Source organism: Streptomyces sp. SAI-135, assembly GCF_029893805.1.
Lineage (GTDB): Bacteria > Actinomycetota > Actinomycetes > Streptomycetales > Streptomycetaceae > Streptomyces.
The window spans coordinates 1320849-1376640 of sequence record NZ_JARXYP010000002.1 but is presented as its reverse complement, the minus strand read 5'-3'; the positions used below and the strand labels follow the sequence as shown (position 1 = coordinate 1376640).

Here is a 55792-nt window from a genome sequence, read left to right as displayed (position 1 = left end):
GCTGGTGTCCATCCTGTGGGGGCGGGACGCCCGCAACCTCCGCCCCCTGCTCGGCGACCTTCCGGCGATCGAGTCCGCCCATCCGTCACCCATGTCGGCGGACCGCGGCTTCTTCGGCTCGCGCCCCTTCAGCCGCGCCAACGACCTGCTGGTCCGCCAGGGCGGACAGCCGGTGAACTGGCAACTGCCGTAGAACGTCAGGCGGACTCTCCTCCGGACGCCCCCTCACCGGGAAGCCGGCTCCTCAACGGGAAGCCGGCTGCTCACCGGTGGGCCGGCTTCTGGTCAGTGGACGGCTACTTGTCCGTGGGCCGGCTTCTTGACCGTGGGCACGATCCCCCGACGGCCCGTCAGGATCACGCGACCACCGCCGCCCGCACACACAGCACGTCCGGCAGGTGCGAGGCCAACTGCCGCCAGCTGTCGCCGTCGTCGGCCGAGGCGTACACCTCGCCGTTGCGGTTGCCGAAGTAGACGCCGGCCGGGTCGGTGTCGTCCGTGCACATCGCGTCCCGCAGCACCGTGCCGTAGTGGTCCTCCTGCGGCAGGCCCGCCGTGAGCGGTTCCCAGCTCTTGCCCGCGTCCGCCGTGCGGAAGACCCGGCACCGGTGACCGGCCGGGACACGGTCCGCGTCGGCGTTGATCGGGAAGACGTACGCCGTCCCGCCGCGGCGGGGATGGGCGGCCGCCGCGAAGCCGAAGGTGGACGGCAGCCCCTCGCCGATGTCCGTCCAGTGCGACCCCCCGTCGTCGCTTCTGTACACACCCCAGTGGTTCTGGAGGTAGAGCCGGTCCGGATCGGCCGCGTCCCGGGCCACCTTGTGCACGCACTGGCCGAACTCCGGGTCCGGGTCGGGCAGGAACACCGCCGAGACCCCGGAGTTGGACGGCTCCCAGCTCGCGCCGCCGTCCCGGGTGCGGAACACCCCGGCAGTGGAGACGGCCACGGTCACCGCGCGCGGGTCACGCCGGTCGGTCAGGACGGTGTGCAGCCCCTCCCCGCCGCCGCCCGGCACCCACTTCGACCGGGTCGGATGCTCCCACAGGGGCCGGACCAGCTCGAAACTCTCCCCTCGGTCCTCGGAGCGGTACAACGCGGCCGGTTCCGTGCCCGCGTACACCACGTCCGGCTCTGCCGCCGCCGGATGGAGCTGCCAGACCCGCTCCAGGGAGGCCCCGGTGTCCTTCGGGAACTTCACGGCGGGCCGGGCGGGCTCCGTCCAGGTGCGGCCCAGGTCGTCGGAGTGGAACACCGACGGTCCCCAGTGGGCGCTGTCGCCGCCGGCCAGCAGCCGCGGGCGCTCGCCCCGGGTGTCGATCGCCACCGAGTACACGGCCTGCGCGTTGAAATACGGGCTCTCGTCGAACTCCCAGGTGCCGCCGCGCCCGCGCCCGATGAACAGACCCTTGCGCGTCCCCACGGCAAGCAGCTTCTCGGCCATACCGGTCACCTCCGTGACGTCTTTGTCCCAGACACCGGCCAGTCTGCACCCCGCCACTGACAGTCACCTCTGGAAAGGGCTTCACCGCAGGTCAGAGCGGGGATGATAACCGGCCGCGGCGATTGACGGGCGGCTTTCGGCAAGGTGCCGTCGGTGCCGGGCGGCCGCTGGGAGCGTCGTGACGGAGAACTCGCCGTGAGCCGTGAGCATCCAGGAGACCTCTCCCGTATGGGAGGTCGGTCCGGCATGTTCGTGCGCCCGTCGCTCATGAGGAGGATGCCTTCGATGGCGTTCCGTGGTCCCAAGGTCTGGCTGTGGCGCTGGCGACGCAATCCGCTCAGACGCCGCGCCGACGCCGTCGAGGCGTGGGTCGTGCTCGGTGCCTGGCTGCTCACCGTGGTGGCCGGGGTGCTCGCCGGGCTGGGGGTGAGCCGGGCCGTCGAGCACCAGCTGGCGCTGGAGCGCGTGGAGTGGCGGCCCGTCGTGGCCCGGCTCGCCGACCGCGCGCCCGGCACGGCCGACCCGGGCACGTCGAGCGGGGAACGGGTGTGGGGCGAGGTGGCCTGGACCGGGGCCGACGGCTCGGTCCACACGGGCCAGGTGCGCGTCGATCCCGGCAGCACCCAGGGCACCCCGGTGACCGTCTGGACCGACGCCCAGGGGCGTCTGATGACCCAGCCCGCCACCCGGGACCAGGCCAGGATCCGCGCCGCGATGATCGGCGTGCTGGTCGGCGTGAGCACCGCGGCCGTCCCCTTCGTCGGCGGCCGGGTCCTCCGCGGGCGGCTGGAACGCCGCCGCCTCGACCGGTGGGACACGGACTGGGCACACTTCGGACCCCTGTGGGGCGGGAGGCGGGCGGACGGGAGGTAGCACCGGCGGGCGGGACGGCGTGGCGCCGGCCGGCACCGCGTGAGCGCCCTGGGCGCTCGCCGTACCGTCTCCTCCTACGGCCTCCGCGCAGGACGGCCCGTACCCGGCCGCCTCCGACATCTGGGCGCGGGGCCCCTACCCGGCCGCCGCCAACACCTCCCGGCACGCGCGCACCAACCGCTCGTCGTCCAGCACGTCATGGCTGCCGTACCCGCGGGACGGCGACGCCAGATGCCTGCGCCGAGCGGCCAGTTCGGCTCGGAGAAGATCATGCAGGGGCGCTCCGGCGGGTCCCAGGGCGGCGAGGCAGGCGGTGACGGCCCGGCGGGTGTACGGACGCTCCCTCCAGGCCGTGCGCAGGACCGGCGCGGCGAGCTCCCCGTCCCCGGAGATCCGCCACACCGCACACGCGGCGGACACCCGCTCCCACGGATCCTCCGCCAGGAGCATCCGCCGCACCTCGGGCAGTGCCCCGCCGGCCTTCGGCCCAAGGCGCCCCAGCACCCCCGCGGCCACTCGCCGTCGAGGCATGCCGTCCGCCAACTCACCCGTCAGCACGGGCAGTACGGCCGACGCGTCCCCTTCCACCGACCACAGCGCTCCCGCGGCGACCGCCGCGTACTCCGACTCCAGCAGCTCGCGCAGCACGGGTACGACCCGGGCGGGCGCAGCGCTGCCGAACTCCTCCAGGGCGCGGACGGCCGCCTCCACGACGGCGTCCCGCCTCCGCAGCGACTCCGGCAGACCCCGCACCAGCCGCAGCACCTGCGGTACGGCCTCCGTGTCGCCCAGCGCGGTGAGGGCCGACAGCAGCGGTACGGCCCGCTCGAAGGTCCCGGCCGAGTCCGGCGCGACCTCGCCCAGCAGACGGCGCAGTGCGGGCGCGAGCGGGGCCGCCGCGGGGCCCAGACGGCCGACCACATGGCCCAGGTCGTCGGGCACGTCCGGACCCGCCAGCACCTGTTCCAGCACCGGTGTCGCCCGGGAGTCCCCGCTCCTGGCAAGGGCCTTGAGCGGACCGCCCAGGGCCGGTGCCCCACGCTCCCGGCACCGTACCCACAGGTCCGGCCGGGAGGTCACCAGGGCGGCCAGGTCGTCGGCGGCGGGCGCGGCCAGGTCGAACAGGTCCTCCAGGACGGACACGGCGGCCTCGCGCAACCAGTCCTCGTCCGAAGCCAGTTGGGCGCCTATCAGGGTGACGAGCCCGCTCCAGTCACCGCGCCACTCACGGAACAGCCCCGCAGCCATCCACACGGCGTTGCACCGGTCGACGGCGTCCGGACCGGTCAACTGCCCCTCCAGAAGGGCAGCGCGCTCGGCCAGTCGGTCCCCGAGACCGCGGTGCAGGGTCCGCAGCAGCTGCGAGCCCTCCTCGTCCGAGGGCCGCAGCCGCCGCAGCCGGTCCGCGAGGGTGCCGGAGTGGGGGCAGCCGACGTCGTCGCGTCGGCCGGAGCGCTGCGCGGACCGCTCCCTGAGCAGTTCCACGGCGACCGTCACCAGGTCGGGCGGCAGCCGGTCGGGAGCGCACTCGGCGAGCCGGCCGAGGGCGGCGAGCCGCAGGCCGGGGTCGTACGGCGCGGCGCTCTGGGCCGTCAGCAGTTCCAGCGCCCCGGCCGCGTGCCCGGGATGCCGTCGTACGAAGAGGCCGAGGCTCTCGGTGAGGGCGTGCAGGACCCGGTCGTCCCGCTCCAGCGCGCAGCGCTCCCGCAACAGCCCCAGCACACGCGCCGGTTCGTCCAGGAAACGCACGAGGGCCCCGGGGACGGCACGGCGGACGGCGGGGTCGGCGTCCCCCGCCAGCCGGACGAAGACCTCGGCGCCGGCGCGCACCCCTGCCCGGGCCCGCGCGCGCAGCCGGTCCTCGGCGCCGTCCTCCCGGCCCGCGCTCTCCGCCCCGATGCCGACGAGGAGTTCGACGATGCCGGCCCGGTCCGCGACCTCCCCGCTCGCCACGAGCGCGAGCAGAAACGGAACGCAGGCCACGGTCGAGTCGTACACGTCGCCCTGGTGGTGCACGGCGCCGTACAGCCCGTCGAGAGCCGTCTCCCGCTCGACCGGGTCCGCGGAGGCGAGCCCCCGCAGCAGTCCGGGCACGTCCGCCGCGCTGCCGTCCGCATGCCGCAGCGAGGCCCAGTCGACCTCGTCGATCCCCGTGAACACGTTGTCCTCCCCAGGCGAAGTACCAACTGATCGGAGTCTGCACCACGGGACCGACAACGAAGCGGAATCAGCGTGTGACGGTGAGCGATCCGGACAGGGAGGTGGTCCGGTTCTCGCCAGGAGGCGCCGGGACGGCCTCAGTTGTCACCGGGCAGGGCCCTCGCCAGGACCCGCGTCCACGTCCGCGGCCTCGGGCAGCGTGCCGAAGGCGTGCCCCCAGTCGCCGCCGAGCCGGGTCGCGCAGAACGCGTCGGCGACCGCGGCCGGGGCGTGCCGGACGAGGAGGGAGGCCTGGAGCGTCAGAGCCATGTGTTCCACCAGGCGGCGCGCACCCGACTCGGACGCCGTGGCCAGCAGGTCCTTCAGGCGGGCCACGGCCGAGTCCAGGCGGGCGTCCGCCCCCTGGGCCAGGGCGAGTTCGCCGAACAGCGCCTGCGCGGTGTCCGGATCGCGGCGCAACGCCCGCAGGACGTCGAGGGCGTTGACGTTCCCGGAACCCTCCCAGATCGACAGCAGGGGAGCCTCCCGGTAGTGCCGGGGCATGCCCGAGTCCTCCACGTAGCCGTTCCCGCCGAGGCACTCCAGGGCCTCCGCGGTGAAGGCCGGACCCCGCTTGGTGACCCAGTACTTGCCGACCGCGGTGGCGATGCGGCGGAACGCCTGCTCGCCGGTGTCCCCGCGCACGGCCCGGTCGGCGGCGCCCGCGAGTCGCAGCGTGAGGGTCGTGGCGGCCTCGGACTCCAGTGCCAGATCGGCCAGGACGTTGCGCATCAGCGGCTGGTCGATCAGCCGGGCGCCGAACGCGCTGCGGTGCCGGGCGTGGTGACCCGCCTCGACGAGCGTCCTGCGCATCAGGGTCGCCGACATCATCACGCAGTCCAGCCGCGTGCAGTTGACCATCTCGATGATCGTCTTGACGCCCTGCCCCTCGGGTCCGACCAGCCAGGCCACGGTGGCGTCGAACTCGGGCTCGGAGGACGCGTTCGACCGGTTGCCGAGCTTGTCCTTGAGGCGCTGGATGCGGAAGGTGTTGCGGCTGCCGTCCGGCAGGACGCGCGGGACGAGGAAGCACGACAGCCCGCCCGGCGCCTGCGCCAGCACCAGGAACACGTCGCACATCGGCGCCGAGGTGAACCACTTGTGCCCGCGCAGCGTGTACACCCCGGGCTCCGCGGTGGGCGTGGCCGTCGTGGTGTTCGTCCGGACGTCGGACCCGCCCTGCTTCTCGGTCATCCCCATGCCCGCGAGCAGCCCGCGCTTGTCGGTCGGGACCCTGAGCTCCGGCTCGTACTCACGGCCGGTCAGCAGGGGTTCGTAGACCTTCGCCAGCTCCGGTTCCCTGCGCAGCGCGGGGATCGCCGCGTACGTCATCGACGTGGGACAGCCGTGGCCCGCGTCCGTGTGCCCCCACACCAGACCGCCCGCCGTGCGCGCGACATGGGCGCCGGTACGGTCCTCCGCCCACGGCGTGCCGGCCAGGCCCTCGGCGACGGCGGTCCGCATCAGATGGTGCCAGCTCGGGTGGAAGTCGACCTCGTCGATCCGGTTGCCGTACCGGTCGTGCGTGCGCAGCACCGGCTCGTGCCGGTTGGCCTGATCCGCCCACTCCTGGGCCTCGGCACTGCCGGCCCGCAGACCGAGCCGGCGGAGTCCCTCCTCGGCCCAGGCGGCACCCTCGCGACGCAGCCCTTCCAGCAGGACGGGGTCGTCGGAGGCGTCGTACGGGGTCAGGGGAGGGGGCTGGTTGGTGACGGCGTGGGTGGCGGCGTGCTCGGACGCGGGAAGGGAGACCATGGAGCCCATGTTGCACTTCCTCTGCGGCCGTAGCAATAGTGCAACATGAACGGGTCGTACAGTACGTGACCATGCGGAGGAACATGGCGGAGCAGCCCGGCGGGGTCGACCTGCGGCCGCTGTCCGCCCGGTCGGTCGTGCTGAGCCTGCTGCTCGGCGCGCATCCGCCGGAGATGCCGGTGAAGGACCTGGTCCGCGCGGTGGAGCCGTTCGGGGTCGGCGGCTCCACGCTGCGCGCCGCGCTCAGCCGGATGGTGAGCGCCGGTGACCTGCGGCGCGCCGACACCGTCTACGGCCTCAGCGACCGCCTGCTCGCGCGTCAGCGCCGTCAGGACGACTCCGTGCATCCCCGCACGCGCGCGTGGGACGGTGACTGGGAGACGGTCGTGATCACCGCGACGGGCCGTGGACCGGCCGAACGCGCCGACCTGCGCGCACGGCTGACCGCCCTGCGGCTGGCCGAACTGCGCGAGGGTGTCTGGCTGCGTCCCGCCAACCTGCTGCGGCCGCTCCCGGACGACCTCGACGGGGTCGCCCGGCGCTTCTCGGCCCGCCCGGACGGTTCCGGCCCCGAGCTGGCCGCCGCGTTGTGGCCCCTCGACGGCTGGGCGGCCGACTCCCGGGCGCTGCTCGCCCATGTGGCCCGCGCGGACCGGCCCGCCGACCGGCTCACCGGCTTCGCGGCGGTCGTTCGCCATCTGCTGACTGATCCGGTGCTGCCGCCCGAACTACTGCCGTCCGACTGGCCGGGCGCGGAACTGCGCTCCGCGTACGCGGCCTATCAGCGCGAGCTGGCCGACACCGTCCCGCAGCAGCACGTGCGCGCATGACACGGCGGCCGTGCGAAGCGCCGTGCGGGGGCACTTCGTACGGCCGCCTTCACCTGCCGGTCGGCTACCTGTAGGTGATGTCGGACGTCGCGTACTTGCAGTACGTACCGTCGGGTCCGGAGCCGTTCGTGGTCGGCTCCTTGCCCGTGTTGTTCCCGATGTACTTCTGGCACGGGACGATCTTCTTGCTGGAGTCGCCCACGATCGTGATGTTCTTCAGGGTCGCGCTGTCGCCGTAGTTGGTGTTGATCCCGACGAGCTTGTTGCCCGAGTAGGTCGCCTCGACGGTGTTGAGGTTGATCGTCCGCTTGTACTGCGTCGAGCAGTTGCCGCAGGAGCGCACGAAGGTGCCGAAGTTCTGCACCGCGAAGCTCGAGACGTTGAGCGTGCCGGCGCCGTTGAACTGGAACACCTTGTCGCTGGCCGACCGCGCGCCACCGCCGGAGACGGTGTAGACGTTCGACGACGAGGAGCCGCGGAAGGTCGCCGCGTCCTCGCCGACGTCCTCCCACCACACGTTCTGCAGCGTGCAGCTGCCCGCGCAGTGGATGCCGTCGGCCGCGGGGGCGCCGATGATGACGTTCTTCAGGACGGTGCCGGCGGCCAGGTTCAGGATCGGCCCCTGGTCCTCGTCCTGGCTGTCGCTGCCGAGGTCGCCCGTGCCGTACAGGCGCTTCATCCCGTAGTCCTTGGTACCGGACAGCTGGATGGTCGAGGAGACCGCCTGGCTGCCGTTCGCGGTGGGCCAGGTGGCGGCGCTCGCCGTCGGCGCATGGAGAGTCATGATCATGCCAACCGAGAGGCCGAGGGCGGCCGCGGCTCCGGTCAGCGCACGCGTACGCGCGCGTGGACGTGCCGAAGAAGTCATGTCCCGGATCCTTCTTCCTTGTCGGGGGGTGGACTGGTCGGGGGTGGTCAGAGCTTTCCGGCGCCCGCGCCGCCGGTCACCGAGGTGACGACGGAGGAGGCGGGCTCGGCGGTGTAGCTGTACGGAGCGCTGGTGAAGGTGCCGACCCGGGAGACCTCGGTGGCGGCTCCGCCGAGGTCGTTGCCGCGCAGGTTGGCGTACCCGTCCACGTCGCTGCTCCGGTTCGTGGTGACAGCGACTCCGGTACTGCGGAAGACGTTGTTCTCCACGAGCATCTGGGCGCCCATGCGCGAGTGCACCGCGGTCTCGGCGCCGACGACGTAGTTGTCGTAGAAGTGCCCGGTGCCGAAGCGCAGGCTGGGGATGCGCGAGTTGACGTTGTCGAACCAGTTGTGGTGGTACGTCACCTTCAAGTGACCGGTGTCCTCGCTCGCGTTGTTGTCGCTGTGGCCGACGAGCGAGCCCTTGAAGTGGTCCTTGAAGGTGTTCCAGGACACCGTGACGTTGTCCGAACCGTGGTTGATGTCCAGCAGTCCGTCGTAGTAGTCCTTGTCGTGATCGCGGTCCGCCGAGAAGGAGTTGTGGTCGATCCACACCTTCGTCGAGGCCTGCACCTCGATGCCGTCGGCGGGTGCGAGGGGCTTGCTGATGTTCAGGTTGCGGACCACGACGTTCGTGACCTTCTTCAGCCGCAGCCCGCCGCCGGTGAATCCGGACGACGAACCGACGCCCAGCACCGTGGTGTTGGAGCCGACGTCGACCGTGCCGCTCAGTGGGATCAGGCCGTTGACCTTGACGACCTTCGCCGTGCTGCCGGTGACGGCCGTCTTGAAGGCGCTCAGCGTGGAGACGGTGACCGCGGAGGCGCTGCCGCCGCCGGTGGTTCCGGCGCCGAAACCGATGGGGGAGGTCTCGGCGGCCCCGGCCGGCTGCGGAACGGCCAGGGCGGCCGCCGTCGCGAGCGCGGCCGCACCGGCGGCCAGAGCGGATCTTTGCGCGTGTGTACGTGGGGGGCGAGTACGCATGCGGGTGCGTCCCTTCGGGGTGCCTGTCTGGTACCTGTTGGGCATGTACGTGAGAGATGTTCACCAATCTGAATAGCTTGGGCAGTGTCGAACGGCAATGTGGGGCCCGGTGAGGCGGGTCGGTCACATCGCTGAACGGAACGTAGAGGGTAAGCGCTTTCTGGTCAACGCTTCGCGCAGAAGACATTCGGCCGTGCGGATGGGGGAGGGGTTGGCGGATGCGAGCGAATTCTTTCGATGTGTGGGAGCGCTTCCATGGCGGCCATGTGCATGCCACGATGCTCGCCGACCTCCACCACTGCCTCGACCCGGCCGCGGACCACCTCATCCTGCTGATCCTTCGAGAGAGAGGGGCAAGGACGTGTCCACCATCCCCAGGAGACCGCTCGGTTCGGCGCTGGCGGCGCTGCTGGCATTACTCGCGGCGGTGCTCTTCGCCGCCGTCCCCACCGCGTCGGCCCGCACGGAGGCCGCCCCCACGGCGGCCCTCACCGAGATCACGGGCTTCGGCGCCAATCCCAGCAACCTGCAGATGTACCTGTACGTGCCGGACAACGTCACCGCGCACCCGGCGGTCGTCGTGGCCGTGCACTACTGCACCGGCTCGGGGCCGGCCATGTACAACGGCACCGAGTGGGCCCGACTGGCCGACACCCACGGCTTCGTGGTGATCTACCCCTCGGTCACCCGCTCCAGCAAGTGCTTCGACGTGTCCTCGCCGCAGGCGCTGAAGCGGGGCGGTGGCAGCGACCCCGTCGGCATCAAGTCGATGATCGACTGGACGGTGCGGACCTACTCGGCCGATACCGGCAGGATCTACGCCACCGGTATCTCCTCCGGCGCGATGATGACGAACGTCCTGCTAGGTGACTACCCGGACGTGTTCGCGGCAGGCGCGGCCTTCTCCGGCGTGCCCTTCGGCTGCTTCGCCACGACGGACGGCTCCGAGTGGAACAGCGCCTGCTCGGGCGGCACCGTCACCCACACCCCGCAGCAGTGGGGCGACCTGGTCCGCGCCGCCTACCCCGGGTACACGGGCCCCCGGCCGCGCATGCAGGTGTGGCACGGCACCGCGGACGACGTGCTGCGCTATCCCAACTTCGGCGAGGAGATCAAGCAGTGGACGAACGTCCTCGGCGTCAGCCAGACACCCGCCGCCACGGACACGCCGGTCTCGGGCTGGACCCGCACGCGCTACGGCGCCACCGGTGACCGGGCGCCCGTCGAGGCGATCAGCCTCCAGGGTGTCGGCCACAACCTCTACACCAACGGCATGGCCGCCCGCGCCCTCACCTTCTTCGGCCTCGACAGCTCGGGCCCGGCACCGCAGCCCCAGCCGGGCGCCTGCAAGGTGACGGCCACGACGAACGCCTGGAGCACCGGCCTGACGGCCTCGGTCACCCTCACCAACACCGGCACGACCGCGATCAACGGCTGGCAACTGGCCTTCACCCTTCCCGCCGGCCAGACCATCACCAACGGGTGGGGCGCCACGTACACCCCGGCCTCCGGCGCGGTGACGGCGACGAACGCGACGTACAACGCGACGATCGCGCCGAACGCGAGCGTCAGCATCGGCTATCAGGCGAACCACGGCGGGAACAGCGCGGCGCCGGGCGCCTTCACCCTCAACGGAAAGGCCTGTACGGCGAGTTGACGGTCCAGGGCCGTCGCGATCCTCCGGCGGGACGACCCGGCGCACGGCCGTTCCGACACGGTGCGCGGACGTCCCGCCGGACGTCCGCGTCCCCCGCGCCGAAGGTCTTGGCGGAGACCAGGGGTCACACCGACCGGTGGTACTGGTCCGGGACATGCACGTCCCCGCCCAGCTCGCGGGCCGCGTGCCGTGCCCAGGACGGGCTTCGCAGCAGCTCGCGGCCCAGCAGGACCGCGTCCGCCTCCCCGTTGGAGAGGATCTTCTCGGCCTGTTCGACCTCCGTGATGAGACCCACCGCGGCCACCGGGAGGCCGGCCTCCGCCTTGACGCGGGCGGCGAAGGGCACCTGGTAACCGGGGCCTACCGGGATACGGACGCCCGAGGCGTTGCCGCCGGTGGAGACGTCCAGGAGGTCGATGCCGTGGGCCCGGAGATCGTGGGCGAAGCGGACGGTGTCGTCCGGCGTCCAGCCGCCCTCCGCCAGCCAGTCGGTCGCCGAGATGCGGAAGAAGAGGGGCTTGTCGTCGGGCCAGACCTCGCGCACCGCGTCGACGACCTCCAGCGCGAAGCGGGTGCGGTTCTCGTACGAGCCGCCGTACTCGTCGGTGCGGTGATTGCTGTGCGGGGAGAGGAAGTTGCCGATCAGGTAACCGTGGGCGCCGTGGATCTCGGCGACTTCGAAGCCGGCGGCGAGGGCGCGCCGGGCCGCGTCCGCGAACTGCCCGACGATCTCCGTGATCTGAGCGGCCGTCAACTCCGTCGGCACCGGGTGCGACTCGTCGTAGGGCAGTGCGCTCGGCCCCAGCGGCTGCCAGCCCAGCGCGTCCGGGGCGAGCGGCGCGCCGCCCTTCCAGGGCTGGTCGGTGGAGGCCTTGCGGCCGGCGTGGGCGAGCTGGATCCCCGGCACCGTGCCCTGGGAGACCAGGAAGCGGGTGATGCGCCGGAACGCCTCCACCTGGGTGTCGTTCCAGATGCCGAGGTCGTAGGGGGTGATGCGGCCCTCGGGGCTGACGCCGGTGGCCTCGACGATGATCAGGCCGGTGCCGCCGGCCGCGCGTGCCGCGTAGTGCGCGAAGTGCCAGTCGTTCGGGGCGCCGGTCCCGGGGCCGTCCGGAACTGCCGAGTACTGGCACATCGGCGGCATCCACACCCGGTTCGGGATCGTCACGTCGCGGAGGGTGAAGGGCTCGAAGAGTGCGCTCACGGCGGGCTCCATTCGTCACGGGACCGGTGGTGGTCGACTCGTACGATAGGCATCGTAGTACGTCGGATGTCAAACTACGAGAGGTCTCGTACAATGGGGGTTCCCGAGGCCGGTCCCCGTGTCCGTATGCCCCCCCGGGAAGCCTGGAGAAGTGGAGCCGCCGTGACCTCCCCCGCCGTCAGCAGTCGTGCCCTTCCGCATCCGGAGCGCGGCGAGATCCGGCTGGAGGGCGTCCTGCATGCCCTCTCCGACCCGATGCGCCTGCGGATCGTGCGAGAGCTCGCCGCGGTCAGCGACGAGCTCTCGTGTTCGCACTTCGACCTGCCCGTCACCAAGTCGACGACCACCCACCACTTCCGCGTGCTGCGGGAGAACGGCGTGATCCGGCAGATCTACCGGGGCACGGCCAAGATGAACGGCCTGCGCCGGGACGACCTAGACGACCTCTTCCCGGGGCTTCTGGACAGCCTCCTCGATGCCGCCGCCCGCCAGGCCGTCCGGCTCGGGAGCGACTGAACCACCCTTGGACGGCAGGTGGTTGAAGAGCAGGTTCAGCACGATCGCCGTCAGACAGCCCGCGCTGATGCCGCTGTTCATCACCGTCTGGAACCAGTCGGGGAACTTCTCGTAGAGCGTCGGCACCCCGACCGGCAGCACACCCATGGCCACCGAAACGGCCACCACCGTCAGGTTGTTGTTCCCCCGGAAGTCCACCTGGGCGAGGGTCCTCACTCCGCTCGCCGCGACCGTCCCGAACATCACCAGGCCGGCCCCGCCCAGCACCGGCGCGGGCACCGCGGCGACCACCGCGCCCAGCTTGGGCAGCAGGCCCAGCAGCACCAGGATGCCGCCGGCCGTGGCGACGACCCAGCGGCTGCGCACCCGGGTCATGCCGACGAGGCCCACGTTCTGGGCGTACGCCGTGTACGGGAAGGTGTTGAAGACGCCGCCGAGCACGGTCGACAGGCCGTCGGCGCGCAGACCGTCCGACAGGGAGCGCGGCTCGACGCGGCGGTCCGTCATCTCGCCGACCGCGATCAGGTCACCGGTCGTCTCGGTCATCGTCACCAGTGCCACGACCAGCATCGACACGATCGCCGAGAACTCGAACGCGGGCGCCCCGAAGTGGAACGGCGTGCTGATGCCGACCCAGTCCGCGTCCGCGACCCCACCGAAGTCCGTGAACCCGAACGGGACGGCCACCGCCAGGCCCACCACGATGCCGATCAGCACCGCGATCCGGCTCAGGAACGCGGGCGCGAACCGCTGCACACCCAGCACCACCGCCAGCACGAAGACGGCCAACGCGATGTTCCTAGGCGCCCCGAAGTCCGCCGACCCGGCGCCGCCGGCCACCCAGTTGCCCGCGACCGGCAGCAGGGAGATGCCGATGATCAGGATCACCGTGCCCGTGACCAGCGGCGGGAAGAAGCGGAGCAGCTTGCCGAAGACCGGCGCGAGCAGCATGATCGCGAGTCCCGCGACGATGACCGAGCCGTAGATCGCCGGGAGTCCGCCGCCGGTCGTGCCGATCAGGACCATGGGGGACACGGCCGCGAAGGTGCAGCCCTGCATGATCGGGAGCCGTACGCCGAAGCGCCAGAAGCCGATGCACTGGATGAGCGTGGCGATACCGCACACCAGCAGGTCGGCGGTGATCAGGTACGCCAGGTCTGCCGGTGACAGCTTCATCGCGCCGCCGACGATCAGGGGGACGGCCACGGCGCCCGCGTACATCGCGAGGACGTGCTGGAGCCCGAAGGCGGCCAGCTGCCGTACCGGGGGGACTTCGTCCACGGGGTGCACAGGGGTGGTTTGGGACATGTCCGAGACCGTAGAGGTCTTGAACAGTTTGTTGATTTCGGGGGTGTTGCCGCTTCGTTGCCCGGTACGGGAGGGCTGCGGCCGGCCGCCCGGTCGCTCGCGCCCCTAACGCGCGCGGCCGTGCACCGCGTCCATCAGGGACTGCCAGTCCGGGAGTTTCACCACGCCCCGCCCCAGCGAGGCGCCGAGCTCCGCTTCCGCTCGTTCGATGGCGCACCAGCCCGCCCACTCCACCGGTGCGAGCCCCGCCGCGCGCAGCGCGTCGAGCGGATCCTCGCGCAACTCTGCGTGTACGAGCGTGGAGGCGTCCTCGAGCAGCGAGGTCACCGTCTCCTTGGCGTCCGGGCGGTTGGTGCCGATCACACCGGTCGGGCCGCGCTTGATCCAGCCGGCCACGTACTCACCCGGAACGACGGAACCGCCGCGCACCACACGGCCGCCGACGTTGGGCACCGTGCCGCTCGCCGCGTCGAACGGCAGCCCCTCCATCGGTACACCCCGGTAGCCCACCGAGCGCAGCACCAACTGGGCCTCGATCTCCTGGAACTCACCGGTGCCGCGTACGCCGCCGTGCCCGTCGGGCAGGGTCCTCTCGAAGCGGACCGCGCCCACGCGCCCGCCGTCGGCGAGGACTTCGACGGGGCGCAGGAAGAAGCGCACCGAGATCTGGCGGGATGACGGCTGTGGTCCGGCGGCCGCCCAGCCGCGCAGCACCTCCACGTTCCGCCGCAGCGGGGCCGGCAGGGCGGAGGGGTCGAGGTAGCCGGGGTCCAGCGCCAACTCCGCCGCATCGACGGCCACTTCGGTGTCCGGAAGGGATCCCAGCTCGCGCAGCTCCTTGGTGGTGAAGCGGGCCTGGGACGGGCCCCGCCGGCCCACCATGTGCACCTGCCTCACCCGGCTGGCCGCCAGCGCGGTGAGTGCCGGGTGCGGGATGTCCGTCGGGCTGAGCTCGGTCGTCCCGCGCGCCAGCATCCGGGTCACGTCGACGGCGACGTTGCCCAGGCCGATGACGACCGCCGACCGGGCGCCGGCCACGAAACCGTCGGCCGTCGAGTCGGGATGCGCGCTGTACCAGGAGACGAACTCCGTCGCCGACCAGCTGCCCGGCAGCTCCTCGCCGGGGATCCCCAGATGCCGGTCGGTGGCGGCGCCCACGCAGTACACCACGGCGTGGTACAGCTCGCGCAGCCGCGCGGCAGGCACTCCGTCCGGCCCGATCCCGACACCGCCGAGGAAGCGCACCCGCTCGTGCTCCAGGATCGTCCGCAGGTTGTTCTGGAGCGATTTGATCTTCTCGTGGTCCGGTGCCACTCCGTAGCGCACCAGGCCGTACGGGCACGGCAGCCGGTCCAGGACGTCGACGAGCACCTCGGGGTCCTGCTGGACGAGGCTCTGGGCGGTGTAGCAACCGCTGGGCCCGGAGCCGACGACGGCGACACGCATGCCTCCAGGATCGCACCGCCGCCGCTCCGCTGACAGGGTGCCGCGCGGGGTACGCACGCGTGTCCGTTCGTATGGAATGTGATCATGCGGTTACGTTGCGTGTGTGCTAGAAGCATCCTTTCTTAATCTTTCTGGTCGTTGTCCGACGGACGGCAGCGTGTCCGTGTGGCCCGCGTGGGAAGTGCGGGAGGAGGCCGGCGCGACGGCCTGGTGCAACGTCCGGCTGGTCTTCTCCGACGGTGCACGGGTCGACGCGCTCGCCGTGGTGGCCCAGGAGGGCGTCTGTCTGGAGGACGTACGGGCGGCGCCCGCCCTGTCGCTGGACGACATGGGCGCGCTCGCCGACTGGATCGAGGGGCCCGTGCTCGCGGCGTGCGGCAGGCGGCCCGAGGCGGGGACCGACGGACCGGGGCCGCGTCGCGCCCGCCCGGCCTGGCCCCGCGGCCTGGAGGGGCGGTGGCAGGTGGCGCAGGAGTACCGGGCCGCCCAGGAGGACGGCGTCGACCCGGTCCTCGCCGTCATGTGCGCGACCGGACACAGCCGCCGCAAGTCGCTGCGGCTCATCTCCCAGGCCCGTGACGCGGGCTTTCTGACGCCACGTCACGCGCGGCGCTGAAGTGACCGGCGGGCGCGGGCGGTTCAGCTTGTCGTTTGCGGTTCCCAGTCCGAAACGGGACTCGAACTAGGGCGCTCACCTGGGCATTCGCCGGACGGATGAACGGCCCGGGCTTGATCGTGAGTGCGCTGCAACAGCTGGTTAAGCGGACAGCGTTCGCGACGCTGTCACGCTTCCGGACGGAGTTCTACGAGTGCCGGAGCGGACGCGGGGACGCGTTGTCCGAGCTGGCTGACGCTTTGCTATGTACGGAGGGGCCGGTGCGGACGCTGGTGGACCTCGCGTCGGCGCCCGAGCATCGTCGTGGCCACGGCGCTCACGGCCGAGGAAGCAGGAGCTGGGCTCGCCGATCTACTGCACCGGCTGCACTTGGTTCCCGGACAACGTGATGATCACCTCGGGCAGGCCCGTGGTGATCGACTGGCGCAACACCGAGGAAGGGCCACCCGGACTGGGGGATGTCGGCCCTGATCCTGGCGCAGGTCGCTGTCGGCAACACGGCCCTGGCGGCGCTGGCCCGGGCAGTACTCGCCTCGGCCGACCCGCCGATGAACGAGAGCGAGACGTATCTTCTCGATGAAGCCATGGAGTTGCTACTTGAGCTAACGCCCGCCCGACCTTGAACGACAAGCTGAGCTCGCCGTTCAAGGTCTGCCGTCGAACGGGCGCGAACTTACGGCCGCGCCCCCTCCCCACCCGGTGGCGGACCGAATCTCCCGCCGAGGACTTTCGGCGTACGCCGAAACCGATTGGCGCCGCAACGCGGCCCAGGTGAGTCTTCTCGGCAGGCCCGGCCCACCCGGCCGGACCACCACCGACAGAGACGGGGAACTGCCATGCCCACCTCGCGTTCACTGCGGTTGCTCGGCGCGGCGGCCGGCGGCCTGTCGCCCATCGCACCGGACGCGGCCCACCCGGCCGCCGTGGGCCACGGCGCCGGCGCCAGTCCCGACAGGCGGATGTCCCGCGCTGCGCCGGTGTGCGGCGGCAACGTCCTCGACCGTACGAAGCGGTACTGAGCCATGTTCCGATGGAGCAGATGGCGTTCCGTAGCAGTGCTGTGTGCCGTGGCCATGGCCGTGACGACCGTCCTGCTCAGCCCTTCGGTCACCGCGGCAGCGAACGCGGCGACGGACGCGGCGTCGTCCGCGCCACGTGACGCGGCCGGTGTCACCGTGCCGGCCGGTGTGACGGCGGGAGTCGCCGTCTTCGACCGGCAGACCGGCACCTTCACCGAGCAGCTGAACCCGAACATGCAGTTCCGGTCGGCCTCCGTGGTCAAACTGCTGATCGCGCTGGACTACCTCTGGAACCGCGGCCCGGACTACCAGATCCCGTCCGGTGACCAGGCCAAGTGGAACTTCATGCTGCGCAGCAGCGACGACGACGCGGCCAGCGAATTCTGGGTGCGCAACGGCGAGGGCTCGATCGTCACCCGGATGGCCCGTGAGCTGTCCCTCTCCAGCAACACGACCCCACCGCCGGCCGACCAGGACGGCATGTGGGGCTACACAGCCTTGACGGCCGCGGACACGGTGAAGATCTACCGTTACCTGTTGGACACGGCGCCCGCCCGCGTCCGCGAACTGATCATGGGCAATCTGAAGCAGTCCACACGCTGCTCCGCCACCGACCACTTCGACCAGCACTTCGGTATCGCGGGCGCCTTCGACAAGCCGTGGGCCGTGAAACAGGGCTGGTCGGGTTTCGGTGACATCGAGCAAGGTACGTGCCGCCCCGCCACGTCGGCCCTCAACGGCAAGGCAGCGTCCGTCGACCTGACGAAACCGGCGCTGCACACGACCGGGACGGTGGGTGCCGGTGACCGCTCCATCGTGGCCGTCTACACCCTGCACGACGTCGGCACCTCGTACGGCAAGGCGTACACCGACCTGGGCAGGCTGACCCGTTCGCTGAACGTTCCCGGTGGCGTACGACCGGCGGGCACGTGGTTCGGCACCTGGAGCTCCGGTGTCAACGTCCGCCCCGAGCCCGACACCACGCGCGACCCGCTCCTCCAGCTCCCCGCCGGGGTCGAGGTGCTGGTCGGCTGCCAGACGCGAGGGGAGACCGTCTCGGTCCCGCCCTACACCAACGAGTGGTGGGCCTATCTGCCTCAGTACGGGGGCTATGTCAGCAACATCTACATGAGCAGTCCGGACAACCAACTGCCCGGCGTCGCGCAGTGCTGAGCAGTGCATCACGGCGCTGCGAAGGGCCTGCGGGAAGAGCCGGGCAGGCACCCGGCACCTTTCGGTCGAACTCGAAAACCCATGAGAAAAGGACAGGTGGATGACCAGGACCAGGAAGTATCTCTCCCTCTCGATGGCAGCCCTCGCCCTGACGGCGGGCGGTGTGATCGCCGCCCCTTCTGCCAGTGCCGCTGCCAGCGCCGAGTGCGGAGTCCGGGCGAGCGACGGCCGGCTGTGGTGCGGGAACCAAGCCCCCGCCATTCTGCGCTCGGGCGCCTACCACGAAGCGAACATAACGGGGCAGCTCTACTCCACCTTCAGCTGGTTCGACTGCTGGACCTATGGTGGACTGCACGGCGGCGGCAACACCACCTGGTACCACACCAAGGGTGACTGGACCGCTCCTGGCTACGACGGGTGGGGCTACGTCCCGGCCGACTGGGTCAACACACCGTCCTCGTTCGACGCCGATCCGAGCGCGCGCGGTCTGCGGCACTGCTGAGAGCGGCACTGCCGAGCTCGCCGGACCACTCCTTGATGTCGTCGGCCTCGTCCACGAGACCGACGACATCGTCGTCGTGGCGTCCCATGTCGGCGACCCGTTCCCACGACGCGTTCCTGGCGGCCGCCGGGCCTCTCGTGCGTGCCTGACCGAACCGTGGTCGAGGACGTGGACGCCGATGCTGCCGTAGGAGATTCCCGCCGACACCGCGCCGCACTTCAGCGGCGTGGCGCAGTGGCAGCAGCCCCGGCCCGCGAGCTTCGATCCCTCGCGGACCAACTCGACAACTCGTACTGAGCGAGTTCAGGCACGATGTCACACGGCAAGTTCAGAGCATGTTCCGCATCCGATTGATCTCGCTCGTCTGCTGCGCCACCACGTCGTCCGCCATCTCCTCGATCCGGACGTTGTTGCCCTGCCCCTTCACCTCCGTCGCCATGGTGATCGCCCCTTCGTGGTGAGTGATCATCAGGGTGAGGAAGAGCTCGTCGAAGGCCTTCCCCTTCGCCGCGCGCAACTTCTTCAGTTGAGCGTCGGTCGCCATGCCGGGCATCGTCGCGTGCGCGTGACCCTCGCTCCTCTCGGACTGGCCGTACTCCTTCAGCCAGGCCCGCATCGCCTCGATCTCCGGGCCCTGTGCGGCCGAGATCCGCTCCGCGAGGGCCTTGAGCTTCGCCGACTCGGCGCGCCGCGGGGCCAGTTCGGTCAGTTCGAGTGCCTGGGCGTGGTGCGCGATCATCATGCGCGCGTACGAGACGTCCGCGGAGTTGGGGGTGTCGTCGTCCAACCGCTGTTCCTCGGCGTCCTGGGCGGACATCGTGCGGTTCGCCTCACCGGGCTTGCCGGGCACCAGCACCGAAGGCCCGGTCGCCGGGGCGGACTTGGGGTCCGCGCCGGAGTCGCAGCCCCCGAGGGCCAGGGCTGCCAGTACGGCCAGGGTGGCCGTCGCGTACGGCGCACGGCGGAAAAGCACAGTGGTCACCCGCGTTCCTTTCATGACGAGTTCGTTGCCCCCTGTTGATCTGTGCATGGTGAAGACGATACTGCGGTGACGCGTGCACCGTTCCACATGAACGGCACAGGGAGGAAACAGTGATCCTGTTGAAAGAGTCCCGAACCCGGCACAGACGTCTGGGAGTTGCCGCGGCCGCCGCGGGTCTCCTGGCAGCGCTGCTGACCGCCGGCCCCGCCGTCGCGACCCCCGACCCCGGGGACAGTCCGACGGCGGGCAAGGAGGTCTCCAAGAGCACCGAGGCCGAGGTGAAGGCGGCGATCGCCGACGGCGGGATACCCGGCCAGGACGAGATCGTCCACTCCGACAACATCCAGCACCTCGTCAACGTCCCCAAGGACGCACTGCCCGGCACCAATTCGGACCTGGCCTTCCAGGGCAGGTACGCCTTCTCCGGGAACTACGACGGCTTCCGCATCTTCGACATCAGCAACCCGAAGGCCCCGAAGACCGTCGCCCAGGTGCTCTGCCCGGGCTCGCAGAACGACATCTCCGTCTCCGGCAACCTGCTGTTCCTGTCCACCGACTCCTCGCGCAGCGACAGCAGTTGCAGCAGCACCACCCAGCCCGCCACCGAGAAGTCGTCGTGGGAGGGCATGAAGGTCTTCGACATCAGCGACAAGCGGAACCCGAAGTACGTCGCCGCCGTCGAGACCGCCTGCGGCTCGCACACCCACACGCTGGTGCCCGAGCGCAGGAACGTCTACATCTACGTCTCCTCGTACTCCCCGAACGCCGCCTACCCCGACTGCCAGCCCCCGCACGACGGCATCTCGGTCATCAAGGTGCCGCGTAACGCCCCCGAGAAGGCGGCCGTGGTCGGCTTCCCGGTGCTCTTCCCGGGCGAGGGCCCCGACGGCGGCGGCAACCCCGGTTCGCCCACCAACCCGGGCGTCTCCAAGACCACCGGCTGCCACGACATCACGGTGCTCCCCGACGAGGACCTGGCGGCGGGTGCCTGCATGGGCGACGGCATCCTGTTCTCCATCAAGGACCCGGAGAACCCCAAGGTCATCGACCGCGTGCAGGACAACGTGAACTTCGCGTTCTGGCACTCGGCGACCTTCAACCAGAGGGCGAACAAGGTCGTCTTCACCGACGAGCTGGGCGGCGGCGGCGCGGCCACCTGCAACGCGGAGATCGGTCCGAACCGCGGCGCCGACGGCATCTACGACATCGTCGGCAAGGGCGACAAGCGCAAGCTCGTCTTCCGCAGCTACTTCAAGATCCCGCGCTACCAGGCGGACGTCGAGGTGTGCGTGGCCCACAACGGCTCGCTGATCCCGGTCAAGGGCAGGGACATCATGGTCCAGGCCTGGTACCAGGGCGGTGTCTCCGTCTGGGACTTCACCGACTCCTCCAAGCCCAAGGAGATCGGCTACTTCGAGCGCGGCCCGGTCACCACCGAGCGGCTGACGACCGCCGGCCCCTGGTCGGCGTACTACTACAACGGCTACATCTACTCCAACGACATCGCCAAGGGCTTCGACGTGCTGAAGCTCAGCGACAAGCGGACGGATCCGGCCAGGAAGGTGCGGCTCGGCGAGCTCAACGTGCAGACGCAGCCGGACTACTTCGACTGATCCGCGGCCTCCGGGCCCGTCTCGAAGAAGCGCGACAGATCTTTGTCGTACGTCCCGTCGGGTGCCTCGGTGCCCGGCGGGACGCCCTGCTCCCAGTCGAGGCGGTAGCGGGTGAACAGCTCGGAGCGCAGGGTCGCGATCGGCAGCGGGACGTTCGGCAGGACCATCGCGTACACCGCGCCCATGAGCTGCGAGCGCAGCATCGGGTAGTCGGTCTCGACCGTCTGCGAACCGTGCCGTTCCATCGTGTCCCGCAGCAGTTCGGCGAGGCGCTGCTGCTCCGGGCACTGCACGAAGCCGTCGGTGTCCAGCAGGCCCGCCATGTGCTGGCGCATCAGCACGGTCCGGTCCCGCGCGAGGCCCAGGATCGCGTCGATGGCCCGGGCCATCCGCTCCCGGCCGTCCTCGGTGCGCGGTTCGCGCTCCAGCGCCTCCTCCAGCGTGCGGTGCATGAGCCGGTGCACGGCGGACTGCACCAGCTGTCGCTTGCCGGGGAAGTAGTACGAGACCAGCCCGCGTGCCGAACCGGCGCGGTCCGCGATGTCGCCGAGGGTCGTCGCCTCGTACCCGCGCTCGGAGACCAGTTCGATGGCCGCCTGCAGGAGCCGCTCCCGGGAACGACGGCGCAGCTCTTCGTTGACCGAGGCGCTGCGCGGGGACATGCTGTAACTCCTGCGTTGACTGGCTATCAGCCAACTATACTCAGTGCGTCCGGACCGGCCCGAAAAAGGCCTGGTCGGGGCTGCCGCCTGCTCTGGGCGACGCGGGGGATCGTCCAGGGTGGGCGAGCATACTCCCCGATGGTGTCCTCAGGCGACCTTCTTGGCGGGGTGACCCCCCGGTTTTCGGACACTTTTATGCCACGGGGGAGGGGGCCGGCCGGGGCGTCCGGCGTGGCGCTCAGCCCACCAGGTCGAGTACCGGGCGCAGCGCGTCGGGCCGCTGCGCCGCCGGCAGGTGGTCCACGAAGTGCACCCCGCACCCCAGGGCCGCCGCCCCGCCGTCCGCCCGCCGGTCGTCGCCGACCATCAGGACGTCCCGGGGTTCCACCGCGAGCGCCGTGCAGGCCGCCTCGAACAGCCGGGGGTCCGGCTTCTGGACGCCGTGTTCGTACGACAGCACATACGCGTCGACGTACCGGTCCAGCCCGTGCGCGCGGAAGACCGGGCGCAGGTCCCAGCCGATGTTGCTGACCACGCCCACCTTGGCCCCGCGCTCGCGCAGCGCGCGCAGCACCTCGGCGGCGTCGGGGTACGGCCGCCAGGCGGCGGGGAGCATGTGCCGGTCGTACAACGCGTCGTGCAGGGCGGGGTCCGGCAGCGTCACGAGTCGCGAGAGCCCGGTGTACGCGGCCCGGTGCAACTCGGCGCTCTCGTCGCGGACCCCCCACACGGCGGCGAGCGCGTCCGGCATCGGCACCCGGGGCGCCGTCCCGCCCGGCAACGCCCCCACGTGCTCCAGCTCTCGCGCCGTCCGTGTCAACTCGGCCTCGGCCAGCGGGAGTTCCGCCTCGTCGAGGACGGCCCTCAGCCAGGACTCGGTGGACTCGACGCGGAAGAGGGTGCCCGAGAAGTCGAACAGGACGGCAGTCATACGGTGATCCTAGGGGCCGTCGTTCAGCGCCGGTACCGCTGCTGGACCGTCACCGCCAGGGTCACGAGCATCGCGCCGAGGAGCCAGCCGCCGAGGACGTCGGTGGGCCAGTGGACGCCCAGCCAGATGCGGGTCAGGCCGACGCCCACGACGGAGATCACGGCGAGTGCCAGGGCCGTGCGCCACAGGGCGCGGCCCACGCCGTAGTGGTGGAGGAGCCACAGGAGGAGGCCGCACACGACGGTGGCCGTCAGGGCGTGGCCCGACGGGTAGGCCGCGAAGTGCGCGGTGTCGACGGGGTCGGGCCAGACGGGGCGCTTCCGGCCGACCGCGGCCTTCAGGGCCTGCTGTACCAGTGTGCCCAGCGCACATGTGGCCACCAGCCATACGGCAATCCAGCGGGCATTGCGCCGCCACACCAGCCAGACCGCCGCGACCGCCGCCAGCAAACGCATCGCCCAGGGGTCCCAGACCCAGTCCGTGAGGATGCGGAAGGCGTGCGTGAGCCCCGGTTCGTCGACCGCCCAGCGATGGGTGGTGTCGGCGATGTCGCCGTCCACGGTGAGCAGGGGGTGCCACCTGGCCACCACCAGGACGAGCAGCAGCGCCGAGCACAGCGCGAGGACACCGGTGGCACGGGCGGCGGTCCGGTGCTCCGGCGGACGGGGCGGCGAGTCGACGGAGGGGGTGTGCATACGGTGATCCTCGCCGACCGGTGCGGGCCGGGGCGAATTCCGGGAGGAGCGCGGCCTGAACCGCCCGTCGTCCGGGGCGGCGGTCATGGTCGGCTGTGCGGGATGGGGGGCATGGTCCTGCCGGGTTCCCTGCGGGCCGGGGGTGTATGCACCGAGGGCCTGCCATTGCTGTGCTCGGGTGTGTCGGTGGGAGACCGGTGTGGGGCCGGACCGACCGAACGGGACTGCCGACGGGCACGCTCGGCGGCTGCGGCTCCGTGTCGTGGCGCTGAACTGCAAGAGCGGGCGCTGTCATCCCTCGGCCATGGACCCCCGTCGAGCAACGCAACGGCACGGAAAGGGAGTTCGGCCGCCCCCGCGCGCACCCCCGCACGTCACAGCGTCAGCAGCATGGCCACCATCGCGATGCCCATCGACAACCGGCACACGCGCGAGAGTTCAGGGCGGTCGCCCCAGCCGACGGTGCCGCCGCCGGCGGCGGTCACCGGTATCAGGCGGGCACCGGACAGCAGGACGTATCCCGTGAAGTAGAGGAGCAGCACGCCCGTCAACGCGGGGACTCCCGAGCCGCCGTGGTGTCCGGGGGAGGCCGCCATCACGACCGCCATGTAGACCATGGCGCCCGCCCCCACCAGGTGATGCAGATGACGGGTGCTCGTGCGCGCCGCCCACAGCGCGCGCAGCGCCGCGCCGCCGAACACCGCCGCGCACAACGGCCAGGCCCACGCCGGTGGCGTGAACACGGCGGCCGGTACGGCCATCGCGGCCATCCCGAAGCCCATCAGCGCCTCACCGCCCGCGGCCCGGCGCTGTTCCTCGACGGTGCTGCGCATCCGCAGCAGGCAGTACGCCCCGGTCGCCGCGCACAGCGCGACCAGCAGCCAGCCGGGCGAAGCCGGTCCGTGCACGCCCACCTCCCCGCTCGACGGTCGGTCAAGCCATGCCCGGGCCACGCGGCGCGCAATCGAGCGCAAGGGTGTACGCGGGGGAGCGTGTGGCGGAGCACAGCAGGTCAGGGTGACGGAACAGATATCGTTTACGGGTAAAACACCTGCTAACGTATTGGCTCATGAGCAGTGCGACCCCCCATTCCGACACCCCGCGCGACACCCCGCGCGTACGCCGGCTCCCCCTGGCCGGCGTACTGCGCCTCGGCAGGCCCTCCGACATCTGGTTCAAGCCCGCCCTGAGCGTGGTCGTAGCGGTCGCCCCGCCCAACCTGACCCTGCTGGCCCTCGGCCGCCTCGACCTGGCGATGTACACCATGGCCGGGTCCCTGTGCGCCCTCTACGCCCACAACCGGCCCTACGCCGCCCGGGCCCGCGCCCTGGCCTGGGTGGTGCTCGGCATGGTCGCCGGTCTCGGGGCCGGTCTGCTCGCCGCCTCGCTCACCGGCAGCGCGGTCGTGCTGGTCACCGTCGGCGCGCTGGTGGCGGCCGTGCAGAAGGCGCTCTGCGACGCGACCCGGATCGGCCCGCCGGGACATGTGGTCCTCACCTTCATCAGTTCCGCCTCCCTGTTCGCCCCGCAGACCCTCGCCCAGGTCCCCGGCCACCTCGCCCTGGCCCTCGCGACGGGCGCCTGGGCCTGGCTGGTGGGCATGGCCCCCGGCGTGTTCCGTCCGCACGGTCCGGAGCGGCGGGCCACCGCCCGCGCCCTGGACGCGGCCGCCGTGTACGCCGGGAACCCCGGCTCCCGGGCGAGCGCAACCGCCCACGCCGCCGTCCAGGCCGCCTGGCAGACCCTCCTGTCGGCCGGTGCCCGTTCCGGCACCCGGCGCGCCCTGGAACGCCTCGTCGTGCGCGCCGAGGTCGCCCTCGCCGCCCCGGCCGACGCGGACCCGGACCGCCTCCGCACCTGGGCCCGCGACCTGCGCGGCACCGCACCGGTCCCGCAGGCGCCGGACGACGACGAACTCCTCGGCGTGGAGATCCAGCTCGCCGCCCCCGCCCACCCGGTGTGGCCCGTGCTCGCCCCGATCGCCGTACGCACCGCCGTGGGGTGCGCCCTCGCCGGTTACGCCTCCCTCGCGCTCGGCGTCGGTCGCCCCTACTGGGCCCTGGTCACCGCGGCCTCGCTCTACCAGGCCAACGTCACCCTCACCTGGAGCCGGGGCGTCCAGCGGGTCGTCGGCAACGTCGTCGGAGTGCTGGTGTTCGCCGCCGTCGTCCCGCTCGCCCACCTCGGGCCCGCCGCGCTCGTCCTGTGCTGCCTCGCCCTCAACTTCGGCGCCGAGGCGCTCATCGCCCGGAACTACTGGCTCGGCAGTGTCTGCGTGACCCCCATGGCCCTGCTCATCACCGAGTTCGCCGGACATCAGGAGCCCGGCCGGCTGATCACCGAGCGGGTCCTGGACACCCTCGTCGGAGCGCTCGTCGGATTCGCCGCCGCCGTGGCCGTCACCAACCGGCGCGCGGGCGACCGGGTGGAGCAGTCGCTGGCCGCCGTGGAGCGCGCCCGGGAACACACCGCCCGCCTCCTGTCCGAGCCGCACCCCGCGCCCGGCGCGCTCGACTCCGCCCGCCGCGCCCTCGCCACCGCCCTGGTCGACCTGAGGGCCTGCGTGGAGGCCGCGTCCGGCGAATGGTGGCAGCGCGCCCTGCCCCAGGAGAGGGTCGTGCGCACCGAGCAGGCCGCACACCGTACGCTCGCCGCGACGATCCGGTACCACAGAGCGGAGGACGAACGCCCATGACGGCACCGAACGGTCGACCGGCGGACCCGACGAGACACGACACCGTCGCCGCCGTCGTCCGGCAGTGGCAGACCGTCCACCCGGGCCTCGACACCGGCCCCATGGAGATCATCGGCCGCGTCAACCGCTGTGCCGCCCTCCTCCAGCAGGCCGAGGACGCCCCGCTGCGCCGGGCCGGGCTCAGCCGCCCCGAGTTCGACCTGCTGGGCGCCCTGCGCCGCACCGGCCACGAACTGACCCCCGGCGACCTGGCCCGCGAGACCTTCTCCTCCGGGGCCGCCGTCACCAAGCGCCTCAAGCAGCTCACCGAACGCGGGCTGGTGGAGCGCCGGGGCGACACCCGCGACCGACGCGTCGCCCACGTCCGGCTCACCGAGGCCGGCCGAGAACTCGTCGACGGCATCCTGCCCGAGCAACTGGCGTACGAGACGGCCGTCCTGTCCGTCCTGACCCCCGAGGCGCGGGACGAACTCGCCGCGCGGCTGGGAGAGCTGCTCGGCCGGCTGGAGGGCAGCCTGGGCGTGCTGCGCGCCTGACCCCGCGACCTGCGGTTTCGGACGTTTCGGAACCCGCTGCCTGTTGACGGGGTCCGTTCGCGCTTCCTACGTTCGTCCCGGTCGATGCGGATCATCGACTGTCGTACGGAATGTCGAACGAAGGATGGATGCCGTGGCTGCCGAAGGCCCCGCCCGAGAGAAGCTCACCATCGACCTCGGCACCGAGACCGGCCCCTTCCACGGGGGAGCGAGCGGCACGCTCTACGGACTCTACGGCGACGGAGTGCCCAGCCGTGTCGTGGTCGAGGGCATGTACCCGCGGACGGTGACGACCAAGGCCCAGGACGGCATCCAGCATCCGGGCGGCGACGCCCTGGAGATCCTGCCGCCCTTCGTCGCGGCGGGCGGCAAGGACGTCTACGTCTACCTGCCCGACTTCTACCGGGGTTTTCCGTACGAGTGGCCGGGTGCCACCGGTGCCGAGCGGCTCGCCGGGCACCTGGACGTGATCCGCCGTCAGGTCGAACTCGTGCAGACCCTGGGGGAGTTGAAGTCACACGTCGTGTACGTGCCGTTCAACGAGCCCGAGGGCAACATGTTCGGCGAGGGCAAGTGGAGCTACGACGGGGTCGACTGGCGGACCGGACCCGGCCCGTACTTCGCCGCGTGGGAGGCCGCCCACCGCCTCATCAAGGGCCTCGACCCGGACGCCCGGGTGGCCGGACCCAACACCTGTGCGCTCTACCCCGAGGTCAGGGACTTCCTGGAGTTCGCGAAGGCGCACGACGTGCTGCCCGACATCGTCACCTGGCACGAGCTGTCCTCGCCCGCCGAGGTCCGCACCGACATCGCCAAGTACCGTGAAATGGAACGCGCGTTGGGCATCGGTCCGCTGCCCGTCAACATCAACGAGTACGCGCACAACTACCACGTGTCGGTCCCCGGTCAGATGATCCAGTGGATCGCCGCGATCGAGGAGTGGAAGGTCGACGCCGACCTCGCCTACTGGAACATCGCCGGCAATCTCAACGACTCGGCGGTGGAGGCGAACAAGGCCAACGGCCAGTGGTGGCTCTACAACGCCTACGGACAGCTGACCGGGAACACCGTCCGGGTCCTCGCCCCGCACCCCGACGTGCAGTACACGCTGCAGGGCGTGGCCACCCTCGACCGGGAGAAGCGCCAGGCCAGAGCGCTGTTCGGGGGTGCGGGCGGTACCGCGGACATCGAGTTCGACGGCGTCTGCGCGGAGGTGTTCGGGACCGTGGTCCACGCGCGTGCCGTGGAGATCCCCTGGACCGGACAGGTGGGTTCGAGCGCACCGCCGTTGCGGCTGCGGGACGAGGAACTCCCGGTACGGGACGGCAAGGTGACGCTGACCCTGGCCGGCCTCGACGCGATGTCCGCCTACCAGGTGATCCTGTCTCCGGGCGGCAACGGAGCCGCGGCCCTGCCGCCCGCGGTGCGCTGGAGTCGGACGTACGAGGCCGAGGACGCGGCCTACACGGGCGGCGGTTACTCGAAGAACGGGCCCGAGGGCTCACCGTCCGCCGTCGACCGGTTCGCCACCTCCGGCGGCTACCACGTGGGCGGGCTGCGCACCGGCTCCGACGGTGTGCTCGCCTTCGACGTCGAGGTCCCGCGGGACGGGACGTACGACCTGATGGTGTTCGCGGGCTCCCACAACCTCGCCGACCTGGTGCGCGAGCAGGGTCCCACCAACGTCTTCCTGCGCGTGGACGGCGAGGACCCGCGCGAACTGCGGCTCCCGCTCGGCTACAAGCGGGCGGTGTGGGGGCACACCGACACCCGGGTGGAGCTGACCGCGGGCCGCCACCGCGTCACCCTCGCGGCCCGGGACCCCGACCTCGGGGTCACCCAGGGCGACGCGGCCGTCGACAAGCTGGACGTCGTGCTGCGCGAGGAGGACGAGACCGCCCTGTACGACGCCGAGTTCGCGCACCTCGGCGGCGGGGCCCGGGTCAGCCACGCGCACCGCGGTGCCTCGGGGCCCGGAGTCGCCGTGCTCCCGCGGGGCGGCACGGTCACCTTCTGGGCGTACGCGGACGACGACGGTGAGGCCTCCGTGACCGTCGACGTGCTCGGACCCGGGGAGGGCGTGGTGAGCGTCAACGGCGAGGAGGTCGGACGCGTCGAGCGCGGCGCCGTGCCGCTCTTCCTCGCCGGAGGCGTCAACAAGGTCACGGTCACCGGGACTTCGGACCGGCTGATCGTGGACCGGCTGCGGATCGCCCCCTCGCGCGGTCTGCTGCCCAGCACCGCCTACGCGGCCGAGGAGGGCGTCCTGACCGGCGCGGCCAGGGTGAGCGGACACCCGTACGCCACGGGCGGCAAGGCGGTCGACGGCGTCGGCGCCGGACCCGCGAACGCACTCACCCTCACGGTCACGGCGGACCGCGCCGGACGCCACGCGCTGACGATCCGCTACTCCAACGGAGAGCAGCCCCCGTCCACCCACTACAACCCGGACCCGGTCTGCCGCCACGCCGACGTCCGCGTCAACGGCGGCCCCGCGCGGCGCGTCCTGTTCCCCACCACCTTCCACTTCAACAACTTCTGGAACCTGTCCGTACCGGTCACCCTGCGCCCCGGCCTCAACACGGTCACCTTCACCGCCGACGAACTCCCCGACTTCGCCGGCGACACCACAAACGCGTACGGCCGACGCTCCGCCCACGCCCCCGTCATCGACCAGGTCACGGTGACCCCGCTCGCCCCCACGGAGGCCGACGCGCGCTGACTCCGTGGGCCGCTCGGTCCCCCCAGGGTTCCGGGTCACCCCCGGCGGGCCGGTGCCGCCAGCTTGCGCAACCGGCGCCAGTTCAGCCGGGGGTGGGCCGCCGGCACGCCCGGCCGCTTCCGCGGGACGCGCACGCGGAGCGCCCCGGGCGCGATACGGCAGTGGACCGGCGTGGGCAGCACCAGGGCCTCGCCGTCGACGCCGACCTCGATCTCCGGACGGTCGGCGTCGACCACCACTTCTCGTGCGGACAGGACGGCGAGACCCTCCGGATCGGGGTCGAGCAGCAGTGCCGCCGCCTCGGCCGCGCTGTCCACCCGGACACCGAGGATGCCGAGCAGCCCGGAGTCGAGCCGCTCGCGGCGGCCGAGGCCCACGGGGTCCCCGGTGCGGTAGGCGTTGTTGCTCACCAGCACGGCCTGCGGGCCGTCGATCGTGGTCGCCTCGATCCGCGCGGTCAGATGCGGACCGCGCTGACGGGTGAGCAGATCGGGCAGGAGCTCCAGGGTGGTGCCGATCTTGTCGTCGCGGTAGGCGGGACTCTGGACGACCGCCGCGTACGCGCCGAACGAGGCGTTGTTGACGAACGGACGGTCCGCCACGAAGCCGAGGTCCACCCGCAGTTCCACCCCGTCGGTGAGCGCGTCGAGGCAGGTCGCGGGGTCGGTGCGGTCGAGGCCGAGGTCCATGGCGAAGTGGTTGCGGGTGCCGGCGGAGATGACGAGGAAGGGCAGGTCGTGTTCCGCGGCGACGGCGGCGACCAGCGCCTGGGTACCGTCGCCGCCCGCGACGCCGAGCAGGTCCGCGCCCTCCGCCACGGCCGCCCGTGCCAGCGCGGTCACGTCCTGGTGCTGCTGCGGATCGAGCAGCACGACCCGTGCGCCCAGGCGTTCGGCCTTCTCCCGCAGCCGGAACTGCTCGACCTTGCCGCCCCCGGAGCGCGGGTTCATGATCAGCACGGGCCGTCGCACTGACCGCGCCCGGTGCTCCTTCATACGTTTCGGACGGGTGCCGGTACTGCGCAGCGCGTACCGCCCGCTCCACACCGCCACGCTCCACAGCACCGGTGACAGCAGCAGCACCCACCCGAGGGTGACCACGAACAGCACGAGGACAAGGACGGGGACGACGACCGCGAGCCCCGCGGCCAGCCAGCGCTCCGGTCCGCGCCGGGTCAGCGTCCACCACAGGGCCGCCGCCGTGACGGCCGCGCCCGCGAGCCCGGCCGCCAGCAGCAGAACGCCGCCGAGGCCGCCGTGCGCGAGGGGGAGCAGGACCGCGAGGGCGGCCGCTGAAAGGGACGTTCTGGCGGCCCATCGCTGTCTTCGCCAGGCCGGGGCGTCCAGGTCCACGCTCATGTGCTCCTCCACTGCTCGACGCCCTGGGGCCACGACGGTCGGCGGAGCATATCCGAGTCGGCGAACGGGACGGCGTCGCGCGGGGTGCGGTCAGGTTCAGGACCGCTACCGGACGGCGTCGCGCTCTGTGCGGTCAGATTCCGGGCCGGTACCGGATCGGGTGGTCCGCCGGCACCTCCACCAGCACGATCGGTGTGCCGTCCGGGTCCGCCACCCACATCTCGACCAGCCCCCACGGCTCCCGCACCGGCGGCCGCACGATGTCGACGCCCTTGGCGCGCAGTTCCTCGTGCGCCGCGGTGACGTCCGCGACCTGGAGCCAGAGCCGGACGTCCGCGGCGGGGGGAGCGTCGGAGCGTCCGGAGAGCTCCAGGAAGCCGCCGCCGAGGAAGTACACGGTGCCCCGCTCCGGTCCCGTACCGAACTCGCGGTACACCGCCAGGCCCAGCTGGTCGCCGTAGAAGACTCGGGAGCGCTCCGGATCCGTGGGCCGCAGCAGGACGCGGCCGCTCAGTACGTGCACCATGCGGGCGAGCCTATCCGGGGCGTTACCCTCGTCCGTGCCCGAGTCGTGCCCCCGAAGTGGAGATGCGCCCCATGGAGACCACCGCCGGCCTCACCTTCCGTGACGCCACCGACGCCGACGTGGACGCGCTGGTCGCGCTGGTCGAGTCGGCGTACCGCGGGGACGACAGCCGGGCCGGGTGGACCACCGAGGCGGACATCCTGGAGGGACAGCGGACGGATCCGGAGGGTGTGCTCGCGGTCATCAAGGCGCCCGACAGCCGGCTGCTGACGGTGGAGCGCGACGGGCGGGTCGTCGCCTGCTGCCAGCTCGAACACCGGGGCACCCACGCCTACTTCGGGATGTTCGCGGTCAGCCCCACGCTCCAGGGCGGCGGCCTCGGCAAGGTGATCATCGCGGAGGCGGAGCGGATCGCCCGGGAGACCTGGGGCGTCACCGAGATGCACATGACCGTGATCTCGGTGCGTGAGGACCTCATCGCCTGGTACGAACGGCGCGGCTACCGCCGTACGGGACGGATGACGCCCTTCCCGTACGGCGACGAGCGCTTCGGTGTCCCGCAGCGCGACGACCTGCAGTTCGAGCTGCTGGTCAAGCCGCTGGTGTGACGTTCCTGCCGTGCCTTTCGTGCTGCACGCGGCTCACGCGGTGAAGCGGCCGGTGCGTTTGATCTCCGGGTAGTCGGTCGTCGCGCCGTCCAGTTCCAGGGCGCGCACCAGCCGCAGATGGTCCTGGGTGTTCACCACCCAGCCGATGATCTTCAGGTCCGCCTTGCGGGCCGCCTCGACGACCTCCAGGGTCAGCCGGCGGATGTTAAGGCACGCCGTCCCCGCGCCGGCCTCGACGGCGCGCTCCACGATGTCGGGGCCGAAGCGGCTGCCGATCAGCGCGGTCCGTACGCCGGGCACCAGGCGGCCGATCTCGGCGATCGCCTCGTCGTGGAACGAGGACACCTCGACCCGGGAGACCAGGTCCCGGCGGAGCATGACCTCGGCGAGCGCACGGGCCGCCGCGATGTCCTTGATCTCTGCCTGGAGGGGCGAGCGCACGGTGTCCAGGACTTCCTCGAACTCCGGGACGCGTTCCCCGCGGCCCGCGTCCAGGGCGCGCAGTTCGGTGAGGGTCTTCTCGGCGATCGGGCCGGTTCCGTCGGTCGTGCGGTCCACGTGGGTGTCGTGCATGACGACGAGGGCGCCGTCCTTGCTCAGGTGCAGATCGAGTTCGATGACGTCGAGGCCGGCCTGCTGGGCGGCGACGAAGGAACGGAGGGTGTTCTCGGGTTCGGTACCCATGACTCCGCGATGACCGATGGTAAGGAAGTTCAAGGTTCAACTCGCTTCCGTCGACGGCGGCTCGGTGCAGAGCCGCAGCCTAACGGCTACGCCGTGTGATGGACCCGTGCGGACGCGAGCGATCGCGGTGACGGGTGGGGGAGCGAGAACTGATACCCGGAATCGCGGCGTTCAAGGCACTCGACAGGAAAAAGTTCGGTGACCATTGGGGTGCGCAGGATAACTTCCCGTGACCGCTCTTGCTGGACGGAAGCCCGTATGTATACGGTCTCCATACGCGAGGTTCTCCCGTGGAGGATGGGACATGACGGAAATTCTTGTGCAGGCGGCTTCGGGGGACCAGGTTCCTCCCGTGACCAGGGTGGTGGAGCACCCGGCATGGCCGGTGCTCAAGGATGCCGTGGAGCGGATCAGGCCCTGGCAGTCCAAGGACGGGTCGATCGACTTCGACGCCGAGGGCGCCCCCGTGCGCGCCGACGCCGAGGCCGCCGTACTGCGTGTCGCCGAGGCGGTGCAGGAGCTCTCGCCGCTGCTGCCGCACGACGCCGACTACCACGCAGCCCTGGTGAAGGACCTCAGGCGCTGGTCCGAGGGCGGCTTCGAGGTGCCCGACTTCCTCGACTCCCTGCTGGCCTTCCAGCCCGCCGCGAACCGCGCGGACGGCCTCCAGCACCTGGTCGTCTTCCCCATGTACACGCAGAACGGCAACCCGGACCGCAACCTGGAGGCGGTCGTGCTGCGCATGGTCTGGCCCGAGTGGCTGGCCGAGCTGGAGCGCACCCGCTACGACAACCCGCTGTTCTGCGGCATCAAGTTCGAGGACTTCACGGCCGGTTACGACACCAACTCGGCCGTCCTCTTCCCCGAGACCATCGCCGTGCGCGAGGCGCCGGAACGATTCTCCTGGGGCGGTATCTTCTGCGACCGCGAGGCCGCGCGCTTCCGCCGGGTCACCGACGCCGCCGTCGACATCCTCGGCCTGGAGCTGCCCGAGGACATCGCCGCGATGGTCCACGACCAGAAGCGCTGCGAGGAGGCCTTCGTCCTGTGGGACATGGTCCACGACCGCACCCACAGCCACGGCGACCTGCCCTTCGACCCCTTCATGATCAAGCAGCGCCAGCCGTTCTGGATGTACGGCCTCGAAGAGCTGCGCTGCGACCTCACCGCCTTCAAGGAGGCCGTGAAGCTGGAGGCCGACGGCGTCCCGCAGGCCCGTGACGTGCAGTACGCGGTCCTCTTCGACCGCATGTTCCGCTTCCCGGTCACCGGCGAGCGCGTGCGCAACTACGACGGTCTCGGCGGCCAGCTCCTCTTCGCCTACCTGCACAAGCACGACGTCGTCCGCTGGACCGACAACAAGCTGTTCATCGACTGGCAGCGCGCCCCGCAGGTCACCAACCAGCTCTGCGCAGACATCGAGCAGCTCTACCGCGACGGCATCGACCGCCCGAAGCTCGTCCACTGGTTCGCCGGCTACGAGCTCGTCTCCACCTACCTCGCCCCGCACCCGGGCTCCAAGTGGGCCAAGGGTCCGGACGCTCTCGACCTGTCCCAGCCGCCCCGGAAACTCGTCGATGACGTGCTTCCGGACGAGTTTCCGCTGAGCATGTTCTATGAGGCCCTCTCCAAGAAGCTTCGCCATGTGATCGCCTCGACCCGGGGCATCACGGCGCAGAACGCCGAGCGGGCCGCCGCGTGAGCGAGCGCGGCACCGGGAACACTGCACAGGCCGTCGCGGCGGCTGCACAGGAGGCGAAAAGCATGGTGGGGAACGGAGCTCTCAGCGGTGCGGTGATCGCGGTGGCCGGCGCGGGCGGCCCCGCGGGCCGCGCGACGCTGCTGCGGCTGGCCGAGGCGGGCGCGACCGTCGTCGGCGCGGACAACGACCCGGAGCGGCTCGCGGAGGCCGTGGACGCGGCACGCTACGCCTCGGGCGGCGCCACCGTGACCGGCGAACCGGTCGACCTGCTGGACCTGGACTCCACCCGGGACTGGGCCACGCACATCGAGAAGGACTTCGGCCGCGTCGACGGCCTGGTCCACCTCGTCGGCGGCTGGCGCGGCAGCGAGACCTTCATCAAGTCGAGCCTGGACGACTGGGACTTCCTGGAACTGCTGCTCATCCGCACCGTGCAGCACACCTCCCTCGCGTTCTACGAGGGTCTCCAGCGCAGCGAGCGCGGCCGTTACGTCCTGATCAGCGCCGCCGGTGCGACCAAGCCGACCGCGGGCAACGCCTCGTACGCCGCCGCCAAGGCGGCCGCCGAGGCCTGGACGCTCGCTCTCGCCGACGCCTTCCGCAAGGCCGGGGGCGCCGACGGGCCGAAGTCCGCGGCTGCGATCCTGGTGGTGAAGGCACTGGTGCACGAGGCCATGCGCGCCGAGCGGCCCAACGCGAAGTTCGCGGGCTTCACGGACGTCAAGGACCTCGCCGAGGCCATCGCCGGTGTCTGGGACAAGCCCGCCGCCGAAGTGAACGGAAACCGTCTGTGGCTGACCGAGAAGCCGTGAACCCACCGAAGACCGACGCGCGTCGCCATCACGACCCGCAGGTCCGCGGCTTCGCCAGCGACAACTACGCCGGGGCCCACCCGGAGGTGCTCGCCGCCCTGGCCCTGGCCAACGGCGGGCACCAGGTCGCGTACGGCGAGGACGACTACACCGAGAACCTCCAGCGGATCGTCCGCAGCCACTTCGGGGCCACGGCCGAGGCGTTCCCGGTCTTCAACGGCACCGGCGCCAACGTCGTCGCGCTCCAGGCGGTCACCGACCGCTGGGGCGCGGTGATCTGCGCCGAGAGCGCGCACATCAACGTCGACGAGGGCGGCGCCCCCGAGCGGATGGGCGACCTCAAGCTGCTCACCGTGCCCACCCCCGACGGCAAGCTCACCCCCGAGCTGATCGACCGGCAGGCCTACGGCTGGGACGACGAGCACCGCGCGATGCCGCAGGTCGTCTCGATCACCCAGTCCACGGAACTCGGCACGCTCTACACGCCCGAGGAGATCCGCGCGATCTGCGACCACGCCCACGCGCACGGCATGAAGGTGCACCTGGACGGCTCCCGCATAGCCAACGCCGCCGCCTCCCTGGACGTCCCCATGCGGACGTTCACCAACGCGGTCGGCGTCGACATCCTCTCGCTCGGCGGGACGAAGAACGGCGCGCTGTTCGGCGAGGCGGTCGTGGTGATCAACCAGGACGCGGTCTCCCACATGAAGCACCTGCGCAAGCTGTCCATGCAGCTCGCGTCCAAGATGCGGTTCGTGTCGGTGCAGTTGGAGGCCCTGCTCGCCAAGGACCTGTGGCTGCGCAACGCCCGCCACTCCAACGAGATGGCCCAGCGTCTGGCGGAGGGCGTGCGGGCCGTCCACGGCGTCGAGATCCTCTACCCCGTCCAGGCCAACGGCGTCTTCGCCAAGCTCCCGCACGACGTCAGTGAACGCCTCCAGAAGCGCTTCCGCTTCTACTTCTGGGACGAGGCCGCGGGCGTCGTCCGCTGGATGTGCGCCTTCGACACCACGGAGGACGACGTGGACACGTTCGTGGCGGCGCTGAAGGAGGAGATGGCCCGCTAGTCGGGCGCCGGGCCCAGGGCCGCCTGTGCTTGCATGCCGGTGTGGACAGGACACAGAGCCGGGTCCGGCCGAGGACGGATGACGATGTGCAGGCGTGCGTGCGGGTACTGGCGGAGGTGCACCGCCACGACGGCTACCCGGTGAACTGGCCTGCCCGGCCCGGCGATTGGCTGACGCGAAAGCCGGCGCTGGGCGACTGGGTCGCCGAACTGGACGGCCGGGTGGCGGGCCACGTCGGCCTCACCCGCGGCGCCGAAGAGGACCTGGCCCCGGTCGTGTGGGGCGAACGCAACGGCACGAGTGCGCAACGGGCCGCGGTGGTCGGCCGGTTGTTCGTCGCCCCGTCGGCGAGAGGGCACGGGATCGGTGCCCTGCTGATGGGCCGGGCGGTGGCGGAGGCACGGCACCGCGGCCTGCACCCGGTGCTGGACGTGGTGGCCTCCGACACCGCCGCGGCGGCCCTCTACGAACGTCTGGGCTGGACGAGGCTCGCCACGGTCCAGCAGCGGTGGAGCGCGTCCCAGGTGGTGACTGTCCATTGCTACGCTGCATAAATATACTGCCTGCCGTAAATTGATTGACTCCAGAGTGATCGCGTTCCTATGCTCTGCGGACATGGAGCTGATCCAGAACACCCCCGACCTTTCCGCTTACTTGGCCGCGGACGAGGCCATCGACCATGACCACCCGGTCGTCAGGGAGACGGCGGCGCGTCTCGCCAAGGAGGCGGCCGACTCGTATGCCTATGCGCGACTGGCCTTCGAGTTCGTCCGTGACACGATCCCGCACTCCCAGGACTCCGGCGACCTTCGCGTCACCTGGCGGGCCTCCGACGTCCTGGAGCAGGGGACCGGCATCTGCTACGCCAAGGCGCACGCGCTGACCGCGCTGCTGCGCGCCGAGGACATCCCGACCGCCCTCTGCTACCAGCAACTGGGTGTGGTGCACGGCCTGGTCGCCGTGCGGTTCAACGGCGCCTGGCACCGCCAGGACCCCCGGGGCAACAAGCCGGGAGTGGACGCCCAGTTCTCCCTCGACGGCGAGCGGCTGGCCTTCACTCCGGAACCGGAGTCCAATGAGATGGACTACCCAGTCCTGTACGCTGAACCGCACCCGACCGTCCTGAGCGTCCTCAGGGCCGCCCCCGACCGGCCGTACCTCTGGAAGACGCTCCCCACCGCACTCTGAGGCACCGATGACCCTCTCCCTGACCGTGTCCGACGAGGTGCGCGCCCTCGCACCCGGCTTCGCGCACCTCGCGGTCGAAGCCCACGGGCTCGTCAACGGACCCAGTACCGAAGCCAGTTCGGCACTGCTCGACGACGCCGCCCGCCGTCTCGCCGTACGCCTGGACGGGCGGGCCCCGCACGAGGACCCGCACATGGCGGCCTGGCGGGAGGTCTACACGGCGTTCGGCTCGAAGCCGTCGCGCACCCGCAACTCGGCGGAGGCGCTGGCGAAGCGGGCCCTGTCGGACGCGGGCCTGCCCCGCATCAACCTCCTGGTCGACCTCTACAACGCGATCAGCGTCGCGTACCTCGTCCCCGTCGGCGGCGAGGACCTCGACCGCGTCCGGGGCGGCATGCGCCTCGTCCGGGCCACCGGCGACGAGGACTTCGTGACCGTGGCCGGTGGCGAGGAGGTCGTCGAGCACCCCGACGCCGGTGAGGTGGTCTGGCGGGACGAGGCCGGGGTGACCTGCCGTCGCTGGAACTGGCGCCAGGGTCCGCGCACGAGGCTCACCGAGGAGACCGTCTCGGGGATCTTCCTGCTGGAGAGCATGGCCCCGATGCCGTACGCCGACGTGGAGAAGGCGGCCGCCGAACTGGCCGGGCTGCTGGAGAAGTTCAGTCCGGGGGTACGGGTCGAGGTGACTACCGCGTCTCCGCCTCGCGCACCTGCTCCGGAGTAGGTGCCGTACCCCCGAGGTGGGCCGGCATCCACCAGGTGTCGTCCGGGCCCTTGGGGCGCACGGGGTAGGCGCGCTGGGCGGCTTCCAGCAACTCGTTGACCCGCTCGCGCACCTGCCGGGTGATCGCCCCCGCGTACTTGTCCCGGGACGCCTCGATCGCCTCCCCGACCCGGATGGTGATCGGGATGTGACTGCGCTTGAAGTTGCGGGGGTGCCCCTTGGTCCACAGCCGCTGCGTGCCCCAGACGGCCATCGGGATCAGGGGGACGCCCGCCTCCTGGGCCATCCGCGCCGCGCCCGACTTGAAGCTCTTCAGCGTGAACGACTGCGAGATCGTCGCCTCCGGGAAGACCCCGACGATCTCGCCCGACCGCAGCGACTCCAGGGCGTGCGCGTACGCCGTCTCGCCCTGCTTGCGGTCGACCGGGATGTGCTTCATCCCGCGCATCAGCGGACCCGAGACCTTGTGGCGGAAGACGGACTCCTTCGCCATGAAGCGCACCAGCCGCTTCTGCGGGAGCGCGGCCAGGCCGTTGAAGACGAAGTCCAGATAGCTGATGTGGTTGCTCACCAGTACGGCGCCGCCCGAGCGCGGAATGTTCTCCGACCCCTTGCAGTCGATCTTGAGGTCCCAGGCCTTGAACAGCGCCTGGGCGAATCCGACGACGGGACGGTAGACAAGCTCTGCCATGGGCGGGGTGAGCCCTTCCTGCTCTGCCTGGGAAGCCGACTCCCGGCGTCAAGTTACGCAGCCGTAGGTTTACGGCATCTCGCAGATCGTGCCCGAAGAACGGGCGGGGAGCCAGCCCTGGTGCCCGCTGAGGGAGAGATTCTCGTCACGTCCGCCCGGTGATCGACCTCGGGGTTTTAAGTCGCCTTTACTCCGCCCGTGCCGCCACCCGCCGCGCGAGCAGGTACGTCTCGCATCCCAGGCAGTACCCGAACGTGGCGTTGAGAAAGGCTGCCGCGAGCGCCGCGCCGGTCGCGGCGAGCCCGAGCCACTGAGGTCCGATCCCGAGCCCGACGAGCCCGAGAGCCCCGAAGGCCAGGCCGACCGCCTGCGCGAACCGCGGCGGCTCCGGCGCCTCGAACTCGGCCGGCGGCCCGATCCGCGGCCGTACCGCCCGCCGGAACACCCAGCCGTACGGCGAGCGGCCCACCCCGCCCGCCGCGCCCAGCGCGAACGCCAGCGTCTGCCAGGCCAGCAGCCAGACGCTGCCCGTGATCAGAACGGCCGCCAGCACGACGGTCGTCACCGCCGCGCCGAAACGCGGCCCTCTTGCGTCGATGTCCATGAATCAAGCATTCCGCAACGGAAAGACCTGGGGGCGGCGGGAATCTTTGCAGTCTCGTGAATGCTTGTGCAGGTGATGACAGGACTCGTGGTGTGCGTGGCGGTGCTCGCGGCGGCGAGCGCCTACGGGGTGCTGCAACGACGACGGAGCGGGAGGGTGCGGGTGCGCGGGCGCGACGACGGCAAGAGGCTCGGTGCGGCCGAGTTGGGCGAGGACCTCGGAGAGCGCGCCACGCTCGTCCAGTTCTCCAGCGCCTTCTGCGCGCCCTGCCGGGCGACGCGGCGGGTGCTCGGCGAGGTCGCCGCCATGGTCCCGGGCGTGACCCACGTCGAGATCGACGCCGAGAAGAACCTCGACCTGGTCCGTGCACTCGACATCCTCAAGACGCCGACCGTGCTGGTCCTCGACGCCGGCGGCAGGGTCGTGCGGCGCGCCACCGGCCAGCCGCGCAAGGCGGACGTCATCGCGGCGGTCGGGGAGGCGGTCTGACGCCGCGTGGGCTCACGGTGAGGCATCTCCCACATGCCGGAACCCACTTGACTGTGCACCGCACCTATCGTCAGCCTGACCGTATGCCTACGGAACTCCTTCTGTTCGGGCGGGTGCACGTCGACCTCGCCCGCACCGCGAGCGCGCGCTGTCCGGCCTGTTGAGCAGCCACGGTCCGGCTCGACACCCCTCGCAGAAGGAACCCCGCATGACGGCCACGTCCGCACTCGGCAGCCATCGACTCGCCTCTCCCGACCTCCTGCGCTCCGTCTTCCGGCGGCACGCGGCCGGGGTCGCCGTGATCACCGCGAGCGGTGACACGGGCCCCGTCGGCTTCACCGCCACCTCCCTGGCCTCGGTCTCCGCCGATCCCCCGATGCTGTCCTTCGGGATCGGCACGGGCGCCTCCAGCTGGCCCGCGATCTCCCGGGCCGAGTTCGTGGGCGTGCACATACTCGGCGAGCACCAGGAGGAGCTGGCCGCCACCTTCGCCCGCAGCGGCGCCGACCGCTTCGGCGCGCCCACCGCCTGGCGCGAGGGGCCCGAGGGCGTCCCCCTCCTCGACGACGTGCTCGCCTGGCTGGTGTGCCGGGTGCACACGCGCGTGCCCGCCGGTGATCACCGCATCGTGCTGGCCGAGGTGCGGCTCGGCGACCCGGCGGGCGCCGGCCGGCCGCTGCTCTACCACCAGGGCCGGTTCAACGGGCTGCGCGACTGATCGGCTCAGCCGGGTCGGCGCTGGTGTGCGGGGCCGTCGAGTTCCGATTACGCTGCGTTGCGAAGGTCACAGTTCAAAGCGCTTGCTTAGCGGGCAGGAACTGTATGTACTGGTGAGTAATATTGCGGTCGGAGCGCAGCCCGCCCCGACCGGGATCGGCCGCTTGGGGCGCCTATGCTGCCTGCAAGAGGCAGCCGAAAATGACGATGCAGTAGGAGAGCCGGCGTGAGCTTGAGGATCGTTGTCACTGTGAAGTACGTGCCCGACGCCACCGGCGACCGGCACTTCGCCGATGACCTGACCGTCGACCGGGACGACGTGGACGGTCTGCTCTCCGAGCTGGACGAGTACGCGGTCGAGCAGGCGCTGCAGATCTCCGAGAACTCCGACGACGACGTCGAGGTCACGGTCCTGACCATCGGCCCCGAGGACGCCAAGGACGCGCTGCGCAAGGCGCTGTCCATGGGCGCCGACAAGGCCATCCACGTCGAGGACGACGACCTGCACGGCACCGACGCGATCGGTACCTCCCTGGTGCTGGCCAAGGCGATCGAGAAGGCCGGCTACGACCTGGTGGTCTCCGGCATGGCCTCCACCGACGGCACCATGGGCGTCGTCCCGGCCCTGCTGGCCGAGCGCCTGGGCGTCCCGCAGGTCACCCTGCTCTCCGAGGTCTCCGTCGAGGACGGCACCGTCAAGGGCCGCCGCGACGGCGACGCCGCCTCGGAGCAGCTGGAGGCGTCCCTGCCGGCCGTCGTCTCGGTCACCGACCAGTCGGGCGAGGCGCGTTACCCCTCCTTCAAGGGCATCATGGCCGCCAAGAAGAAGCCGGTCGAGTCCTGGGACCTGTCGGACCTGGACCTGGAGGCCGGGCAGGTCGGCCTGGAGGGCTCCTGGACCACCGTCGACTCCGCCGCGGAGCGTCCGGCCCGCACGGCCGGCACGATCGTCAAGGACGAGGGCGAGGGCGGCAAGCAGCTCGCCGAGTTCCTCGCGAGCCAGAAGTTCATCTAAGGGTTCTGGCCCGCTGAGGCTCAACCCCCCTTCCGCCCCTCAGACTTCGCAATCCGCAGGAGAGCATTCCCATGGCTGAAGTTCTCGTCTACGTCGACCACGTGGACGGTGCCGTCCGCAAGCCCACCCTGGAGCTGCTGACCCTGGCCCGCCGCGTCGGCGAGCCCGTCGCCGTCGCGCTCGGCAACGGCGCCGCCGACACCGCCGCCGCGCTCGCCGAGCACGGCGCCGTCAAGGTCCTCACCCACGACGCCTCCGAGTACGCCGACTACCTGGTCGTCCCCAAGGTCGACGCGCTCCAGGCCGCCGTCGAGGCCGTCTCCCCGGTCGCCGTCCTGGTCCCCTCCTCCGCCGAGGGCAAGGAGATCGCCGCCCGCCTGGCGCTGCGCATCGGCTCCGGCATCATCACCGACGCCGTCGACCTCGAGGCCGGCGACGAGGGCCCGGTGGCCACCCAGTCGGTGTTCGCCGCCTCCTTCACCACCAAGTCCCGTGTCTCCAAGGGCACCCCGGTCATCACCGTCAAGCCCAACTCGGCCGCCGTGGAGGCCGCCCCGGCCGCCGGTGACGTGTCGGAGCTGAGCGTGACCTTCTCCGCCCAGGCCACCGGCACCAAGGTCACCGGCCGCACCCCGCGCGAGTCGACGGGCCGTCCGGAGCTGACCGAGGCCGCGATCGTGGTCTCCGGCGGCCGCGGTGTCAACGGCGCCGAGAACTTCGCGATCATCGAGGCCCTCGCCGACTCGCTCGGCGCGGCCGTCGGCGCCTCGCGTGCCGCGGTGGACGCGGGCTGGTACCCGCACACCAACCAGGTCGGCCAGACCGGCAAGTCCGTCTCGCCGCAGCTGTACATCGCCAACGGCATCTCCGGCGCGATCCAGCACCGCGCGGGCATGCAGACCTCGAAGACGATCGTGGCGGTCAACAAGGACGCCGAGGCCCCGATCTTCGACCTCGTCGACTACGGCGTCGTCGGCGACCTCTTCGACGTCGTCCCCGCCCTCACCGAGGAGATCAAGACCCGCAAGGGCTGATCCGATCCCGCTCCGGGCGTACGAGGCCCTCCGTGACCGCCGACGCGGTCGCGGGGGGCCTCGGCTCATCCCAGGGTCAGGGTGGCCTGCACCGGCAGGTGGTCGCTCGGGAACTGGCCGTTCACCGCGAAGGTGTTGATCCCGGCCCGGTGCACCGTCGTGCCGGTTGTGGCGAGAATCCAGTCGATGCGGTCGCCGTCGGGTGTGAGGGGCTGGTAGCCGTGGAAGGTGGCGTACAGCCTGCTGCGTTCGGCGGCCGTGTCCCAGGTGTCGACGAGTCCCGCGGCCAGCAGGATGTCGTACGCGCGATTGTCGTGGGCCGTGGCGTTGAAGTCGCCCGTCACGACGACCGGTGACGCCCGGTCGAACTCGGCGATCCTCTCGCCGAGGAACTGCGCGGAGCGCTCGCGCGCGTACTGGCCCACGTGGTCGAAGTGGGTGTTGAGCAGGTAGAACTCACGTCCCCGTGCGGCCCGGTCGCGGAAGCGGACCCAGGTGACGATCCGGGGGAGCGCGGCACCCCAGGTGTTCGAGCCGACGACCCCGGGTGTGTCGGACAACCAGTGCGTGTCGTGCTCCACGGGGGCCAGGCGCCGGGTGTCGAAGAAGACCGCCGTGGACTCGTCGTGGCTGCCGCCCTCGCGGCCGGTGCCGATCCACGCGTAGTGCGGTCCGAGGTCGGAGTGTATGTCGAGCAGTTGCTGGTAGAGGCCCTCCTGCGTGCCCAGCAGGGTGGGGGCCTCCCGGCGCAGCAACCGGCGCATCACCGGGCGCCGGGCGGCCCAGCTGTTGGGTTCGGAGGTGCTCGCGAAACGCAGATTGAACGTCATGACATCGAGTCGGCGGTGGTTCGGCTTGGCGGCCGAGGCCGGCAGCGTGCCCATCAGCGGCACGGTGACGGCGGCGGCCACGGCGGTTCTGAGGCCCATGCGACGCGTCATTCTGTGGGTGTCCGACATGTTGATTCCCTCCCGACGGGACAGGATGAATGTTCGAGCCGGACCGCGGTAGACGGCGTAGGGGATCTCGGCACCTTGGATGAACGGGACGGCTCACGCTGTGGACGGGGTGTTGACCGTCGGGAAGCTTCGCGGATAACTTCGCTCTACGGATTGTTGATTCCGTAGAGCGGAAAACTGGAGGATGTGGGATGGGCCAGGGCCAGCAGGAGCAGGTGGCGACGAGCCTCGCGGGAGCCGTCAGCGAGGAGATCAGCGCCTCCCTCGCGCCGGTCGACGCCGAACTGGAGCGCCGCTACCCCGGAGACCCCGGCACCCGCCAGCCCGTGCACACCGTCTACGTCCCCGGTGACGTCTTCGCCGCTGACACCGTCCGCTCCTGGGGCGACAAGGCCCTCGCCGCCCTCGACGCACACGCGCCGGACGCCGCGTCCTTCGCCGCCGTCCTCGGGCTGTCCGACGAACTCGCCGAGCCCGTCCACGCGCGCGTGCGGGCCAAGCTGGAGCACGAACCGATCGAAGACCTGCGCGTCGACTTCGAGGACGGCTACGGCTCGCGCCCGGACGCCGAGGAGGACGAGGCGGCGGCCCGCGCGGCCCGTCTGATCGCCGAGGCGTACGAGGACGGCACGGCGGCGCCGTACATGGGCATCCGCATGAAGTGCATGGAGGCCGCCGTCCGGGACCGGGGCATCCGGACCCTCGACGTCTTCCTCACCGGCCTGATGGCGGCCGGCGGCCTGCCCGAGGGACTGGTGCTGACCCTGCCGAAGGTGACCTACCCCGAGCAGGTCACCGCGTTCGTCCGGCTCCTGGAGGCCTTCGAGAAGGCGCACGGACTGGACTCCGGGCGGCTCGGCTTCGAGATCCAGATCGAGACCAGCCAGTCCATCCTGGCCACCGACGGCACCGCCACCGTCGCCCGCATGATCCAGGCCGCCGAGGGCCGCGCCACCGGACTGCACTACGGCACCTTCGACTACAGCGCCTGCCTCGGCGTCTCCGCCGCGCACCAGGCCAGCGACCACCCCGCCGCCGACCACGCCAAGGCGGTCATGCAGGTCGCGGCCGCGGGCACCGGCGTACGGGTCTCGGACGGCTCCACCAACGTCCTGCCGGTCGGGCCGACGGCGAAGGTCCACGACGCCTGGCGGCTGCACTACGGCCTGACCCGCCGGGCCCTGGCGCGCGCCTACTACCAGGGCTGGGACATGCACCCCGGCCACATCCCGACCCGGTACGCGGCCGTGTTCGCCTTCTACCGCGAGGGGTTCGAGCAGGCGGCCGGCCGGCTCGCCCGGTACGCCAACCGCACCGGCGGCGACGTCATGGACGAGCCCGCCACCGCCAAGGCCCTCAGCGGCTACCTGCTGCGCGGTCTCGACTGCGGCGCCCTGGACATCGGCGAGGTCGCCCGCCTGACCGGCCTGACCCGGGCCGACCTGGAGGGCTACGCGGCGCCCCGGCGCGGTGATCTGACCGTCTCCACGAAGTAGGGGAAGACGTAGCGGCCCTGTCACAGTCGCAACCGCCGGCTGGAGTTGTCACTCCTGCCCCGTAGTCTGTACCGCACGCATTGACGTGTCACAGGAACGGGGCAGCGGTGTCTTCGGGGGAGACCAACGGAAAGGGCCAGGACGACGCCGGTCGGCTGCTGGCCGGGCGTTATCGGGTCGTGTCCCAGCTCGGGCGCGGCGGTATGGGCGTGGTCTGGCGGGCCGTCGACGAGGTCCTCGGCCGCGAGGTGGCCGTCAAGGAACTGCGCACCTACACCGACGCCGACGGCCCGGAACTCGCCGATTTGCGGCTGCGGATGCAGCGCGAGGCCCGCGCCGCGGCCCGGGTCCGCCATCCCGGAGTCGTCGCGGTGCACGACGTGGCCGAGGTCGACGGCCGCCCCCTGATCGTCATGGAGCTGGTCGAGGGCCCCTCCCTGGACCAGGTGCTGCGCAAGCAGGGCACGCTCGACCCGCGGGAGGCGGCCGGCATCGGCGCCAAGGTCATGGACGCCCTGGCCGCCGCCCACGAGGCCGGCGTCCTGCACCGGGACGTCAAGCCGGGCAACATCCTGCTCGACCGCTCCGGCCGCGTCCTGCTCACCGACTTCGGCATCGCCACCATGGACGACCCGGGCGACGGCTCGGCCACGAACCTGACCCGCACCGGCCATCTCGTCGGTTCCCTGGACTACATGGCCCCCGAGCGCGCCCAGGGTGCCGACCCGGGACCGGCCTCCGACGTATGGGCACTGGGCGCGACGCTGTACGCGGCCGTCGAGGGGGCCTCGCCGTTCCGCCGCACGTCGACGTTCTCGACGCTCACCGCGATCGTCGGCGAACCGCTCCCCGAGTCCCACCGCGCCGGACCCCTCGGCCCCGTTCTCCAGCGCCTGCTGGACAAGCGGCCCGAGGCCCGTCCGGGTGCCGAGGAGGCGCGCGAGCTGCTGCGGGCGGTGGCGGAGGGGGCCGAGCCCGGCGCGGACAGTCCCACGACGACCCTGCGGGGTACGGCGAGCCCGACCGGGCAGGCCGAGACCGCCCCCGACGTTCCGGCGCCGGCCCCGGTGCCGGTGTCCGCGTCGCAGGCGACGGAGGGGGCCGAGCCGGCCGCGGGGCCGGGGCAGCCCGCCCCGGGTGCCACGGGGCAGGCCGAGGCCCCCGCGCACTGGTGGGTCGGGGCCGCTGTCCCTGACGGGGCCGCTGTCCCTGGCGGGGCCACTTCCCCTGACGGGGCTGCGGGACAGGCCGGCTCACCGGGCCAGGGCTTCGGCGGCCCTCCTCAGGGCGGCGGTTCGGCGCCTGTCCCCGGGACGGGAGCTTCGGCGCACGCCGCCCACGGGGTGACCCGTGACACGACTCCCATGGCCCCCTCCCGCACACCCCGTCGCAACAGGCGCGTCCTGCTCGCCGCGGCGGCCGTGGCGGTCGTGCTCGCGGTGGCCGGCACGGCCGTCTCGCTGATGAACAATTCGGGCGAGGCCGAAGCCGACGCCCGGCCGATCGCGTCCGGCACGACCGGCTCGGCCTCCTCCTCCGCCTCCCCCCGCACCGACGGCGGCCCTTCCGGCAGCACCGCGCTGACCGACGGGGGCGCCGGGAAGACCCCCGGCGAGAAGAAGTCGCCGGGCAAGGACGGCAGCGCCGAACCCACGGCCGGTGCCTCCGCGTCCGCCACGGCGCACCCCTCCGCCGGAGGCTCGGGCGGCGGCGACACGGGTGGCAGCGACTCGGGGGACGGCGGCACGACCGGGAACGGCGGCCCCAGCACCCCGCCTCCGGCGCCGGCCTGCACCCCCATCGGCGGCGGCAAGTACAACTGCACCGTCTGGAAGACCGCCAAGTCCTACACCGCCTCCGGCGCCGAGGCCGGCGTCCTCTACGCGGGCACCAACTATTTCTTCTGCCAGTCGAACCTGGGGCGCCGCGAGACGTCCGGAGAGTGGACCAACGTCTGGTGGGCGAGGACGGACGACGACAGCGGCAACACCGGCGTCTACGTCAGCGACGTCTACATCAAGGGCGGGAACAACGACGAGCCGGTACCGGGACTCCCGGTCTGCTGAACCCTCACGCAGGGCTCCAGACCGGACTCCGTGACCTGCTTCTCGTCGGCGAACAGCCGGGTGCCCGTCTCGCACAGGTGCCGGTCGGCGCGGGCCCGTGCCACGAAATCCTCCGGTGTGACGCCGAACAGCTCCCGCAACCGGGCCGACCCCATGAGGAGTTCGGTCAGCAGCTCTCGCTGGCCGGGGTGGGTGCGCGGGGCGCCGGTGCCGTCGTGCAGGACGCCGTGACGGTTGACGTAGGAGTGGACCCCGGGCAGCGTGACACCGCCGGGCAGCTCGACCCGCACCTCGGGCGCGGGCAGCCAGGCCCGCCCGTAGTTGCCGTGCGGCAGCGGTACCCCCTCGCTCGCGTCGATCACGGCGAGCTGCTCCGCGTCCAGCCAGATGACGAACAACTCCCGCACGGCGTCCGGCGCCCGGAAGGGCGACGCGGACACGTAGCCCATGCGGCTCACGTGCGCGGAGACGCCCACGTCCACGCCGGTCACCCGCGCCTTCACCATCGGGATCGGGGAGGAGAGCCCGGACTCGGCCATCTTGTGGCGCAGTTGCCCGGGGCTGGCGTTGGAACCGACCGCGAGCACGGGCGCGCGGCCCGCGAGAGGCAGCGTCCCGTCGAAGGGCACCAGCCGGTCTCCGTCGAGAACCGCGGAGTCCGCCGGCCAGGCGCCGGGGTACCGCAGCGGGTGATCGCGAGGAGCCTCGGCCAGGCCGAGTGCCTCCAGAGTGAAGCCGTCCATCGGCCGCTCAGTCCGCCGGCGGCAGTTCGCCGGAGCCGCGGGTGATCAGTCGCGTCGGCAGTTCGATCCGCTCCGGCGTCAGCAGCGTGCCGTCCAGCTGACGGAACAGCCGCTCCGCCGCGGTGCGCCCCAGCGCCGCCGCGTCCTGGGCGACGACCGTGACACCCGGCTGGAGCAGATCGGCGAGTTCGATGTCGTCGAAGCCGACGAGGGCGACCCTGCGGCTGTGTTCGGCGAGGACCCGGATCACGGTGACCGTCACCCGGTTGTTGCCCGTGAAGATCGCGGTGACGGGGGAGGGGCCCGCGAGCATGTCCTCGGCAGCCCGGCGCACCCGCTGCGGGTCGGTGACGCCCAGCGACGTCCAGGCGTCCGCCGGCTCGATCCCGGCGTCCTCCATGGCGGCCCGGTACCCGCGCAAGCGCTCGGCGGCCGTGTGGATGCGGGGCATGTCGCCGATGAAGCCGATCCGCCGGTGGCCGTGGGCGATGAGGTGGGCCACGGCGTCGCGGGCACCGCCGAAGTTGTCGGACAGGACGACGTCGGCGTCGATCCGGCCCGCCGGACGGTCCACGAACACCGTGGCGACGCCCGCCTTCAGCTCCGGCTCCAGATAGCGGTGGTCGTCACCGGCCGGGATGACCACCAGGCCGTCCACCCGCCGGGCGCACAGGGCCAGCACCAGTTCCTGCTCGCGCTCGGGGTCCTCGGCGCTGGAGCCGTTGATGAGCAGGGCGCCGTTGGCCCGGGCGACCTCCTCCACCGCGCGGCTGAGGGGGCCGTAGAACGGGTCGGCGAGGTCCTCCAGGACCAGGCCGATGCTGGCGGTACGGCCCTTGCGCAGCACGCGCGCGCTGTCGTTGCGGCGGAAGCCGAGGGCCTCGATGGCCTCCTTGACCCGGTGTTCCGTCTCGGGTGTGACCCCGGGCTCGCCGTTGACAACGCGGGAGACCGTCTTGAGTCCGACGCCGGCCCGCGCCGCCACGTCCTTCATGGTCGGGCGGTTGCCGTACCGGGTCGTGGCGAGGCGGTCTGCTCGGCTGTGGGTGTCGGGCACGATACGGCGTCCTGTCCTGTCGTCGACGGGGATGCGGCGGTCCATGATTTTGTATGAGGATGTGGCGTCGAGCATAGAGCCTGGACAACGTTGTCAGATGCGGGAGACACTGTCCACCGCAATCTGTCGGCCAGCGCCCCCACCGCGACACCGGCCTGTCCATTCCTCAAGGTTGAACGGGGAGAACTGACACTGATGCACACCGACCTCGTGGCTGCGCTCGACATCGGCGGCACCAAGATCGCCGGAGCGCTGGTGGACGGCCACGGCCGGATCCTGCTCCGGGCCCAGCGCGCCACGCCGGCGCAGGAGGACGGCGAGAGCGTGATGCGCGCCGTCGAGGAGACCCTCGGCGAGCTCACGGAATCCCCGCTGTGGGGGCGCGCGGGCGCCCTCGGCATCGGCAGCGCGGGCCCGGTGGACGCCTCCACGGGGACCGTGAGCCCGGTGAACGTGCCGGGCTGGCGCGACTACCCGCTGGTCCGCAGGGTCCGGGAGGCGTCCGGCGGGCTCCCCGTGGAGCTGATCGGCGACGGTGTGGCCATCACGGCTGCGGAGCACTGGCAGGGCGCCGCGCGCGGGCACGACAACGCGCTGTGCATGGTGGTGTCGACCGGGGTCGGCGGAGGTCTGGTGCTGAACGGCCGGCTGCACGCCGGGCCCACCGGGAACGCCGGTCACATCGGGCACATCAGCGTCGACCTCGACGGCGACCCGTGCCCGTGCGGTGCGCGGGGCTGCGTGGAGCGCATAGCCAGCGGTCCGAACATCGCCCGGCGTGCACTGGAGAACGGCTGGCGGCCCGGTCCGGACGGCGACACGTCCGCCGCCGCGGTGGCCGACGCGGCCCGGGGCGGCGATCCGGTCGCCGTGGCCTCCTTCGCCCGGGCGGCCCAGGCGCTGGCCGCCGGAATCGCGGCCACCGCAACCCTCGTGGAGATCGACATCGCGGTCGTCGGCGGCGGGGTCGGCAAGGCGGGTGACGTCCTCTTCGAGCCGTTGCGCAAGGCGCTGGCCGACTACGCGACCCTGTCCTTCGTCCAGCGGCTGACGGTCGTGCCCGCGCAGATGGGCACCGACGCAGGGCTGGTCGGGGCGGCCGCGGCGGCGCTGGCGAAGCGGACCGACACGGCCGCGGTGGTCTGACGGCACCCGGGGCGAGCGCCGCCAGAGAAACGTTCACGCGGCAACCGGGTCCGGGACGGGCCCGGCCGCCGCGTGTGGAGGGGGCTGCTCTCAGCAGCTCAACTGCGCGTCGCCCCAGTCCGCGTGGTCCGAGTCGATGCCGTCGCCGCCGTCGGTGACGACCAGCCGGACCACCTGGGCGCCGGTGACGTCCGCGGTGATCGGCTGGGCCGGCATGGCGTTGGTCAGGACGCCGGTGGAGGCCACCTTGGTGCCGTCCGCCCACACCTCGAAGGCGACCGTGCCGTTCGCGCCCTTCTCGTCGTCCACGCCGACCTGCGCGGTGACCGTCTCGCAGGCCGCGCCCGTGTAGTACTCGACGGAGCTCTCCGCGTGCACTCCGAGCCCGCCGGCGTACACGACCCCGCCGACGGTGATCGGATGACCGTCGCCCGCGGCGCTCTCCCCGTTGCTGGTGTTGCGTTCGACGGGCCCGTAGCCGTTGGCGGCGGACAGCCAGGGCAGGTCACCGAGGCCGGAGGTGCCCGAGGGCGGCGGGACCACGACGGTCGCGCCGAAGGGCAGGCTCCTGTCGACACGGACACCGGTCGGTGAGCGGTAACTCGCCTTGAGCGTCAGGTCGTACGACCCCGTCGGCGTCCCCCGGGGAGCGGTGACCGACCAACTCGTGCGCAGCGAACGGCCCGTGGGCAGGGTCGCGGCACGGGTCGGCGAGGTCGCCTCGACGGCCCAGCCCTCGGGGCCGGACAGGCTCACGGAGACCTGCCTGGCCGCGGTCCGTCCCAGGTCGGTGACAGTGGCCGTCAGCGTGGCCGGCGTGGCCGCCTGGACCAACAAGCCGCCGTCCAGGCCGAGTTCGACGGCGGGCGGGTACTGCTGCCACCTGCGGTCGGCGGTGACCCGCACGAGAACCGTGCCGTGCGCCGGGACGGTCGCCGAGATGGTGCCCGCGGTGTTGTAACTCCTGTGTTGCCACAGGTCGCGCAGGGTGTACGCGTCGGCGTCGGGCAGACCGACGGCCGCCGCGGTGGTGGAGATGCGCTGGGGGCTGCCCGACTCGTTGAACAGGGCGACCGCGCGGCTGCCGTCCTTCATCTCCTTGGCGACGACCCAGCGCCCGCCCGCGGAGGAGACCACGCTGCCCTGCTTGCCCAGCGGGTCCTGGTCGACCGCGATGACCTCCTTGTTCGCGAGGATCTCGAAGGTCTCGGCGGAGGCCGAGCGCAGGTCGCTGCCGATGAGCAGGGGCGCGGCCATGACCGACCACATCGAGAAGTGCGTGCGGTACTCGGTGTCCGTCATGCCGCCGTTGCCGACCTCCAGCATGTCCGGGTCGTTCCAGTGGCCGGGGCCCGCGTGGGGCGCCAGCGGGAGGTTCTGCTTGAGGATCGACAGCATCGAACCCCAGGTGTCGCTGATGTCGCCGGTGGTGCGCCACAGGTGGCCGACGTCCGAGGCCCACTCCCAGGGCTTGTTCTCGCCCCACTCGCAGATGCTGTACACGATCGGTCTGCCGGTCGCCTTGAGGGCGTCGCGCATGGTCGTGTAGCGCAGCTTGGCGTCCACGCCCTGGTTGTTGCAGTTGTCGTACTTGAGATAGTCGACGCCCCAGTCGGCGAACTGCCGGGCGTCGCTGTACTCGTGCCCCAGAGCCCCGGGGAAACCGGCGCTGTTGCACGTCTTCGTGCCCGCGCTGGTGTAGATGCCGAGCTTGAGCCCCTTGGCGTGCACGTAGTCGGCGACGGCCTTGATCCCGTTCGGGAAGCGGGCCGGGTCCGGGACGAGCTTGCCGTCGGCGTCCCGGTTCGGCAGCGCCCAGCAGTCGTCGAGGTTGACGTACTGGTAGCCGGCCTCCTTGAGGCCCTTGTCGACGAAGATGTCCGCGATCCCCTTGACCATGGACTCGTCGAACTCGGCGCGGCAGTGGGTGGAGTTCCAGTTGTTGAAGCCCATGGGCGGGGTGAGGGCGAGGCCGTCGGCCAGGGCGGGCGACGCGGGTCTCTCCTCGTCCGCGAGGGCGGGGGCCGCTGCGGGCACCGCGAACAGCAGCACCGTGAGGGCGGTGACCGTCCTTCGGCGGGTCGTGCGGGTGTGAAGGTGACGCATCGTTACGTTCCTCCGAACCAGCGGAAGGCGATGACGCCATGTACGCGTCATGATGTGAGCGTTTACGTTAGGACGTGTTCGACTGTGGTGGAAGGGTGCGGACCCGAACGCGGCAGCGTGACCCAATCGGTCCGGTGCCGTTGATCAGGCCATGAAGAAGCGCAGCATGCTCGCCATCGCCTCCCTCGCCACCGGCTTCGTCGTCGCGGCGGTCACTCCCTCGCACGCCCTGGGAGAGGAACTCGAACACCTCGACGTCGACAAGACCCTCAGCTCCCTCGATCACACCGTCGCCGGCGAGAGCCTGGACGGCGTGGGCGGGACCGCCCTCGGCCAGGGGGACTGACGGGGTTCGCACACAGACGGGTGGCCCGGGGCCGGGAGGCAAGGTCAGGCCGTCTCCGGGCGTCAGGCATCCGAGCAGCACGAGTGGCACCGGGGCTCCTCCGACGAGGGGCCCCGGTGTCGCGTCTGTGCGCCCTCATCTGCGGCTGGTTTCCGTGGCAGGGTGGAACGGGCAAGCCACAGGGGGCCAAACAGAAGAGGGGGAGTCCGTGATCGTCTGGATCAACGGCGCGTTCGGTGCGGGGAAGACCACCACCGCACGGGAACTGATCGAACTGATCCCGAACAGCACGCTCTTCGACCCCGAGGACATCGGCGCGGCGGTCGTGCGTCTGCTGCCGCCCAAGCACCTCGCCGAGGTCGGCGACTTCCAGGACCTGCCGATCTGGCGACGGCTGGTGATCGACACCGCGGCGGCGATGCTCGCCGAGCTCGGCGGGACCCTGGTGGTCCCCATGACCCTGCTGCGCCAGGAGTACCGCGACGAGATCTTCGGCGGCCTCGCCGCCCGCCGTATCGGTGTCCGGCACATTCTCCTCGCTCCGGCGGAAACGATCCTGCGCGAACGAATAGCCGGGCGGGAGACCCCGCCGACCCTGCCGTTCGGCGCGATGGGACAGGGGCACTGGGCGTACGACCACATCGAGCCCTACCGGGCCGCCCTCGCCTCCTGGCTCACCGCCGACGCCCATGTGATCGACACCGGCGCGCTCACCCCGTACGAGACCGCCGCCCGCATCGCCGAGGACCTCGGCGCCGGGATCGTGCCCGCGTGCGACATCGTGCAGACCCCGGAGCCCACCGCGGAGACCGTGGCCGCCGGCGTCCTCCTCTTCGACGAGCAGGACCGGGTGCTGCTCGTCGACCCCACCTACAAGGCCGGCTGGGAGTTCCCCGGCGGTGTCGTCGAGCCCGGCGAGGCGCCCGCGCAGGCAGGGGTGCGCGAGGTCGCCGAGGAGACCGGCATCCGGCTGGACGACGCACCGCGTCTGCTCGTCGTCGACTGGGAACCGCCCGCGCCTCCCGCGTACGGCGGACTGCGCCTCCTCTTCGACGGCGGCCGGCTCGACTCCGCCCGGGCGCGGGCCGTCCTGCTGCCGGGTCCCGAACTGCGCGGCTGGTGTTTCGCCAGCGAGGAGGAGGCCGCCGAACTGCTGCCGCCGGTGCGCTACGAGCGGTTGCGGTGGGCGCTGCGGGCCCGGGAGCGCGGAGTGGCGCTGTACCTGGAAGCCGGGATTCCGATCGGCTGAGACGCGGCTGGAGCCCCGTCGGCATGCACTGCCGACGGGGCTTCGTCATGTCCGAGGCACGTTCGGTTCAGGCAAGCGGAGTGCGAGAACCCGCCAAGGGAATCGCCGCGACACCTCCATGTCAGAGCTAACGAAACGTCCCGCCCTCGTCAACTCTTGGCAAGGAGCGCAAACAATCCCCTTTCCGGTCATTTTCCGCCTTGACCGGCCTCTCGGCGGGTTGCGACAGTCCGCTCAGTCTCACGGCGCCGACAACGGCCGGCGACCGAAGCCTTTCCCCCAGGGAACAGCCCCATGACGAGACCCTGTCCGCCGGCGACGACGAAAACCCCGCGCCGGCCCCAGCACATACCCGGGACGTCCGCACGATGACGACGCAACAGCAGCCGATGCCCGCCACCCGACCGGTCGGCGAACCCTCGCCGGAGCCGTTGAGCGGCGCCACGGTCATCACCGGGCGCTCGCCCGCCCGCATGGCCTGGCGGCGCATCAGACGGGACAAGGTCACCATGGCCGCGTTCGTGATTACGGTGCTCTTCGTCCTGATCGCGCTGCTGGCCCCGGTCCTGACGGCGGTCACCGGGTGGGGGCCGATCACCCCCGACGGGAAGGCGATCGACCCCGACACCGGCAACTTCCCGCGCGGATCGCTGGGCGGCATCAGCCTCACCCATCTCCTCGGGGTCGAACCGGGCACGGGCTACGACCTGTTCGCCCGGATCGTCTACGGCCTGCGCACCTCGCTGTTCGTCGGCTTCGCGTCGGCCGTGCTGTCCACCGTCGTCGGGGTCGTGGCCGGTCTCGCGGCGGGGTACTCCGGCGGCTGGGTCGACTCCGTGCTGTCGCGGATCATGGACGTGATGCTGGCCTTCCCGCAGCTGCTGTTCATCATCGCGCTGACCCCGGTCATCCAGAACGCGATGCAGACCGACAGCCACGGCGGCACCGACGAGAACCTCCGGCTGCTGGTCCTCGTCCTCAACATCGCGGGTGTTCGCCTGGGCCTACACCGCCCGCCTGGTGCGCGGGCAGGTGCTGTCGCTGCGCGAACGGGAGTTCGTCGACGCCGCGCGGATCATGAGCGCCGGGAAGTGGCACATCCTCTTCCGGCAGTTGCTGCCGAACCTGTGGGCGCCGGTCCTGATCTCCTTCGCGCTGGCCGTCCCGCAGAACATCACCACCGAGGCGGCCCTGTCCTACCTCGGTGTGGGCGTCATCCCGCCCAACCCGGACTGGGGGGCGCTCCTTTCGGATGCCTCCCAGTTCTTCCTCCAGGACCCGATGTACCTGTTCGTCCCCGGAGTCCTGCTGCTGATGCTCGTCCTGGCGCTGAACCTCCTCGGCGACGGCGTCCGGGACGCCCTGGATCCCCGCGCGGCCCGCGGCTGACGCGGTCCCCCTCAACACCGGTGCTCGCGGCGCCACTCGGGCCGCCGCCACCGAGCCGTAGAAGAACGGAGTGTTACCCCATGACGCGCAGAAGGCGCTCGATCGCGCTCGCGGCCACCGCCGTGGCGATCGCCCTGGGGGCCACCGCATGCGGAGGCTCCTCCAGCACCACCGGGAGCGGCTCCCCGACCAAGGGCGGCACGCTGACCGTCCTGGACCACGCCGACTTCGACCACCTCGACCCGCAGCGCGTTTACACGACCGAGGGTTCGAGCATGGACCAGGAGCTCGTGCGCACCCTGACCGGCTGGGACGAGACCGGCAGCCGGCCGAAGCTCGTCGGCGACCTGGCGACCGACACCGGAACGCCCAGCAAGGGCGACACCGTGTGGACCTTCCACCTGCGCAAGGGCGTCACCTGGCAGGACGGCAAGCCGGTCACCGCGCAGGACGTCAAGTACGGCGTGGAGCGCGCCTTCTCGCCCGACATCAACGGCGGTCCGCCGTACGCCAGTGAGTGGCTGGTGGGCGGCTCCTCCTACAAGGGGCCCTACTCGGGCAAGGAACTGGCCTCCGTCCAGACGCCGGACGCGTCCACGGTCGTCTTCCATCTCGGCCGGCCCGTCGCGGACTTCAACCAGACGACGGCCATGCCCGGCTGGTCGGCGGTGCCCAAGGCCCACGACACCGGGTCCACGTACGACACGCACGTCTGGTCCGACGGGCCGTACATGATCAAGTCGTACA

General features: G+C 71.5%; 54 protein-coding genes and 3 pseudogenes (2 of these 57 only partly in view). 34 read left to right on the top strand and 23 right to left on the bottom strand.

Annotated elements, in window-relative coordinates; translation table 11 throughout:
- On the top strand, positions 1–193 hold the 3' end of the coding sequence (locus M2163_RS10605) for a uracil-DNA glycosylase (protein WP_280853033.1). It extends 485 nt beyond the left edge of the window; 193 of the gene's 678 nt are visible here — the last part of the coding sequence; the start codon falls outside the window, past its left edge; the stop codon is at positions 191–193.
- A 163-nt stretch (positions 194–356) separates the two neighbouring features.
- Here the strand turns inward: M2163_RS10605 and M2163_RS10600 are convergent, their stop codons facing one another.
- On the bottom strand, positions 357–1442 hold the full coding sequence (locus M2163_RS10600; RefSeq protein WP_280853034.1) for an exo-alpha-sialidase: 1086 nt from the start codon (positions 1440–1442) through the stop codon (positions 357–359).
- Between the two features lie 285 nt (positions 1443–1727).
- Between M2163_RS10600 and M2163_RS10595 the strand changes: the two genes are divergently transcribed.
- Positions 1728–2315: a hypothetical protein gene (locus M2163_RS10595; RefSeq protein WP_280853035.1), complete on the top strand. Its 588-nt coding sequence runs from the start codon at positions 1728–1730 to the stop codon at positions 2313–2315.
- A 135-nt stretch (positions 2316–2450) separates the two neighbouring features.
- Here M2163_RS10595 and M2163_RS10590 read toward each other — a convergent pair whose 3' ends face one another.
- Positions 2451–4475: a HEAT repeat domain-containing protein gene (locus tag M2163_RS10590; protein WP_280893847.1), complete on the bottom strand. Its 2025-nt coding sequence runs from the start codon at positions 4473–4475 to the stop codon at positions 2451–2453.
- Between the two features lie 137 nt (positions 4476–4612).
- A pseudogene (locus M2163_RS10585) lies at positions 4613–6269 on the bottom strand (acyl-CoA dehydrogenase family protein).
- Positions 6270–6340: 71 nt separating this feature from the next.
- Here M2163_RS10585 and M2163_RS10580 point away from each other — a divergent pair.
- Positions 6341–7099, top strand: a complete 759-nt coding sequence (locus tag M2163_RS10580) for a PaaX family transcriptional regulator C-terminal domain-containing protein (protein ID WP_280893846.1) — start codon at positions 6341–6343, stop codon at positions 7097–7099.
- 64 nt (positions 7100–7163) lie between these two features.
- Here M2163_RS10580 and M2163_RS10575 read toward each other — a convergent pair whose 3' ends face one another.
- Together M2163_RS10575 and M2163_RS10570 are read right to left on the bottom strand one after the other, a co-directional pair.
- Positions 7164–7967: a pectate lyase gene (locus M2163_RS10575; protein WP_280893845.1), complete on the bottom strand. Its 804-nt coding sequence runs from the start codon at positions 7965–7967 to the stop codon at positions 7164–7166.
- 47 nt (positions 7968–8014) lie between these two features.
- Positions 8015–8992, bottom strand: coding sequence for a polysaccharide lyase family 1 protein (locus tag M2163_RS10570; protein WP_280853040.1), 978 nt, complete (start codon positions 8990–8992; stop codon positions 8015–8017).
- A gap of 361 nt (positions 8993–9353) precedes the next feature.
- On the opposite strand from M2163_RS10570, the gene M2163_RS10565 reads away from it, so the two are divergent.
- Positions 9354–10649 (top strand): PHB depolymerase family esterase, encoded by a 1296-nt coding sequence (locus tag M2163_RS10565; RefSeq protein WP_280893844.1) that lies wholly within the window; start codon positions 9354–9356, stop codon positions 10647–10649.
- A gap of 124 nt (positions 10650–10773) precedes the next feature.
- Here M2163_RS10565 and M2163_RS10560 read toward each other — a convergent pair whose 3' ends face one another.
- Positions 10774–11853: an NADH:flavin oxidoreductase/NADH oxidase gene (locus M2163_RS10560; protein WP_280893843.1), complete on the bottom strand. Its 1080-nt coding sequence runs from the start codon at positions 11851–11853 to the stop codon at positions 10774–10776.
- A 162-nt stretch (positions 11854–12015) separates the two neighbouring features.
- Between M2163_RS10560 and M2163_RS10555 the strand changes: the two genes are divergently transcribed.
- Positions 12016–12369, top strand: coding sequence for a helix-turn-helix transcriptional regulator (locus M2163_RS10555; protein ID WP_280853043.1), 354 nt, complete (start codon positions 12016–12018; stop codon positions 12367–12369).
- Here M2163_RS10555 and M2163_RS10550 read toward each other — a convergent pair.
- A complete protein-coding gene (locus M2163_RS10550) occupies positions 12289–13677 on the bottom strand; it encodes a nucleobase:cation symporter-2 family protein (RefSeq protein WP_280893842.1) in 1389 nt (462 codons plus the stop codon). The two genes, M2163_RS10555 and M2163_RS10550, sit on opposite strands and share 81 nt — an antisense overlap.
- A 105-nt stretch (positions 13678–13782) precedes the next feature.
- A complete protein-coding gene (locus M2163_RS10545; protein WP_280853045.1) occupies positions 13783–15123 on the bottom strand; it encodes an FAD-dependent oxidoreductase in 1341 nt (446 codons plus the stop codon).
- Between the two features lie 157 nt (positions 15124–15280).
- On the opposite strand from M2163_RS10545, the gene M2163_RS10540 reads away from it, so the two are divergent.
- The 6 genes and pseudogenes from M2163_RS10540 (at position 15281) to M2163_RS10515 (ending at position 18433) form a co-directional block, all read left to right on the top strand.
- Positions 15281–15739: a DUF6214 family protein gene (locus tag M2163_RS10540; RefSeq protein ID WP_280853046.1), complete on the top strand. Its 459-nt coding sequence runs from the start codon at positions 15281–15283 to the stop codon at positions 15737–15739.
- 98 nt (positions 15740–15837) lie between these two features.
- Positions 15838–16056 (top strand): annotated as a pseudogene (locus tag M2163_RS10535) (transposase); the annotation flags it as partial.
- Positions 16057–16197: 141 nt separating this feature from the next.
- Positions 16198–16362 (top strand): hypothetical protein, encoded by a 165-nt coding sequence (locus tag M2163_RS10530; RefSeq protein ID WP_280893841.1) that lies wholly within the window; start codon positions 16198–16200, stop codon positions 16360–16362.
- A gap of 213 nt (positions 16363–16575) precedes the next feature.
- Positions 16576–16758, top strand: coding sequence for a hypothetical protein (locus M2163_RS10525; protein WP_280893840.1), 183 nt, complete (start codon positions 16576–16578; stop codon positions 16756–16758).
- A gap of 54 nt (positions 16759–16812) precedes the next feature.
- On the top strand, positions 16813–17931 hold the full coding sequence (locus tag M2163_RS10520) for a hypothetical protein (RefSeq protein WP_280893839.1): 1119 nt from the start codon (positions 16813–16815) through the stop codon (positions 17929–17931).
- A 100-nt stretch (positions 17932–18031) separates the two neighbouring features.
- Positions 18032–18433 carry a hypothetical protein gene (locus M2163_RS10515; RefSeq protein WP_280893838.1) on the top strand — a complete coding sequence of 134 codons (402 nt, stop codon included), beginning with the start codon at positions 18032–18034 and terminating at the stop codon, positions 18431–18433.
- A 328-nt stretch (positions 18434–18761) separates the two neighbouring features.
- Here the strand turns inward: M2163_RS10515 and M2163_RS10510 are convergent, their stop codons facing one another.
- Entirely contained in the window at positions 18762–19430 is a 669-nt protein-coding gene (locus tag M2163_RS10510; protein WP_280854269.1) for a DUF305 domain-containing protein, read from the bottom strand.
- A 95-nt stretch (positions 19431–19525) separates the two neighbouring features.
- On the opposite strand from M2163_RS10510, the gene M2163_RS10505 reads away from it, so the two are divergent.
- Positions 19526–21028, top strand: coding sequence for a hypothetical protein (locus tag M2163_RS10505; RefSeq protein WP_280853051.1), 1503 nt, complete (start codon positions 19526–19528; stop codon positions 21026–21028).
- Here M2163_RS10505 and M2163_RS10500 read toward each other — a convergent pair.
- The 4 genes from M2163_RS10500 to M2163_RS10485 all read right to left on the bottom strand — a co-directional run bounded on the left by M2163_RS10500 (position 21016) and on the right by M2163_RS10485 (position 24224).
- Positions 21016–21690, bottom strand: a complete 675-nt coding sequence (locus M2163_RS10500; protein ID WP_280853052.1) for a TetR/AcrR family transcriptional regulator — start codon at positions 21688–21690, stop codon at positions 21016–21018. The two genes, M2163_RS10505 and M2163_RS10500, sit on opposite strands and share 13 nt — an antisense overlap.
- Positions 21691–21928: 238 nt before the next feature.
- Complete coding sequence (locus tag M2163_RS10495) at positions 21929–22621, bottom strand: HAD-IA family hydrolase (RefSeq protein WP_280893837.1); 693 nt, start codon at positions 22619–22621, stop codon at positions 21929–21931.
- A gap of 23 nt (positions 22622–22644) precedes the next feature.
- A complete protein-coding gene (locus M2163_RS10490; RefSeq protein ID WP_280893836.1) occupies positions 22645–23316 on the bottom strand; it encodes a phosphatase PAP2 family protein in 672 nt (223 codons plus the stop codon).
- 374 nt (positions 23317–23690) lie between these two features.
- Positions 23691–24224 carry a DUF5134 domain-containing protein gene (locus tag M2163_RS10485; protein ID WP_280853055.1) on the bottom strand — a complete coding sequence of 178 codons (534 nt, stop codon included), beginning with the start codon at positions 24222–24224 and terminating at the stop codon, positions 23691–23693.
- Between the two features lie 161 nt (positions 24225–24385).
- Here M2163_RS10485 and M2163_RS10480 point away from each other — a divergent pair, with 161 nt between their 5' ends.
- The 3 genes from M2163_RS10480 to M2163_RS10470 all read left to right on the top strand — a co-directional run bounded on the left by M2163_RS10480 (position 24386) and on the right by M2163_RS10470 (position 29269).
- Entirely contained in the window at positions 24386–26011 is a 1626-nt protein-coding gene (locus tag M2163_RS10480; protein ID WP_280893835.1) for an FUSC family protein, read from the top strand.
- Positions 26008–26547: a MarR family transcriptional regulator gene (locus M2163_RS10475; protein ID WP_280853057.1), complete on the top strand. Its 540-nt coding sequence runs from the start codon at positions 26008–26010 to the stop codon at positions 26545–26547. Before M2163_RS10480 ends, M2163_RS10475 begins: the two co-directional genes overlap by 4 nt.
- Before the next feature lie 124 nt (positions 26548–26671).
- Positions 26672–29269, top strand: coding sequence for a cellulosome protein (locus M2163_RS10470; RefSeq protein WP_280893834.1), 2598 nt, complete (start codon positions 26672–26674; stop codon positions 29267–29269).
- Between the two features lie 35 nt (positions 29270–29304).
- Here the strand turns inward: M2163_RS10470 and M2163_RS10465 are convergent, their stop codons facing one another.
- Together M2163_RS10465 and M2163_RS10460 are read right to left on the bottom strand one after the other, a co-directional pair.
- Positions 29305–30627 (bottom strand): diacylglycerol kinase family protein, encoded by a 1323-nt coding sequence (locus M2163_RS10465; protein WP_280893833.1) that lies wholly within the window; start codon positions 30625–30627, stop codon positions 29305–29307.
- Between the two features lie 133 nt (positions 30628–30760).
- Positions 30761–31153, bottom strand: a complete 393-nt coding sequence (locus M2163_RS10460) for a glyoxalase superfamily protein (protein ID WP_280853060.1) — start codon at positions 31151–31153, stop codon at positions 30761–30763.
- A gap of 71 nt (positions 31154–31224) precedes the next feature.
- Between M2163_RS10460 and M2163_RS10455 the strand changes: the two genes are divergently transcribed.
- The gene (locus M2163_RS10455) at positions 31225–31761 is read left to right on the top strand and encodes a GNAT family N-acetyltransferase (RefSeq protein ID WP_280893832.1); all 537 of its coding nucleotides are present in this window, start codon (positions 31225–31227) and stop codon (positions 31759–31761) included.
- Positions 31762–31794: 33 nt separating this feature from the next.
- Here M2163_RS10455 and M2163_RS10450 read toward each other — a convergent pair whose 3' ends face one another.
- Positions 31795–32478, bottom strand: coding sequence for a glycerophosphodiester phosphodiesterase family protein (locus M2163_RS10450; RefSeq protein ID WP_280893831.1), 684 nt, complete (start codon positions 32476–32478; stop codon positions 31795–31797).
- A 271-nt stretch (positions 32479–32749) separates the two neighbouring features.
- On the opposite strand from M2163_RS10450, the gene M2163_RS10445 reads away from it, so the two are divergent.
- The 6 genes from M2163_RS10445 (at position 32750) to M2163_RS10420 (ending at position 37938) form a co-directional block, all read left to right on the top strand.
- Positions 32750–34147: a DUF6421 family protein gene (locus M2163_RS10445; protein ID WP_280893830.1), complete on the top strand. Its 1398-nt coding sequence runs from the start codon at positions 32750–32752 to the stop codon at positions 34145–34147.
- Positions 34148–34209: 62 nt separating this feature from the next.
- The gene (locus tag M2163_RS10440; RefSeq protein ID WP_280853064.1) at positions 34210–34959 is read left to right on the top strand and encodes an SDR family oxidoreductase; all 750 of its coding nucleotides are present in this window, start codon (positions 34210–34212) and stop codon (positions 34957–34959) included.
- Positions 34956–36026 carry a low specificity L-threonine aldolase gene (locus M2163_RS10435; protein WP_280893829.1) on the top strand — a complete coding sequence of 357 codons (1071 nt, stop codon included), beginning with the start codon at positions 34956–34958 and terminating at the stop codon, positions 36024–36026. The genes M2163_RS10440 and M2163_RS10435 overlap by 4 nt, the downstream gene beginning before the upstream one ends.
- A gap of 41 nt (positions 36027–36067) precedes the next feature.
- Positions 36068–36580 (top strand): GNAT family N-acetyltransferase, encoded by a 513-nt coding sequence (locus M2163_RS10430; protein ID WP_280893828.1) that lies wholly within the window; start codon positions 36068–36070, stop codon positions 36578–36580.
- Between the two features lie 61 nt (positions 36581–36641).
- Positions 36642–37214, top strand: coding sequence for a transglutaminase family protein (locus M2163_RS10425; RefSeq protein ID WP_280893827.1), 573 nt, complete (start codon positions 36642–36644; stop codon positions 37212–37214).
- A 7-nt stretch (positions 37215–37221) separates the two neighbouring features.
- Positions 37222–37938, top strand: a complete 717-nt coding sequence (locus M2163_RS10420) for a phenylalanine--tRNA ligase beta subunit-related protein (protein ID WP_280893826.1) — start codon at positions 37222–37224, stop codon at positions 37936–37938.
- Here M2163_RS10420 and M2163_RS10415 read toward each other — a convergent pair.
- Positions 37901–38629 carry a lysophospholipid acyltransferase family protein gene (locus tag M2163_RS10415; RefSeq protein WP_280853069.1) on the bottom strand — a complete coding sequence of 243 codons (729 nt, stop codon included), beginning with the start codon at positions 38627–38629 and terminating at the stop codon, positions 37901–37903. The genes M2163_RS10420 and M2163_RS10415 overlap by 38 nt on opposite strands.
- Before the next feature lie 187 nt (positions 38630–38816).
- Complete coding sequence (locus M2163_RS10410) at positions 38817–39233, bottom strand: DUF4395 domain-containing protein (protein WP_280893825.1); 417 nt, start codon at positions 39231–39233, stop codon at positions 38817–38819.
- A gap of 75 nt (positions 39234–39308) precedes the next feature.
- Between M2163_RS10410 and M2163_RS10405 the strand changes: the two genes are divergently transcribed.
- The 4 genes from M2163_RS10405 to M2163_RS10390 all read left to right on the top strand — a co-directional run bounded on the left by M2163_RS10405 (position 39309) and on the right by M2163_RS10390 (position 42488).
- Positions 39309–39722, top strand: a complete 414-nt coding sequence (locus M2163_RS10405; RefSeq protein ID WP_280853071.1) for a thioredoxin family protein — start codon at positions 39309–39311, stop codon at positions 39720–39722.
- A gap of 208 nt (positions 39723–39930) precedes the next feature.
- Entirely contained in the window at positions 39931–40440 is a 510-nt protein-coding gene (locus M2163_RS10400) for a flavin reductase family protein (RefSeq protein WP_280853072.1), read from the top strand.
- Between the two features lie 225 nt (positions 40441–40665).
- Positions 40666–41454 (top strand): electron transfer flavoprotein subunit beta/FixA family protein, encoded by a 789-nt coding sequence (locus M2163_RS10395; protein ID WP_280893824.1) that lies wholly within the window; start codon positions 40666–40668, stop codon positions 41452–41454.
- Positions 41455–41525: 71 nt separating this feature from the next.
- Positions 41526–42488, top strand: a complete 963-nt coding sequence (locus M2163_RS10390; RefSeq protein WP_280893823.1) for an electron transfer flavoprotein subunit alpha/FixB family protein — start codon at positions 41526–41528, stop codon at positions 42486–42488.
- 65 nt (positions 42489–42553) lie between these two features.
- Here the strand turns inward: M2163_RS10390 and M2163_RS10385 are convergent, their stop codons facing one another.
- Complete coding sequence (locus M2163_RS10385) at positions 42554–43447, bottom strand: endonuclease/exonuclease/phosphatase family protein (protein WP_280893822.1); 894 nt, start codon at positions 43445–43447, stop codon at positions 42554–42556.
- A 191-nt stretch (positions 43448–43638) separates the two neighbouring features.
- On the opposite strand from M2163_RS10385, the gene M2163_RS10380 reads away from it, so the two are divergent.
- Positions 43639–44943: an aldolase/citrate lyase family protein gene (locus tag M2163_RS10380; protein ID WP_280853076.1), complete on the top strand. Its 1305-nt coding sequence runs from the start codon at positions 43639–43641 to the stop codon at positions 44941–44943.
- A 107-nt stretch (positions 44944–45050) separates the two neighbouring features.
- Positions 45051–47009 carry a serine/threonine-protein kinase gene (locus M2163_RS10375; protein WP_280893821.1) on the top strand — a complete coding sequence of 653 codons (1959 nt, stop codon included), beginning with the start codon at positions 45051–45053 and terminating at the stop codon, positions 47007–47009.
- Here M2163_RS10375 and M2163_RS10370 read toward each other — a convergent pair.
- Both M2163_RS10370 and M2163_RS10365 read right to left on the bottom strand, forming a co-directional pair.
- Positions 46955–47752 (bottom strand): hypothetical protein, encoded by a 798-nt coding sequence (locus tag M2163_RS10370; RefSeq protein ID WP_280853078.1) that lies wholly within the window; start codon positions 47750–47752, stop codon positions 46955–46957. The genes M2163_RS10375 and M2163_RS10370 overlap by 55 nt on opposite strands.
- A gap of 7 nt (positions 47753–47759) precedes the next feature.
- Positions 47760–48809, bottom strand: coding sequence for a LacI family DNA-binding transcriptional regulator (locus tag M2163_RS10365; RefSeq protein ID WP_280854270.1), 1050 nt, complete (start codon positions 48807–48809; stop codon positions 47760–47762).
- A 195-nt stretch (positions 48810–49004) separates the two neighbouring features.
- On the opposite strand from M2163_RS10365, the gene M2163_RS10360 reads away from it, so the two are divergent.
- Positions 49005–49955, top strand: coding sequence for an ROK family protein (locus tag M2163_RS10360; RefSeq protein ID WP_280853079.1), 951 nt, complete (start codon positions 49005–49007; stop codon positions 49953–49955).
- A gap of 90 nt (positions 49956–50045) precedes the next feature.
- Here M2163_RS10360 and M2163_RS10355 read toward each other — a convergent pair whose 3' ends face one another.
- The gene (locus M2163_RS10355; protein ID WP_280893820.1) at positions 50046–52061 is read right to left on the bottom strand and encodes an NPCBM/NEW2 domain-containing protein; all 2016 of its coding nucleotides are present in this window, start codon (positions 52059–52061) and stop codon (positions 50046–50048) included.
- Positions 52062–52212: 151 nt separating this feature from the next.
- Between M2163_RS10355 and M2163_RS10350 the strand changes: the two genes are divergently transcribed.
- The 3 genes and pseudogenes from M2163_RS10350 to M2163_RS46605 form a co-directional block, all read left to right on the top strand.
- Complete coding sequence (locus M2163_RS10350; protein WP_280853081.1) at positions 52213–52407, top strand: hypothetical protein; 195 nt, start codon at positions 52213–52215, stop codon at positions 52405–52407.
- A 208-nt stretch (positions 52408–52615) separates the two neighbouring features.
- Positions 52616–53656, top strand: a complete 1041-nt coding sequence (locus M2163_RS10345; protein WP_280893819.1) for an NUDIX domain-containing protein — start codon at positions 52616–52618, stop codon at positions 53654–53656.
- 368 nt (positions 53657–54024) lie between these two features.
- A pseudogene (locus tag M2163_RS46605) lies at positions 54025–54176 on the top strand (ABC transporter permease); the annotation flags it as partial.
- A 204-nt stretch (positions 54177–54380) separates the two neighbouring features.
- Here the strand turns inward: M2163_RS46605 and M2163_RS10340 are convergent.
- Positions 54381–54566 (bottom strand): hypothetical protein, encoded by a 186-nt coding sequence (locus M2163_RS10340; RefSeq protein ID WP_280893818.1) that lies wholly within the window; start codon positions 54564–54566, stop codon positions 54381–54383.
- A gap of 80 nt (positions 54567–54646) precedes the next feature.
- On the opposite strand from M2163_RS10340, the gene M2163_RS10335 reads away from it, so the two are divergent.
- Both M2163_RS10335 and M2163_RS10330 read left to right on the top strand, forming a co-directional pair.
- Positions 54647–55045: an ABC transporter permease gene (locus M2163_RS10335; RefSeq protein WP_280893817.1), complete on the top strand. Its 399-nt coding sequence runs from the start codon at positions 54647–54649 to the stop codon at positions 55043–55045.
- Positions 55046–55125: 80 nt separating this feature from the next.
- On the top strand, positions 55126–55792 hold the beginning of the coding sequence (locus tag M2163_RS10330; RefSeq protein WP_280893816.1) for an ABC transporter substrate-binding protein. It continues 1001 nt past the right edge of the window; the window shows 667 of its 1668 coding nt (coding positions 1–667); the start codon lies at positions 55126–55128; its stop codon lies off the right edge, out of view.

Bases quoted from the DNA above. Each gene is read 5' to 3' on its own strand.
- M2163_RS10385 (WP_280893822.1), bottom strand. From the start codon at position 43,447: ATGTCGGACACCCACAGAATGACGCGTCGCATGGGCCTCAGAACCGCC.
- M2163_RS10545 (WP_280853045.1), bottom strand. From the start codon at position 15,123: ATGCGTGTCGCCGTCGTCGGCTCCGGGCCCAGCGGTTGCTACACCGCC.
- M2163_RS10500 (WP_280853052.1), bottom strand. From the start codon at position 21,690: ATGTCCCCGCGCAGCGCCTCGGTCAACGAAGAGCTGCGCCGTCGTTCC.
- M2163_RS10425 (WP_280893827.1), top strand. From the start codon at position 36,642: ATGGAGCTGATCCAGAACACCCCCGACCTTTCCGCTTACTTGGCCGCG.
- M2163_RS10600 (WP_280853034.1), bottom strand. From the start codon at position 1,442: ATGGCCGAGAAGCTGCTTGCCGTGGGGACGCGCAAGGGTCTGTTCATC.
- M2163_RS10465 (WP_280893833.1), bottom strand. From the start codon at position 30,627: ATGAGCGTGGACCTGGACGCCCCGGCCTGGCGAAGACAGCGATGGGCC.
- M2163_RS10415 (WP_280853069.1), bottom strand. From the start codon at position 38,629: ATGGCAGAGCTTGTCTACCGTCCCGTCGTCGGATTCGCCCAGGCGCTG.
- M2163_RS10470 (WP_280893834.1), top strand. From the start codon at position 26,672: ATGGATGCCGTGGCTGCCGAAGGCCCCGCCCGAGAGAAGCTCACCATC.
- M2163_RS10410 (WP_280893825.1), bottom strand. From the start codon at position 39,233: ATGGACATCGACGCAAGAGGGCCGCGTTTCGGCGCGGCGGTGACGACC.
- M2163_RS10510 (WP_280854269.1), bottom strand. From the start codon at position 19,430: ATGAAAGGAACGCGGGTGACCACTGTGCTTTTCCGCCGTGCGCCGTAC.
- M2163_RS10350 (WP_280853081.1), top strand. From the start codon at position 52,213: ATGAAGAAGCGCAGCATGCTCGCCATCGCCTCCCTCGCCACCGGCTTC.
- M2163_RS10440 (WP_280853064.1), top strand. From the start codon at position 34,210: ATGGTGGGGAACGGAGCTCTCAGCGGTGCGGTGATCGCGGTGGCCGGC.
- M2163_RS10495 (WP_280893837.1), bottom strand. From the start codon at position 22,621: ATGACTGCCGTCCTGTTCGACTTCTCGGGCACCCTCTTCCGCGTCGAG.
- M2163_RS10490 (WP_280893836.1), bottom strand. From the start codon at position 23,316: ATGCACACCCCCTCCGTCGACTCGCCGCCCCGTCCGCCGGAGCACCGG.
- M2163_RS10390 (WP_280893823.1), top strand. From the start codon at position 41,526: ATGGCTGAAGTTCTCGTCTACGTCGACCACGTGGACGGTGCCGTCCGC.
- M2163_RS10340 (WP_280893818.1), bottom strand. From the start codon at position 54,566: ATGACCGGGGTCAGCGCGATGATGAACAGCAGCTGCGGGAAGGCCAGC.
- M2163_RS10575 (WP_280893845.1), bottom strand. From the start codon at position 7,967: ATGACTTCTTCGGCACGTCCACGCGCGCGTACGCGTGCGCTGACCGGA.
- M2163_RS10400 (WP_280853072.1), top strand. From the start codon at position 39,931: ATGACGGCCACGTCCGCACTCGGCAGCCATCGACTCGCCTCTCCCGAC.
- M2163_RS10420 (WP_280893826.1), top strand. From the start codon at position 37,222: ATGACCCTCTCCCTGACCGTGTCCGACGAGGTGCGCGCCCTCGCACCC.
- M2163_RS10525 (WP_280893840.1), top strand. From the start codon at position 16,576: ATGCCCACCTCGCGTTCACTGCGGTTGCTCGGCGCGGCGGCCGGCGGC.
- M2163_RS10455 (WP_280893832.1), top strand. From the start codon at position 31,225: ATGGAGACCACCGCCGGCCTCACCTTCCGTGACGCCACCGACGCCGAC.
- M2163_RS10580 (WP_280893846.1), top strand. From the start codon at position 6,341: ATGCGGAGGAACATGGCGGAGCAGCCCGGCGGGGTCGACCTGCGGCCG.
- M2163_RS10520 (WP_280893839.1), top strand. From the start codon at position 16,813: ATGGCCGTGACGACCGTCCTGCTCAGCCCTTCGGTCACCGCGGCAGCG.
- M2163_RS10530 (WP_280893841.1), top strand. From the start codon at position 16,198: ATGTCGGCCCTGATCCTGGCGCAGGTCGCTGTCGGCAACACGGCCCTG.
- M2163_RS10475 (WP_280853057.1), top strand. From the start codon at position 26,008: ATGACGGCACCGAACGGTCGACCGGCGGACCCGACGAGACACGACACC.
- M2163_RS10515 (WP_280893838.1), top strand. From the start codon at position 18,032: ATGACCAGGACCAGGAAGTATCTCTCCCTCTCGATGGCAGCCCTCGCC.
- M2163_RS10480 (WP_280893835.1), top strand. From the start codon at position 24,386: ATGAGCAGTGCGACCCCCCATTCCGACACCCCGCGCGACACCCCGCGC.
- M2163_RS10370 (WP_280853078.1), bottom strand. From the start codon at position 47,752: ATGGACGGCTTCACTCTGGAGGCACTCGGCCTGGCCGAGGCTCCTCGC.
- M2163_RS10595 (WP_280853035.1), top strand. From the start codon at position 1,728: ATGGCGTTCCGTGGTCCCAAGGTCTGGCTGTGGCGCTGGCGACGCAAT.
- M2163_RS10460 (WP_280853060.1), bottom strand. From the start codon at position 31,153: ATGGTGCACGTACTGAGCGGCCGCGTCCTGCTGCGGCCCACGGATCCG.
- M2163_RS10550 (WP_280893842.1), bottom strand. From the start codon at position 13,677: ATGTCCCAAACCACCCCTGTGCACCCCGTGGACGAAGTCCCCCCGGTA.
- M2163_RS10380 (WP_280853076.1), top strand. From the start codon at position 43,639: ATGGGCCAGGGCCAGCAGGAGCAGGTGGCGACGAGCCTCGCGGGAGCC.
- M2163_RS10405 (WP_280853071.1), top strand. From the start codon at position 39,309: ATGACAGGACTCGTGGTGTGCGTGGCGGTGCTCGCGGCGGCGAGCGCC.
- M2163_RS10355 (WP_280893820.1), bottom strand. From the start codon at position 52,061: ATGCGTCACCTTCACACCCGCACGACCCGCCGAAGGACGGTCACCGCC.
- M2163_RS10570 (WP_280853040.1), bottom strand. From the start codon at position 8,992: ATGCGTACTCGCCCCCCACGTACACACGCGCAAAGATCCGCTCTGGCC.
- M2163_RS10445 (WP_280893830.1), top strand. From the start codon at position 32,750: ATGACGGAAATTCTTGTGCAGGCGGCTTCGGGGGACCAGGTTCCTCCC.
- M2163_RS10360 (WP_280853079.1), top strand. From the start codon at position 49,005: ATGCACACCGACCTCGTGGCTGCGCTCGACATCGGCGGCACCAAGATC.